Genomic DNA, 57,671 nt, shown 5'->3' on the forward strand with positions numbered 1-57,671 from the left:
TATCAAAAACAGCAGTATTATAGCAGCCAGAATCATTAATAGCTTCAAGCCTTACAACAATAGTTTGAGGATTAGAAATATTCACATAACCATCTGGTAGTGGATTAGAACCAGTATCAGCATCTGATTGATTAACATGATAAGTAATATTAAAACTTGCTGGATCTTCACCATCTAAAACTTCTAAATTTTTATCAGATAAATTAAATGGCATAAAGCCATCATTATCATCATCACACTGATCAAATAACACTAATGGAGATGTTATATCTAGACTAGTTAAAGTAAGTTCAAAAGACGTTATTTCATAACATTCTTGAGAATTTTCAGCTATCCTAGCCCAAATCTCTTGAGGATTCGAAATGTTATTATACGGACTAGTAAGAGGATTAACATTATCTATAGCATCTTGCTCTGTTAAATGATAAGAAATTACAAAATCACTTGGATCTTGTGGTCCTAAGATATCATCATTATTATCTGTGAGAATAAATGAATCAACACCTGTTAGATTACACAAGGTTAAATCTAATGGATCGTTTGCCGTTGGACTTGGTTTAAACTCAATTAAAATACTGTCTGTAGTTTGGCAAACTCCTGAAAAAACAACATCCACACTAAACACACCTGATTCTGTAACCGTAATTTGAGAAGACGTTTCACCTACTATTTCTACACCATCTTTAAACCAAGTATGAGTTGCGCCATCTACAGCGGTATCTAAAGTAATAGAACCTCCATCACATTGTGCTGTACCAGCAGCTATAGTAATATCATCACCGAGATCTCCTCCAAGATCAAAACTCCCTGCTTCTAAAAATACAGCGGCATCATAAAGTGTATCTTGATCATCTGCAATAACCAATTTGATAGTATAACTGGTATTTGGAATTACTGCAGATTCTGCTACCATTCTTGTTGTATAACCTAAAAAATCAATCGGAGCATCTATTGCAGGGACACTTCCTGGACCTCCACCAAAATAAGAATCGAAGAATTCAGGATTGACTGATGAACAGCCAGCATTAAATAAATTATCTCTAACATTTAGAACCGACACAACATCTGTTGTTCCTGGAACAATTGCTAAGTTGGTTGTAACACCTGTATTGTTATCTGTAAGTAAAAAAGCAAAGGCATCAGTAAAAGTACATTGAAAACCTCCATATTCTTCAGAAGCAAATATAAAACTAAAGCTAATATTATCTGCTAAAGGGACAAAATCAAATTGTATAAAGGTGGCATTATTAGTAGCGTTTGTTCCTAAACCAATAGCATTTTCTAGATCATTATCTCCAGGCCAAGCAAAAGATCCATCACTTAAAATACCTTGTTCTGGTCCTTCAGCATTTTTGGCATCTCCTGTTGTCAACACTATACCTTGAGCAAATGGAAAACTCATTCCATCTCCAAAGAAATATCCAATTCCATTGGTGCTTCCAAAATCGGTTCCTGTTGAAGCCACTATATTAGATACTTGAGCACATTCACTGTTAACTAATACATCTTCAATAAGTTGTTCTGATGTAAATGTATCCTGATCTACTTGCACATAAGGCCCAAGAACGTTGACCGTTATAGTAGCGGTTTCTGAACATCCTTGTGGATTAGTGTCTGTGACTTCAAATGTTACTGTATAAACACCTTCATTTGCAAAAGTATTGGATACAGATTGACCTGTTGCTGTGTTGGTATCTCCAAAGTCCCAGTTATATGTTGCTCCTGTTCCATCTTCTGAAAATGTTGCAGAGCCGTTAAAATCTACTGTTTCACCTGGAAGTATTGATATTATTCCAGAACTAGCTGCAGGTATTGTACTATCTATAGTCGGTGTAATGGTTTGACAAGGTGACGCACATAAAATTTCTGCTGCCCAACCTGTTGTCGTCGACATTCCATTTGAGATAAACTCAATGGTAATGCAACCACTATCCGCAGGATCATCTGAAGCTTGTATTACACCTGGTCCTGCTACACCACTGTAAGATCCAAAAACTTGACCAGACGTGTCTGTACCATTATAAATGGTTATGATATCCGAATTTAATTGTGTACTAAATTCTGTAAAATTTAAAATTATGAAATCATCTGGATTTTCAGGACAAATTGTAATTACAAAGTTTTCATCATCACCATAATTACCAGTAGGTCCTCCAGAATCATAAAACATGTCTGGTGCACATCGTTCAAATGTACCATCAGTCATATTAAGATCTTGTGCAAAACTTAAAAAGGGAAGTAATAAAATAAATAGGGATATTCTTATTTTCATAGCCTTATAATTATCAATCAAAAGCTACATTGTGCAACTTTGATATAAAACACTTTAACACCTTATTTCCCTACCCTAAAAAGTCAGAATTTACTGGTGATTAAAGTTATTAGGTTTAGCATTTTTATTGGAAGCGTGAATTTAGACAATTATTCTAAAAAGAATATGTTAAAACTGTCAATTTTCGATAAGGCATCTAAAAAATCAGAGTTATTGTACCTATTTTTGCAAAAAAAAGAATGAACTCAATATCATTAGATATAAAACCAACTTCAAATGATGCTATAATTAAGTTTGAAGCTAGTGAATTTATTACACAACATCATAGTTATGAATTCAAGAATATTGATGACGCTAAAGTATCTCCTCTTGCGCAAGAGTTATTTCACCTTCCTTTTGTAAAGACAGTATACATCTCTGGTAATTTTATTGCTGTAGAACGTTATAATATTATTGAATGGTCTGATGTTGAACAAGACGTTGCTGAACAAATAAAAAACTACATAAATAGCGGAAAACCTATTATTACAGAAGAACCTAAAGCTAAAAAAACACCTGTTACAATATATGCAGAGAGTACTCCAAATCCTTCCGTTTTAAAATTTGTTGCTAACAAAAAACTTGTAGTCCTTGCTCAGGAGTTTAAATCTATAGACGATACAGAAGATTCGCCTTTTGCGAAAGAACTTTTTCATTTCCCTTTTGTAAAAAGTGTTTATATAGATGAAAATTTTGTCTCTATTACTAAATACGACATGGCAGACTGGAATGATATCACCATGGAGCTAAGAGAATTTATAAGAGCTTACATAGAGAATAGTAAACCCATTGTCACGTCATCTAAAACAGCCCATAAAAAACAGACTACTTCTGTTATAGAAAACAACAAACCATTAGACGATACCTCAAAAGAAATCGTTTCAATTTTAAATGAATATGTAAAACCTGCTGTAGCAAGTGATGGTGGTAATATTGAATTTGAATCGTTTGATGAGTCCTCTAAAACTGTAAAAGTAATTTTACAAGGAGCTTGTAGTGGTTGCCCATCCTCTACATATACTTTAAAAAATGGAATTGAAACTATGCTCAGAGAAATGATGAAAGGAAAAGTAGAATTTGTTGAAGCTATTAACGGTTAAAACCAACAATTATAATTATCTTCGGCATTCATTTTTAAAAACACATTATTATGGCAGTATTAAAAGTTATAGAAATATTAGCAAATTCTGATAAAAGTTGGGAAGATGCAACCAGAAAAGCGGTAAAAGAAGCATCAAAAAGTGTTAAACACATTAAATCTGTTTTTGTACAATCTCAAAGTGCTGTTGTAGAAGGAGCAGATGTTACAGAATTTAGAGTTAATGTTAAAATTACTTTTGAAGTAAAATAATAGAAGTAACTCGGCATAATTATTGCACTTAGTTTAAACCTTGATATTAAATATAAAAAATTCATGAAAAATTTAAAATTTAGCGTAGTGGTTGTTTTATTAATGACAGCTTTTTTCTCTTACTCACAAGATGTTAATCTAGACATGGCAACAGAACGAGGTCTAATGTCTAAAACCACAAGCCCAAAAATTCAAGCGCAAGGCTCACCATACATTGATGAAAATTTTAAACCTGTTAAGATACCTTCATTTGATACGAAAGTATATTTAGGTAGATACAATGCCTACAATGGTGAAATGGAAATTAAAGTAAAACAAGATGTGGTTATTGCACTAGATGTGAATTCTGCAGATTATGAAGTTGTATTTGTAAATGATAGCAAAACATATAAGAGTTTTAATTACACTACAGAAAGAGGTATCTCTAAAAAAGGCTTTTTAGTTGTTGTTAACTCTGGAGAAAACGCTAATTTATTGAAAGCAGAGCGTATTAAATATTATGATAAAGTTCCTGCTATGTCATCTTACCAACAAGATAAACCTGCTAAATTTAGAAAAGAAAGTGATGTTTACTACATTCAAATGAAATCTGGCTCTGTAGTTCATCTTCCTGTAAAGAAAAAAGACTTGTTAAAAGCGTTTCCTAAACATTCTAAAGCAATCAAAACATTTTTAAAAGAAAATAAAGTGAAGCTTTCTAAAGAAGAAGGGTTAGCTAAAGTTGCAAACTACATAGGTTCTCTTTAATAGAATAATCAATTCATAAATTTAACTCCTAAATAACCTTGTATTTAGGAGTTTTTTTGTGACAATTATTAATTTTGTGTGTCTTACTTTTAAACTAAATATTAACTAATAAAACATTAACATGAATCTAGACAACATCTTAGAAAAACTTTATGAACTAACGACCAACTATGGCTTTAAAATTATTGGAGCTATTGTCATTTGGATTATAGGTTCTTGGATTATTAAGATTATTAATAAAGGTGTAAAACGATTAATGTCTAAGCATGGATATGAAGAAAGCTTACAGAAATTTCTTCTGAATCTAATCGGTTGGATTTTAAGAATATTACTCATTGTTGTTATCCTTGGTAAATTAGGTATAGAAACTACATCTTTTGCTGCTATTTTAGCTGCTGCTGGTTTGGCTATTGGTATGGCATTACAAGGAAGCTTGTCTAACTTTGCAGGAGGTGTAATGATTATGATCTTTAAACCTTTTAAAATTGGCGATCTCATTGAAGCTCAAGGAGAATTAGGCTCTGTGAAAGAAATAGAAATATTTACCACAAAACTTTTAACACCTGAAAACAAATTGGTTATTATTCCAAATGGAGCTTTATCTAATGGGAATATTGTAAATTATTCTGATGAAGGTATTTTAAAAGTATTTTTAACTATTGGTGTTAGTTATGATGCAGATATTAAACAAACTAAAGAGGTTTTAATGAATGTTTTAACGTCGCATCCTAAAGTATTAAATGATCCTGCTCCTTTGGTAAGCGTTTCAGGACTAGGTGATAGCTCAGTAGACTTTGCTGTAAGACCAGCTTGTAAGGTTGAAGATTATTGGGATGTACATTTTGATGTTAATGAGCAAGTTAAAGAAGCTCTAGATACAGCAGGTATTGAAATTCCTTATCCACACGCTGTTGAAATTCAGAAACAAGGTTAATTAAGATTTTAGACCAACAAAATCTTTTAAATAATAAGGTTCAAAATAAGCGACATCTTCCATGTCGCTTATTTTGTATTTATTAAATGCTAAAGCTGCCATTTCATTAGCTGAAGGCAATTTACCATCTATAAATTTAGCATTTGAATGCTTTATTATAGACTTGGTTTTTTCTACACCATTGCCAATAAAAGTAACTTGTTCTTTATCCAAAAATTCGCTGAAAGAATTTTTATCTAATACTTCAGCTTGTATGCTTCTAACTGCATTATAATTTTCATCAAAAACTGCGGAATACACTTCTAATCGTCTAGCATCTAACATTGAAACTATATATCCTTTTTCTGTTACAACTTGTTGTGCTAAACTTTTTAAAGTAGATACAGCTATTAGTGGCTTATCTAATGCAAAGCATAAACCCTTAGCTGCTGAAACTCCAATACGTAATCCTGTGTAAGAACCAGGACCTTTACTAATTGCAATAGCATCTAAAGCATTCCCTTTTGTGCCAGAATTTTTTAAAACATCATCGATGAAAAGATGTAACAATTCTGCATGTGAATATTGTGTATTATAGTCTTCTTTTAAAACCAAAATCTCTCCTTCGTTAGAAAGAGAGACTGAACAATTGGTTGTACTTGTTTCTATACTTAATATTAATGCCAAAGCCTAAGATTTACTCTTCAGAAGTTTCTTCTTCTGTAACCTTATCATCACCACCTTTCTTCTCAATCTTATCACCAGTTTTTAAAGTTTTTGAAACCATATTATATGGTCCTGTAATGATCTCATCATTTTCCTTTAAACCAGAAATTATTTCAATATTAGTGTCGTCTTGAATACCTGTTTTTACAACTCTTAACTTAGCTTCTCCACTATTATTCACAAAAACACATTCAAACTTTTCTTCACTACCTTTTGTTTCTTTACTTACAGCCTTATACTCTCCTTTTTTGCGTGTAGTAGTATCTGTTTTAATTACAATTGCACTTATTGGAGCAGCAACAGTGCTTACTCTCTTATCAGTTATAATATCTACAGTAGCTGTCATACCTGGTCTAAAAGGTGAGTAGTTTTCTGGTTTACCTTCAGTTAAATCTGCGTAAGACTCTTCTAATATTCTAACCTTTACTTTAAAATTTGTAACCTGATCTGCAGTCAATGTACCAGCAGCCGAATTTGCAATCTCTGTAACTGTACCTTTAAATTCTTTTTTAAGATAAGCATCGACTTCTACTATTGCAGAATCACCGATTTGCACCTTAACAATATCATTTTCATTAACATCTACTTCTACCTCCATGTTATTAAGGTTTGCTACTCTTAAAATTTCAGTACCAGCCATTTGTTGCGTCCCAACAACACGCTCTCCAAGCTCAACACTTAATAACGAAATAGTTCCACTCATTGGTGCATAAATGGTAGTTCTATTAAGATTATCTCTAGCCTCATTAACTGTAGCACCTGCGCTTTGAACGCTGTAATATGCTGAACTTTTAGCAGCCTCAGCTGTTTCATAAGACGCAATTGCACGATCCCAATCTGCCTTAGAAATTACACCTCTTTCAAATAAGGTTTTATTTCTATCGTAATCTGCTTTAGCTTGTTTTAACGTAGCTTCTGCTTGCTCTAAACCAGCTTTTACATTTTGATATGAAGCTTGAGATCTGCTCAATGCAGACTGAATTAAATCTGGATTTACCTTAACTAATAAGTCCCCTTTATTAATCTGCTGACCTTCTTTAAAAGGTAGTTCAATAATTTCACCCGAAACTTCACTAGAGATTTTAACTTCAACCTCTGGTTGGATTTTCCCAGTAGCAGATACAGTTTCTATAATGTCTTTTAATTCGATTTTTTCTACTTCAACAGTTTTGAAATTACCTTGCTTTCCGAACCAGCCAGCTTTTTTACCTCCTACTAAAACAATTAATAGAAGAACAACTATTGTTATAATTATTATAAGAGTCTTTTTACGCATAACGGTTAGTTTAAATTAATAGGAATTCCGAAATAGAATTCTAATACTTTTAATCTGAATATATAATCGAACTTAGTACGCACTACATCTGATTGTGAATTTTCGTATGCCGTTCTAGATTGATTAAAATCGAACGAATTAGACAAACCAACATCATAACGTTCTTTAGCATATTCATATGCTAATTTACGTGCTTCTTCGGTTTGTAAGGCTGCTTCGTAAGATTTTTTTGCATTTTTGGTATCGTTATAGGCTTGATATACTGTAGATTCTAAGTCTAACTCAGCTTGTTCTAATTGTAACTGTAATCGATCTACATTGATTTTACTACGTTTAACATTATTACGAACATTAGATCTATTAAAAATAGGAATGTTTAATTGAAGCCCTATTGATGTACCATCAAACAAATATAATTGATCAATGAACGGAATGTTTTCTCCTGTAAATGGATTAACCTGAGAACTAGCCCATCTGGTATTATAACCAAAAAATCCTGATAAAGTTGGATAATAGCTTGTACGAGCTAACTCTAAATCCTTTTTAGATAATTCAAAATTAGCTTTTGCAATCTTAACATCATTAACTTCTTCTTTTGCTTTTTCAGCAATTTCTGAAGGTTTTTTATCTAAGATATCACCAACGATAAGTTCATAATCATCATCAACAATATCAAACACTTCATAATCTTTTAATTGCAAAGTTTGCGCTAATCCTAGTTTTGATATAAATAGATTATTTTCTGCTACAATAATTTGTTGTTTTTGTGTAGCATCTGTAGCTTTTAACTCTAACAAATCACCTTGAGGTAATACTCCTGCTTCAACAAGTTGCTCTGTATTTTTAATATTTTCTTGAGTAACTCCATTTTGAGCTACAAGTACTTTTAACAGCTCTCTATTAGATAATATTTGCAGGAATGAGTTAGCTACAAATAATGAGATATCATCTTTCATTTTATCTAATCTATACTCAGTTGCAACTTTGTTAAGTTTTGCACGCTGTAAGGTTTTCCAGTTAGCTAAACCGTTAAAAATATTTATCCCAGAGCTTAAACCACCAGATGCAGATCTAAATGTTGCGTTTTCAAACTGGTTAGTTGCTGGGTTAATATTGGCTCCTGTATTTATGTTATAAGAACCGTTAGCATTTAAATTTGGCAAGAAATTCATTAGGGCCTGATTCTTATCTAAATCTGCAACATTAACATCGAGCTCGGATTGTTGTATAGAGATGTTGTTTTGTAAAGCATATTCTACACATTCTTGTAAAGTCCACTTTTTTTGTGCCTGAACGTTGAACGTTAAAATTACTGCTATAAGGATGATTATTTTTTTCATAACTATGTTATATGTCTAAATTATGGATAGCGTGTTACAGTATTTATTAATTATTTTGAGCATATGAAGGAATCCCTTGTACTTGGTTCCAAACTTTAATCTTATCCGATTCTGAAATACCAGATTTAACTTCAACAAAAATACCGTCACTTATACCTAACTCCACATCTTTTCTTTCAAATTTTTGATCACCAACTTCCACCTCAACAAAAGGCTTTTTGGTCTCTTCATCGTATTGTACAAGCGCTTCTTTAATGGCTAATACTTTATCTACTTTTTCCAAAATAATGGAGGCATTAGCACTTAAACCTGCTCTGATAAATGTAGAGTCTATTTTTTGTAAAGTCCCTTTAATTTCAAATTGAATAGCGCCATTCTCCGCTACACCTTTTGGTGCAATGTAATCTAATACTGCATCAAATTTTACATCTTCAATAGCACCTACGGTTATTTCTAGAGGAAGCCCTTCTTTAATTTTACCTACTTCACTTTCATCTACTTTACCTTCAAAAATCATTTTCTTTACATCTGCTAATGATGCAATCGAAGTACCTTCGTTAAAATTATTAGCTTCAATAACTTGATTTCCTGCTTTTACAGGAACATCTAACACCATGCCAGAAACAGTAGCTCTAACTTGTGTTTGTGCAACATTACCTAGTCCGCTTGTAGTTCCTGTTTTTATAATATCGTAGTTCTGACGAGATTGAGTGACATCTATTCTAGCTTGTTCTACACGTTGTTTTGCTTGTAAGAAGGTATTATTTACCTGGTCAAAATCATTTGCAGCAATTACACCTTTGTCAAATAATTCTTTTTGACGATCATAAATAGATTTTTGAGTTCTGTAGTTAATCTCTGCTGTTTGTAAAGCATTTTGATTAGAGGCAATATTATTTTTCGCACTAGTTAAGTTAGATACATTGGGTATAACTCTAATCTGTGCAATCAAATCGCCTTGGTTTACATACTCACCTGCTTCTATAAATACCTCTTCAACTACACCAGAAATATTAGGCTTTATTAAAACTTCCTCTTTTGGAACTATACTTCCAGTTGCTACAGTTTTTACAACTATTGTTTGTTCTGAAGGTGATTCTGAAGTATATTTTACTGGATCTTCTTGATTTTTACTCCATAAGTAATATAATGCACTTCCGAAAATAACTACAATTAATAGTAAGAAGATTATTGTTTTTGTTCTTTTCATTTTTTGATGATTATTAAATTTTATTCTATTCTTAATGCGTCGACTGGTTTCATTTTAGTAGCCCTATTTGCTGGAATTAATCCTGCTAACAAACCAGAGACTACAAGTATTATTAAAGCAGTAAATACGACTTGCATTCCTACACTTGGATTGGCAAAGTTTTCAACAGGTCCCACGCTATCTAGGATAGCATTCATTATCCAAATGATTAAAGCAGAGAAAGAAACACCTACCATACCAGATAAAATTGTTAATATTAAACTTTCCTGTAATATTTGTCCTTTAATCATCCAAGGTGTAGCACCTAGAGCTCTTCTAATTCCTATTTCTTTAGTGCGTTCTTTTACTACAATGAGCATTATATTATTGATTCCTATTATACCTGAAGCCAAAACTAATATTCCTACAAAATAGCCAACAATTGTAAGTATTGAGAACAATCCATTAATTCTCTGAAATTGTTCAGATAAATCAAAATGTCCAATAGCTCTTTCGTCCTCTGGATGTATTTTATGTCTTGATTTCATTAAATCAAATACTTTTTCTTTAACGCTTGTAATACTAATCCCATCGTAGGCAGTAATTGCCATCCAACCTACACGATCACCTCTATTAAATGCCTGACCAAATGTTGTAAATGGTATGTAAATAGTGTTTGCATCTTGCTCATTATCTCCTTGACTGTTTGCCATTTTAAATGTACCTACAACCATAAAATTTACACCGTTAATCTTTATGTAAGTACCTATCACATTTTCATCTTTATCGTATAATCCTTTTACAACATCAACACCAATAACACATATCTTTCTTTTTTCTTCAATATCTGAATAACTTAAAAAACGACCTTGAAGAATATCCATGGGTTGTTGCTTTATGTATTCTGGATAATCACCATAAATCTCAAAAGCTCCAGTTTTGGTACCCCTTACTGCGTTATTTTCACCTCTAAATCCACCTAATTGATTTCTTGGCGATACATATTTTAAATTTGGAATTTCCGATTTTATAGCTGCAACATCTTCTACTTTATAATTGAAGTAACGTCCTTTAGGCAAACCTTTATATGGTTTTGTTGTGCCTTGAGTCCACATAAACATTGAGTTAGTAGCAAAGTCTCCAAAATCTGCAGTTACGCCATTTTTTAAACCGTTAGTTAAAGCAAGTAATAACACTAAGATTGTAATTCCCCAAAACACACCAAAAGCTGTTAAGAACGTTCTAAATTTATTAGCGTTCAGGGCTTCCAGTATTTCGTTCCAACGTTCTCTATTAAACATACTACTCTTCTCTTAAAGCTACAATTGGTTTTATTTTAGCTGCTCTGTAAGCTGGAATAAAACCAGCTATAGTTCCTGCAAATACTAAAAGAAAAACAGTTGTCAATGCAATATTAAAATCAACTTGAGGATATTTTATAAAAGGTGTATCTACTAGAGGACTAACAATTTCCAGGAGTCCCAAACCAAATATTAGTCCTAATAAACCAGCAAACATTGTAACAAATACTGCCTCTTGAAGAATCATCCCAACTATAGACATTGGTAGTGCTCCTAAAGCCTTTCGTATTCCAATTTCTTTAGTACGCTCCTTTACAATAATTAGCATTATGTTTCCTACTCCAACGATACCTGCTATAATGGTTCCGATACCAACAAACCAAAATACTGCTTTGATAGTATCAATTAAGGAATATATTTTTTTTGCTTCTTCTAAGGTGAAAAACACACGTACTGCACTTGTATCATCTGGTGCAACAGTATGTATTTGTTTTATCTGAGTTTCAATGGCTTCTGAAACACTTTTGGATAGAGCCACGGCTTCGTCAAAATCATCAAGCATTTTACTAGTAAATTCCATGGATCTGATATTATTACCACCATTAAAAACTTTTTGAGCTGTGGTTATTGGCATAAACATTCCATTTTCTTCTCGTTCTCCTCCAGGATCAAAGTAAACACCTACCACTTTAAAATTCATGTCAAAAATAGTGAGGTTTTTATTCATTGGATCTTCATCTTTAAAAAGGTCTTTCTTAACCTTATTTCCTATGACTACTACTTTTTTGGCCTCCTTTATATCTGCTTCATTAATAAAACGACCGCTACCAATATCTGCGTTTTCGATAAATTGGTAGTCTCCATTTGTACCTCTAATCCTATAATTACCGGATTCGTTTTTGTAATTAACTCGTCCTCCCCAAATACTATAAATTGGTGATTTACGCTCTAGCAAATCGCCATATTTGTTCGTTACAGCATTAAAACTCTCATTTGTTAATTGTATATATCTCCCAGGATTAAGCCCTTTATATTCTTTTGTTGTTCTATTTGTCCAAACCGAGATTTCATTTGTGGCATCCTGCTCAAATTGCGTTCTCACACCATTTTCAATACCTTTATTAAAACCTAAAAGAATAACCAAAATAAAAATTCCCGAAGCCACAGATAGACCTGTTAAAAAGGTTCTCAATCTATTTTTATTGAGAGCTTCAAATATTTCTTGCCATCGTTCTATATTAAACATTAGCATTGGCTTTTACTTGATTAACTAATTTATCGTCTATAATAACACCATCTTTTAAATTAACAATTCTCTTGGTCATGTGAGCAATATCATCTTCATGTGTTACAATTAAAATTGTTTTTCCTTCATCATTAATTTGCTGAATAAGTTCCATTACTTCATAAGATGTTGTTGTATCTAAAGCACCTGTTGGCTCATCTGCTAAAAGCACTTTAGGCTCGCTAGCCATAGCTCTGGCAATAGCTACACGTTGTTTTTGCCCTCCAGATAACTCATTAGGTAAATGATGTGACCATTCTGCTAATCCAACTTTTTCTAAATAATGCATTGCTTTTTGAGAGCGTTCTTTTCGTTTAGACCCTTGATAATATAATGGCATAGCTACATTATCTAAGGCAGACTTATAATTAATTAGATTGAACGACTGAAAAACAAAACCTAGAAACTTATTTCTGTAGCCTGCTGCAATTTTTTCATTAAGATTTTTAATAGCAACACCATCTAATGTGTAAGATCCTTGGTCTGCTTCATCTAGCATACCTAATATATTTAGAAGTGTTGATTTACCTGAACCAGAAGAGCCCATTATAGATACTAATTCTCCTTCTTTTACATTAAAATTGATACCTTTTAAAACATGGAGTGAATTGTTTCCCATGTGATAAGATTTATGTAAATCTTCTATCTGAATCATAATGGTGACGGTTAGAGACTACAATATTAAACAAAACTCAAGGTGTTCTGTACTAACATTTTGTTAAGAGTTATAGTTTTGATTGATTATAAGTAAGACTGCTTATTGTAGAAAATGTTACACTAAATCCGTGTTATTTTCATTCTTAGCTGATTTCACATATTTATAGTAGATAAAATAGCCTAAACCAAATACTAAAATATAAGGAATAGCCATTAAATAGATAATACCATCATTAACCCCTTGAGCAGTTGATTGTCCTTCTTCGCTTTCTAAAACAGCTCTGCACATAGCACATTGCGCATTTATTTGCAAAACAATAAAAAAAGAAAAAACAATAAGTAGAATCTTGCGTTTCATTTCTAGGTGTAATAAGGCGAGATCATAAGATAGACAACAACACCAGAAACTGCTACGTATAACCATAGGGGAAAGGTTATCTTGGCAATTTTTTTATGACGCTCAAAGTTTTTAGTAATTGCTCTCACATAGGTGATAAGGACAAAAGGAATCACTGCAACAGATAATAGAATATGACTAATTAAGATTACTAAATATAATGTTCTGTAGTTACCTTCATAAACTGTGGAGTCACTAGTCATATGATACAATACATACATCACTAAAAAAATCACTGAACACCAAATTGCAGTGGTCATCAAATTCTCATGCAGTACTATATTCTTTTTCTTAATAGCGACAAAAGCAATAATCAGTAATAGTGCAGTAAACCCATTTATTGTAGCATAAATTGGTGGTAAAAATATGGGTAGTTTTACATCAATTTTTACCTTAAATAAAATAGCTACCACAACAGGAATTACTATTGACAAAATAATAACCCATTTGTTATATTTTTTTTCGGCTTCTAAGTTTTGGTTCATTATTGTTACTCTTTTAAAAGTTTAGATATATCTTCTTTTAGTATACTAATTTCTTCTTTTTCGCCATCTTCTTCACCTTCGGCAACACTAATAATGCCTTTGTAATAGATTCTTGGGTTACCGAAGTCATCTGTTCTACTTCGTAAGTATCCGTTTTTATCGACTAAAGCAAAGTTTCCTGAGTGTTCTATACCGCCTTCAGCTTGTAAATTTTTCCCAGCGTATATGGTAAATCCTATATTAGCTAAATCTAAAAGGTCTTTCTCGGCACCAGTCATTAAATGCCAATTGGGGTTGGTAACACCATAATTATCTGCATATTTCTTTAAAACTTCAGATGTATCATACTGAGGGTTTATAGTAAACGATGCTACTCCAAAATTCTCAAAATCATTAAACTTATCTTGAATCTCTACCAAATTTCTACTCATTCTTGGACAAATTGTTGGACAGGTTGTAAAGAAAAAATCAACAACATATACTTTCCCTTGGTAATCTTGGTTTGTTATAGTATCACCATTTTGATTAACAAACTTAAATGCTGGTGCTTTTTTAGGTTTGCCATTAATCTCAATAAACATTAAATCAGATGCTTCTTTCATTACGAAATCTACTTTGTTTACTTCTTCGCTTCTACTCTCATCTCTAATGATATCATCTTTTGAAATACGATCTACAATTCTTGGAATAAAAATTATCCCGAAAACTAGTATGATAAAGGCAATACCTACATAAGAATAATTAGTTTTTTTACTCATTTGAATTGGCTTTTAAATCATTTGCTCTTCGTGAAGAAGAATCAAACTTACCTTTGCGCTTTTGTCTATATTCTGTGAATAAAATTCGCATATCATCATTCATTTTGTTTTTCACCTCTTCAATTTCAATACAATTGTAAGAGTTTAGTCCATATACTATTGTGCTTTTTTCAACTTCACTATCGTCTCTATCATCTAAACGTCCTCTTTGATTAAGGTCTTTATCAATAAGAAATACCTCTTCTGTACATAAGTTTTCATCCAAAGGTATATCGTATTTTAAACTATTATAGGTTGCCTTTATATTCTCGTCTGAGGTAAATACATAGTGCCAAAACCTTAAATCTTCATATCGCTCAACTTCTTTTTTAAGAAAGTTATAATCTTTTTCATAACCACTTGGTGCCATAACTACAATTTGAAATGTTTTAAAGCCTTTAAATTTATCATAAACCAATTCTTTTAAATTAGAGGCTGCAATGGCTTTACTTAAGGGTTGTTTTCCAAAAAATGCTAAAACAGTTAAATGATCTTTCAATTTAATAGTCTCAGATTCAGAAATTTCTTTTACATCTTTATTTACAATGTCTAAAGGTGTGTAGTTGTGAGTTGAAGGATATAAAAACAATAAAAATACTACAGGAAGAAAAAATAAAACTCCTAGCACTAAATTGCGTGTGGTCTTGCTCATTTGCATAATGCAAAAATAAAAAAGGTGGTTCTAAAAAACCACCTTTTATTAGTATTTAACTTGAAAATTAAGTCTTAAAAATCTCGTTTTACAAAACCATCTTTATAAACATCAAAAACATAACCTCCTTCTTGTAACAAAATAAATATAAGATAGCAGATTAAAAATACTGCTGTCCATACTACCATACGTCTTAGAGCTTTGGTTTCATCTCTCATGTGCATAAAATCCCATGTAATATAATATGCTTTTACAATGGTTAGGATAATGAAAATCCAGTTAAGTAATTTCATTCCTAAAAAAGGTGCCATTAACGATTCTGGTTTAATAATACCTAATACAACCTCTACAGTTGTAACAATGGTTAACAATAGTAAAACACCCCAAATTTTTTGAGTATTGGACTTAAATTTTATTAAGCCTCTTAATATTTCTAATTTATGTTCGTGTGCCATAATAAACTCTATGCTTTATGTTATACAAGGTAGAAGAATGTGAATACAAATACCCAAACTAAATCTACAAAGTGCCAGTATAATCCTACCTTTTCAACCATTTCATAACTTCCTCTTCTCTCATAAGTACCTAAAATAACATTAAAGAAAATTATAATATTAATTACAACACCTGAGAATACGTGGAATCCGTGAAAACCTGTAATAAAGAAGAAAAAGTCTGCAAATAAAGACGTGCCATATTCATTGACTTTTAGGTTAGCGCCTTGTACAAATAGCTTTCCATTGTCTTTTATTTGTCTCAGAGATTCTTCTCTAGAAAGCACTGTCTTTTCACCGTCTTCGTTTATTATTTGATTTCTAACTAGTATATTGCTATTTGCGGCTAAACCAGCATAAACCTCATCAACTGTATATTCTGGAAGAGATCCTTCAGACACAAACCATAAACCATTGTCTCTTTGATGTTGAACTCTATCTCCATGTTGTAATATTGCAAATTCTGAAACTGCAACACGCTTAAATACTTGCTCGCCATTGACGTCTTTATATTCTCCAAATTGAAGTATATTACCTCCTTTAGTTTGTACAGCACCATATTCACCTTTAATAAAGGTATTCCATTCCCAAGCTTGAGATCCAACGAATATCAATCCACCAATAATGGTAAGAAACATGTAAAAAGTTACTTTAGCTTTATTCATATGATGTCCTGCATCTACAGCTAATACCATAGTAACCGATGACATAATAAGTATAAAAGTCATAAAAGCCACATAGTACATTGGTGCTTCTACACCATGTAAAAATGGAAAGTGAGTAAATACCTCATCAGCAATTGGCCAAGAGTCTAAGAATTTGAATCTTGAAAATCCGTATGCAGCTAAAAACCCAGAAAACGTTAAAGCATCAGAAACAATGAAAAACCACATCATCAGTTTTCCATAACTTGCCTTTAGTGGTCTATTACCACCTCCCCAAGCTTTTCCTTCTGTACCAGTACTAGCAACTGTAGTATCCATATAAAGCGTTTAGTGTTAAAAATTTTGACAAAAATAATCATTTTATCGGTCTAAAGAAACAACCAGAACTAAATTTTAAAGGCTCTAAATAAGAGTAATTTTTAGAGCTGTTGTTACTTTACAAAAGTTAGGAACAGAAACAGATAAATCCATAATATATCTACAAAGTGCCAAAAATTTGAAGCTAGCTCAAATCCTAACATATCTTTAGAATTATATTTCCCTAATAATTGCTTTACCAAAACTACTATTAAACATACCACACCTACAGCAATATGCAATACATGAACAAATGCTATGAGGAATACAAAAGATGTTTTAGGGTTACTAGTTGGTCCTGTAAAATTGTAACCTGCCTCTACCATACTATTAAAACCTGTAAATTGATTGTAAGCAAAGACTAAACCTAGTACTAATGTTGCCACTAAAAAGGTAATGGTTTGTTTATAGTCATCTCGTTTTAAAGCGCGTTTAGCGAAAATCAGAGTAATACTGCTTAGAACAATAAAAACAGTACTTATTAGAAAAGCCTCTGGTAAATTAAAATCTGATAACCAATCTTCTCTAGATCTACTAACAATATATGCACTTGTCCATCCTGCAAAGGACATGATCAAAGAAATAATACCAAACCATAGCATCATTTTTTTTGCTCTAGTTTGCTTTTGCTGTTCTGTTCCTTGAGTTAAATCCATACTATTCTAAATAAATTTATCGACTACATAGACTATTTGTAGCAGTGTAATGTAAGTAACACTTGCTAGCATTAATTGCTTAGCTGCTTTAGAGGATCTTTTTCTAAACAATTCAAAAGCATAATAAAGCATTACCAAACCTAAAAGCAATACTACCACAGCTCCAACGATAGATAATTTGAGATCTCCTGTAAATCCAAACACTGGAATAATAGAAACTAATATGGTCCAAACTGTATATATAATCGTTTGTACTGCTGTTCCTTTATCTCGTTTACCAGTAGGCAACATAAAGAAACCTCCTTTTTTATAATCATCAAATAAAAACCATCCTATCGACCAAAAGTGAGGGAATTGCCAAAAGAATTGTAAGGCAAATAAAATACCTGGCTCTATACCAAAATCATTCCTTGCCGCTACCCAACCCAACATAAATGGTATTGCTCCTGGTATAGCACCAACAAAAACAGCTAATGGTGTTCTTGTTTTTAAAGGTGTGTAAATACTAGTATATAAAAATATTGAAATGGCACCATACATAGCAGTTTTAGGATTGATAATATAAAGTGAAACAATACCTAAAACAGTAAACAAAATAGCAATAACAAAAGCTGTATTTACAGACATTCTTCCTGCAGGAATTGGTCTATTCTTGGTACGATCCATGAGTACATCTAAATCGCGCTCAATGATCTGATTGTATGCATTTGAGGCACCAACCATAAAAAAGCCACCAAAGGCCAAAAGTACAAGGGTCCACCAATCTACAACTATAGCTCCTAATAAATATCCAGCAATAGAAGAAAACACTACGCTTATAGATAGTCCAAACTTTGTAATTTCTTTGAAATCTGAAATTAATGAAGGTCTTGTTAAAGCTGGTTTTACAGTATCCAATACAATGTGTTTATGCTGCTTTTTGCGAGTGCAAAGATACATCTAAAAAAGATTTTGAACAATGTAAAACTATAGTATTATATAAGAAACTTCTCCTCGTTGTAAGTTTTACTATCTTTAACAGACTTTACGGTTTTAAACTTTTTTACATGAAATTCTTAACAACTCTATTTACAATCACTTGCATCAATTTCTCAACCTTTATTTCAGCACAAGGTATGAACGATGTTGAAATTAAATCCACCAAACTTACGGAGCGGATTTATGTTCTTGAAGGTGCAGGAGGTCAGATTGGAGTTTCTGTTGGAGAAGATGGCGTTTTTATTATTGATGATCAGTTTTCGCCTTTATCAAATAAAATAATTACTAAACTAAAGGAGCTGAGCGACAAACCTATTTCAATTGTAGTTAATACTCACTTTCATGGCGACCATACTGGAGGGAATGAAAATATGGGGAAATTAGGCGCTACCATAATTGCACATGAAAATGTTAGAGAAAGACTAGAGAATACACCCAAACGTGATGGTACCAAAAATTCTAAAGAAGCACTCCCTGTAATCACTTATAACGACAAAATGAGTATTTATATAAACGGCGAGCAAGTTGCTATATATCACTCTAAAAATGCGCATACAGATGGCGATTCATTATTATACTTTACAGAAAGTAATGTGCTACATACTGGCGACACTTACTTTAGTGGTTGGTATCCTTACATAGATCTTAAATCTGGAGGAAGTGTTAACGGTTATATTGATACTGTGAAACGAAGTCTAATTCTAATTGATGACGACACTATTATTATTCCTGGTCATGGTCCAATTTCAAATAAAAAAGAATACAGTGCTTATCTCGTAATGTTAGAAACACTAAAAGAACGAATACTTACTAAAATTAAAGCAGGCTTATCTGAAGATGAGATAGTCAATGATTCTACTCTTACCTCTGATTTTGATGATCAAGGCTTCAGTTGGCGATTTATAACTTCAGAAAAAATTAGACGAACGTTTTATCAGAGTTTAAAGGGAACTTTATAAATCAAAATACCAATTAAATAAATCAGTACGTAAGCCAATATTAAACCAAACAGTATTGCTTTTAAACGTAGTTGCTGTATTTGCATTTGGATTAAAATCTCTTACACTTATATTGGTAAAAAGTTTAAGATTAGTTACAGGGTTTATAATATAACCTGCTTGTAATTCTCCATGAAATATAGACGTTTTATTGCCTTGACCAATTTTAACACCTTCATCAAAAGGTCTATCTTCCTCATTTCTGTAGATATCACCTCCATAGAAAAAGTTATCAGTTCCATCATTAAAATCGAAACCACGAGTACCAAATACCAATTTAGCATCACCATACCAACGCTTATAATTGTAGCGACCTATAAGAATAAATTCCCTAAAATTTGCTCCCCAAAGATGAGCCATAGGTTGGTTGGCATGCGCATAATTAAGCACCACAGAATTATGAGAATATGTATATGGCCTCACTTGATTGTACTCTGCCTGTAAGTAAAGGTTTTTAACCTTAAAAGCATCGTAATACTTTACGCCTAATTGATATCCAAATTTATTTTTCCAACTCTTATTTCCACCTTTAACAGCATCTAAAGAAAATTCATCTAAAATAAATTGTCCATACAAGTTTATCTTATTGTTCCACTTATACTTGGCAGTAGCACCTAAAATTGCATTTCCTGCATCTTGGCCAGTTTCAAACTCAATAGCTCTGTAGAAAATAACAGGATTAAGATAATTAATATCAAAACCTCTTCCGTTAGCATCAACCCACATCACAGATTCAAAGAATCCTAAATTTAAGCGCTTAGAGACATTCCAACTTAAATAATGGTTTGCCATATACTTAGTTAAAAAAGCTCCATCTTCTTCAACTGATGGTCTTATATCTCTTAACCACATCCAAGTATTGGTATACTTTATTTTCCAGAATTTAGTATTTAGTTTTAAGAATGTATGCGGAGTTGCAACATCACTTTGTAATAAAGTTCTGTAACCATCACCAATAAAATTTTTACCATGACCAAATTGTATATTGAAATGCTTGCTTGCTTCAAAAGACAAATACGCTTCAGCAATTGGGTAATCAAATGCATTAGATTTAAAACGCTTAGCGATACCTCTACCAGGAACTACAGCAACTTCTGTATCAGAATTTGGTTTTCCTAAACTCTCAGCATAGTGATTATAATATTGAGCAAATCGCCCTTGACTTTCAAAAACTGAAGTAGAAAAACTAAACCGTTTTCCTAAAGCGCCTTGAATGAATACACCTCTAGTATTATTGAATGTAGTATTAAAATCAGCATCTGAATCTTTACCTACTTGCAAATCAAAAATAGGATCTACTGTAAACCAAAAATCCTTGCCTTGCACTTCAACTAAATGCTCATTCCAGAGTTTTCTTGCCCACCAACCTTCGCCTTCTTTTTCTAAACCTTCCTTTTCAGCTTCAAAATCGTAATATCTAGAAACTTCACTGTAAATAAAAGGCTTAGCTGCAGTATGTGAGTTAGTGCCTAGAGCATTCATTTGTGCGTCAAATCGTGTATAATAATTGTGCGTAAACGGAATATTTAAAGGGCTCTTGTATTCTAATTTTTGATATTTTACTAAACTTTTGTTTAAACTGTCTAATTCATTTGAAACCGTCTCATTAAGGTCAACAACTTGTTTAGTTGCTTCTTGCTTTGCTTCATATGTAGCAATCAAAACAGAATTTACTAATGGAATTTTAAGTGTTAATGAGTACTGATAAAACGTTGGTTTTCCGTTATAAGTTCCTGGTTTAACTTTAGGCAAGCTCTCAAAAATACGTTTTGTTTCTTCTTTAAGTTCATCATATGTCGCATCGACATATAGTACCTTAAAAACACCCTCTTTATCAACTTCAAATAATATTTTTATATCACCTTTATAGTCTTCTTTAGATACAATATCTGGAACTTTGAAATTACTAAATATGAAACTATTTAAGGTATTTGTAAAGCAGTTTTTAAGCTGTGCTATAGCTGAAGAATCACATTCTGAAAATACAGGCGGTTTTTCGTAGTTTGAAATCTGTTGAGAAAATAAAAATGTACTAAAAAAAACAAGTACTATACTGAGATATCCTTTCATAAAGATTCTAAGAATTAATGCCTGAAAGATACTATTTTTTTAATTGTATAAATAGCATAAAAAAGCCGTTATTAAATTAATTAATAACGGCTTTTACACTTAAAAATAACTATTAATCCTGAACATAGAATTTAATAGGTAATTGGTAAATGACTCCAACAGGTTTGTTTTGTTGCATTCCTGGCTTCATCTCTGGTATTTTGTTAATAACACGTTTGGCTTCTTTTTCTAAAGCAGGATGTGGCGCTCTGGTTTTTATATCTACGACATTTCCTGTTTTATCAATTTTAAACTGTACATCTATTTTCTGCTTTCCTGAAAGTCCATATTCAATGGCTAAATCTGTATTAAATTTTTTTTGAATAAGTTTGGTCAACTTATCAGACATGCATTGTCTGCGAGCATCGTTAGTCTTTTTTCTTTCGCAACCAGGGAAAACTGGAACCACTTCTACATTTATCCAAGCAATCTCATCTACTGGTTTGTCTTCTGAGACAACCTTAATATCAGTAACTTTAACAGGCTCATTAACTACTGGATCTTCTTCTGGTGTTATGATATCTGTTTCAGTAAAAGGAATATCGTCTTTTACAACTTTTATAACATCTGATAGTGTTTGCTTTTTCTTAACAGGTTCTGGAGTAACAATAGGATCTTTGTAGATTATAAAGTCTGGTGGTGTAACTTCAATAGATTCGTCTTGGTAATCTACTTGAGCTAATTTTGGAGTAGAATCTAAAAACTGCATTTCTAGAAGTAAGTAAGCACCAAGTAAACACAATATCAATCCTACTTGAAAATAGATCGTTGTGTTTTTTTGTAAATTAGCATCGTGCTTTTGTGATTGTTTTACCACAGTAGCGCTCTGGCCAGCTTTACTGTGATTGTTTTTAAATGTTTTCATAATACGTATTATTTAAAATGTTAATATTATGATAAATTCACAATAAGCATACCAAAGTAAAAATCCCAACGCTTTGCGTTGGGATTTTTCAATATTTGTAAAATATATGTTTACGTCTTAATCTTGTACTTGGAATAAAATTGGTAATGAATACGGAACTGTTACCGCCTTCCCTCTTTGCTTACCTGGTTTCATTTTTGGTAATAATCCAATAACACGTTTAGCCTCTTTTTCTAAACCTGGATGTGGAGCTCTTGCTCTTACACTAGTAATATTACCAGACTTATCTATTTTAAAAATTACATTAATTCTCTGACGTCCTTCTAAACCAAGGTCTCCAGCTAAATCTGTATTAAACTTACGGTTTACGAACTTACTTATCTTATCAGACATACATTGCTTTTTAGCAGCATTTCCTTTTTTCTTTTCACAACCAGGAAAAATTGGTACATTTTCGATAACAGAAAAAGGTACTTCTATATCTTCTTCTACTTCTTCTACCTCTACTTCTTCTACTTCAACAATTTCAGTATCCTGTTCTGTTTCTGTAGACTCAATTACAGTTTCTTCAATTTCTTCTTCATCATCTACCACTTCAATCTCTTCAGGAGCTGCTGGTGGAGGAGGTGGGGGAGGTGGAGGTGTTTGTAATTGTTCTGTAATCGGAATTTCTTCTTCTAATTCATCATCTAAATTTAAACGATCTCCAACGACATCACTCTGATCATAAGATTTGTAGTTAATAGCGTAATTTGTGATACCTAGCATTAGTAATAGACCAACTGCTAAGTATATTGCACTGTTTCTTCCTACGTCTGCGTTAAGATTCTTTTTAGGTTCCATATTAAAAGATATTTTAGAATGCTAAAGTAACCAATTAATAGTTAAAAAAGCAAGGGTTTATTTGATTTTAACTTTGTTTTTAAAAGCAATAATTGCTAGTACTGCAAATACTATACCTAAAGTATTTGCTACGATATCATAATAGTCAAAAGCTCTATATTCACTTAAACGTGGTTGTAATATTTCAATAATTGTTCCATAACTAAAACAAAATAAAGAGCATAGTAAGGGTGCATATTTTACGGAAGTCTTAACAGTATAATTAAAGGCAAATACAACCATTACAAAGTAAGCAATACAATGAAATATTTTATCATCAAAAGTTTCATCTACCACTTCAACTTCTTGAATAGTGATAAAGCTTAACACTAAAATCAATAATAAATAACTGATAAATATAAAAAAGGCATGCTTTCTAACCAGCGATAAGAGCTTTGTAATCATCTGCTGAGAGTAAATGGTCTAATTGAGACACATCAGAACATCTTACTTTAATCATCCAACCATCACCATAAGGATCTGAGTTTACTTTTTCTGGCTCATCTTCTAAAGAATCATTAAATTCTATTATCTCTCCAGAAACTGGTAAGAATAAATCTGATACTGTTTTTACAGCTTCTACTGTTCCAAAAATTTCTTCTGCCTCAAGAGTTTCATCTAAGGTTTCTACTTCTACATAGACTATATCTCCTAATTCGCCTTGGGCAAAATCTGTGATACCAACTGTAACAATATCGTCATCAATTTTAATCCACTCGTGATCTTTAGTGTATTTTAGTTCGGAAGGAATATTCATGGTATTAATCGTAATAAGTTTGTTACAAATGTAAATGTTATCTCTGCAGTTTCAAATTTAATTTCCGAAATTATAACGTAGCGTTATACCAGAACGTATTGCCGTTTGTGGAAATGAAGTTGAGATGGCGTAGTCAGAGAATGTATAATCAAAATAGAAAATACCTGTTAAGTTTTTTGTAAAGGCATAATCTGCTGTGTAATTAATTCCCCAAATGGTTTGGCCAGCTGTGATCTGATTATTATCTAAATCTAAGTATCTAATAATAGTCTTGTTTTCTCGAATAGATGCATCTAATTTCATGTTAAGATCACTTTTAATGACTTGTCTAGGACCAGCAAGTTTAGATCTTATGCGTAAATCTTTAATTCTGTAACCTAATCCTAAAGTGTATTGATTTCCTTTTATTTCGGTTAATAAATTATTATCAAAACTTAAAGATAAAATTCTATCCTTTTGTATTTCTGCAAGAATCTTAATAGAGTTCTTCATCTCCATATCTAATCGAATTAAAGGACTAAATTGCTCTTCTAAATTTATATTACTAAATAATGTTTGTGCTTTAAAATTACCGCCTTGATCTAACTCATCTGGATTATCTGGATCAAATTCTAAATTGGTTCTAAACTGGTTAATCGTATAATTAGACCTATATCCATGGTTAATAGAGAAACGTCTAAAATGCTTTTTAAACCATTTCATTTTCATAAAACCTGTATACTTTAAATTCCATCCAGGAATAGGAATATCTCTAAATGCTCCTAAACTAATTTTACCTGCATCTGTTCCTTGGTAAGCAGATAAAAACGCTGGTAATAACACTCGTTGACTATTTTTACCAAACCCAACTGGGAAACCTTCTGGATCTGTTGGGAAAGCAGAAGTGCCATAGAACTCTGTTGCTAACCTATTAGCTACTGTTAGTCTATTACTTCTAAAATCGTCAAAAGCTGCTGAACTTATCTCATCACTTTGACTGAAGGCCGTTCTTATAAGGTTGGTAGATATACTAAAGTTACCAAACGAATTGGTAATTAAATCTTCGTAAGCATCACTAAAGCCATCATTATCACTATCTAGCCCTCTGAAATTTTGGGTGAGATTTTCTGAATAGATTCTGTTACCAATTAAATCTATTTTTAAATCTCTTACTGGTTCAACATTTATGGTGTAATCTAAATTTTTATTAGTTACTTCTGTGTACTGTTGGTTAAAATCTTGATAGGTAGTTAACCAACCATTTTGTGCTACAACATCTCTAATATCTCTTTGGCTACCAAAGGTATAACCAAAAGTTGGCCTTAAAGTACCTATAAATCCTGGTGTATTTAAATAACCAGGTAGGAATGACCCGTTATTCTCTTGGTAATTAATTTGAATACGTTTTACCATGGTTAAAAGGTCAATAGCTGCATTACCTAACTTTTTACCTACACTCGTTTTATTAGCATTAGGATCTTGAGCATTAGGAACACCTGCTCCTTTAGTCTGAGTTTTTCGGCCACTTCTAGCATTTCTGCTTGTTTTCTTAGTTAACCCAATATAACGATATAAGGTTTCCATGTTAAGTGTTGTATTTAACACATGTGTATTAGCGTTTTGAATGGTATTACCAAGATTGGTAAAACTCGTATTACCATTATCATCTGTAACTTCAAAATTCAAATTAAGGTCAGAACCTTTGGTCCATTGAAAATCTCCTGTATAACTATAATCTGCTCTTAAGAAACTTAAAAACGGAAGCTTATATAGTGGCAACTCATAATTAAGTTGTAATTGCTGGCTTTGAATATTTGGATCACCAAGATCAAAGAAGCCATCCCAAACATTTAGGTTTGGATCTTGCCTTCCATTTAATCTATCATCTATAAAATAATTTCTTACAATATTACTATTAGCTGCTGTAAAGTTAATAGCTAAAGCTTTGGTAAGCTGATAGTTTATGGCGTATTGAAAATCGAAATTATAATTTCTTCTAAACAATTCTTCTATAGCAATGTTATCACCTCCAAGTTCTACTTCTCTAAATTTTTGTTTACTAAACTGTCTTATAATATCTGTGTTAACTGTAAAACTACTTGGCAAATAGTTGAAATTAAAATCCTTTAAAATTTTCCAATATTTACTTTTAAATAATGAGTCATTTTTTTTGAAAGGTTCTATCGTTTTAGGTTCAAAATTAAACGCATAATTTACACCAGCTCTTACACTTTGATCCAGGGAGTTTTCTATTTCAAAATCGCGATGTTCTACTTTATTATAGGCATAATTAAAGGTGAAATTCTCCACATCATAAAAACGTGGTTTGGCGTCACCTGTTCTTTGTTTACGAACACCTATGAAATTTATACTTTTTCGCTTGGTATAATTTTCATTAACTGTGAGTATAGAATCTCTATTATTAGTATTATTTAACTGAGTTTCTAATCGTAAATCTCTATAAAACTGATCATACTCAGGAGTAATTACTTCTTCACTTTGCCCATAATTAAATGGAATTTGAATTCCCCATTTTTTTGGTAATAACTGACCTAAATTTATATTGGTAACAACATCGTATTGTTTAATATCCTCACGACTACGCTCATTTGGTCGTTGCTCTAAGGTACCAAAGCCATTAGTGCTTCGTCTACCAGTTGCACTAACATTAGCAAAATCTGCGATATTAGAATCCATACTTAAAATGGCTGCCCAACCACCTTCATTATCTAAATCTGAGAGTCTTAATTCATTAAACCAAGCTTCACCACATACATTAATACCATCATTTCTTCCATTTTTAAGACCTACCATTAATACTCTAATGTCTCCAAAGTTCGGATTTCCTTTTATAGCTACACGCTGAAGGTCTGCTTGATCGTAGCCTGAATTAGGATCTGTTAATGGCGTTTCATTTAAGACACCATCAATAACGTCATAATATGATGGTTCTATATTAGTTAAGGTTTGATTGGCTATTCCTATAGATTTAATCTGCTCTAATACACTTAACGGCATTTCTATTTCATTAGGCCAAACATCTTCTGGAGCTGCACCATCTCTAACATCTAACGGAATTTCAATCTGATAAAAGTTCTCCGTAAAATCATTACCCATTCTAATAAAACCTACCATTTCATTAGGATTAAGCACTTGATTCTCCTGAGGCTGAGCATGGATAAACATACGCAACTTCTTATATTGACGCATATCTATGCTAATGTTTTTAAACACACCAACTGCATCTGTTGGTTCTAATTCACAAGCTTCAACAACAAGAGATTGTTCATTTTGTCGTATTACTGTATTGTTATTGTTTAATTCTTCTCGCACAATCCCTGGAGGAATTACATAATTACCATCATTATCCTGTATACTAATAACACCAACACTGAAATCTAAATTTGAACTATTGTTAGAAGGATCGTTATCTAAATCTAAACTATAACGCCTCCAGTCACTTCTTACTAAATCAAATGTACCAAAACGTAATACTGTATTTTGTGTAAAATCTTTTAAGTACATTCTTGCAAAACGAATAGAACGAATATCTGTAATACCGCCTATTTCTCTTGTTGCTTCATTGATAGGTAATCTAAACTGATACCAGGTAACGTCTCTAGTTTGACCATTTGGTAAAGTAACTGTTCGAGTTTTAACATCATTAATCTGCGTGTTATTAGGATCAGATAATGAGGTAGGTGTCATTTCAACTTCGTACTCAAAATAACTATCAATAGTATTCATAGTATTATCTCTATTGATATCCTCAGCATCTGGTTGTGTAGTGTTACCTCTATTGGTATCTGAAAAGGCATCTGGCGTGTTACCATCTACTCCATTATACTTTTTATAGCGCTCAAAAATATCACCATCAGTATTAAGATAGAAGGTATAATCATCATTGGCAGGATCTTCTAAGGTATTAAAATCTGGGAAACTTGCAGCTTCTTCAGTATTATCATAACCATCATACCCAACATCTTGATTAGTTCGCTCTTGACCTGTAGTTGCAAATGTGTAAATTAAAGATTGACTCTGTGGCACTACAGTAGAATAATCTGTTAATGGCAACCCACTGATATCTCCATCTTCTGGTAAGCCGTTTTCAAATTGCTTCTTACCATCTCGTAAAACATCTTCAGAGATATTACCAAGATTAATTAACAGCTTACCTCCAGGACTTGATGGACCACTATCTAAGAAAGGGTCTTGCACCCAAAACTCAATAAACTCAACATTAGCCTGTTCAAAATCTGTTGATGCTATTTGTCTTGTAATACCAGCCCAACTATCAGTCGGATCAATACCATTTTCTGCACCATTTTCGAAGTTATATGGACCACGCTCTGATGGATAATACGCTAAATCTAGAGTATTAATAACTGATGTTTGCCCTTGAACAATATCAATATTTGGGAAAATTTCTTCAATAAATACTCGCCTTGTGTATAGGTTAGACACATCATCATCAGATATACCTCCTGGTCTTTGGTTACCATAAAAAATAGGATCAATAGTATACCAGTTTAGTAAGGCTCTACCAAAACCGTTTTGCAATCCGTTTTCATCTTCATTAGGAAATCCTGGATAGGTAACTCCTAAATCTTTTGGTCTACTAGATAAAAACCAGGATAAAGGAGATAATAAATCGATTGCTCCTTGAGTACCTTCAAAATCATCTATATAAGCTGTTGCTTCACCATTTAAATCTGTTCCGTTTGGAGCACCAGGAGCTAAATAAGCAAACTCTCCTCTAACCGATAGATTAGATGGTACATCTGTATCTATATTTGGCAATTTATTGACTAGTCTAGTCAAAAACGGAAGCTCTGTAGAATAGTTACCATTAATACCAAAAATAGTATTGCTAATTGATTCTGAATTGTAATTAGCTTTTTGCGTTATTGGTCGTTCACTAAGGTTTAAGAATGTTCCTCCTAAAACAAAGTTTTCGTTAAACTGATGTTCAACATTAATACCCATAAAACGTCGAGTTTGCTGACCAAAAACCGCATTATTTTCTACAGTAACATTAATTGGTGTATTCGATGCTTCTAATGCAGGATCTAAAATTTGAACACGACCAGTTTGATAATTCACTGTATAATCCACACCTTCAACAAGGGTTCTACCACCTGCAGTTACTCGCACAGATCCTCTTGGCACATTAAATGCTCCGATCGGAATTCCGTCACCACCACTAGATTTAAAGCGTCCTTTAATTTGGAATTTATTTTTTTCTGCCTGATCTAATGCAGCTGTCTTAGTGGATTTATAAAGTATATCGTAAACATACTTTTCTTGATTATCGTTATAGGTCGTATTGTTATTATAATCTTCTGAAGGGTCTGAAGATAAAATATCAAATAAATACTCTCCAAAAGGTTCTACTTTTGTGAAAATGATTTTACCATTTTGAGTGAGTACAGTTTGTCCTTCAACAAAATCAAAGAAACCATCACCTCGTTCTTGAGGATCATTATTAAAGTTAAGTCTATCTAAATGAAAGAGCCTAATTAAAGGAGTCTCTTGTATTTCGGTATCGTCTGCAGGATCAAAAGTATTATTCCCAAAAACAGGAAAAGTGGTTCCTTCAACAGGTCTTATATAGTTAACTGGTGATGCTTCTCTATAAAAAATATTTAATCTAAAATCCTCTCGTTCTAATTGGAAAGCACCTGTGTCATATATGTTTTTCATCATTAAATCCCAAATCGGTTCATCAACTGCTGTAACAGCACTCTTAAGCATTTTTAGGACTAATGCATTATTATTAATAATTTGATTTCCGTTAACATCGTCTTCAACATCTGTGGCATTAACACCATCGTTAGCAAATTCTCCAACTTGAAATACTTGTCCACCAACGGTATATTGAAAAGCTACTGCTAAAACTTCGTCATTTAGTAATCTTTGATTAAGTGATATATAACCTAATTGCGTGTTTAGTGAATATTCTGAGCCTTCTCTAAGTTTACGTGCACTTTCTAATTTACCATAATCAAATCCTTCATTTACAGTGGTAAGCACTCCAGACTCAACATTAGTAATAGTTCTTACGGCCTCAGTTAAAAGAGAACCAGCACCTCCAATGTTTTCTGGATCAAAATCGTTATTTTGGTTATCAGGAAATGAGCCAGTAGGTACATTAACAAAACCAGGTGGATCATCTGATGGATCATCATTAGCTCCTAAACCAATTCTATCGGATTCTCCTAAGTCTTGAAATGCTACAACATTCCTAACATTATCTGTTTGATTATTTCTATTGGTTACCCAAACTTCAATTCTAGTAATCTGTACATTATTGTCAATGTATGGATAACGCAACATCGATTGATCGTATGTATCTCTAAAATATTGCGCCAGGAAGAAGTGCCTATTTTCATCGTAATCTCTTCCAAAGAATTCAAACTCAGATAAGGTTCCACCACCTTGAGCAGTCACAGAACTAGATTGTGATTGTTGTTCTGAGAATACTGCAGTAACTCTTGTTTTGCCAAATTGTAATTCTGTTTTTACACCAAATAAGCTTTGGGCTCCTGTAATTAAAGAACTATTTAATGGCATGTTTACATTACCTACTTCTATCTTTCTTACAATATCATCTTCAGTTGGTGTATATTCTAACTTTATTAAATTCTGAAAATCAAAAGTTGATTCTGTATCGTAATTCGCTGTTACTTGTAGACGTGTTCCTACTTTACCTAAAAGACTTAAACTAATACGTTGATCAAAATCAAAGGTGAAATTTGTTCTGTTTTGAGGAGAGAAATTTGGATTATCTTGCTTTGAAAATAAGACACCAAAATCTACTTCTACAGAACCTTGAGGTATCACTTCGATAGTATTACCACCAAAAATAGTTTCAAACAATCCTGAGTTTACATAGAATTCTGGTAATAGATTTTTTTGTTCCTCTTCTGAACCATCTTTTTGCCCTGCTGCTGCATCAATTTTTTGTTTGTAATACAACTTCATCTGCTCTTGTAACAAAAGTTTTTGAAACTCTGCAGGTGTTAAGATGATAGGATAATTAATATTAAATTCACCTACTTTAGCTGTATAAATGTAACGATCTAAAACAGGATCATAAGTATACTTTGTAATGATACTGCTTGGGTTAGGCATATTAATATTACCTAATGCATACGTTGTTTTTGTACTATCCTGCTCTTGAGTATTCTGAGCGTTTAAGGTAAACCCAAAGCACAGAACTACAATAAAGATGTAATATTTAAGCGGTGATTGAAGTATAGTAAAGTTGGTCGTATTCAAAATGAATTATAGGTTTTTTAAAGCTTCTTTGATAATGGTTTCTACATTAACATCTGGATCATTTAATAGAATTTTATCTACAACTTTCTCGGATTGTTTTTTATTAAATCCAAGAACATCTAAAGCAGATAACGCTTCTTCTTTGCTAGTATTGCTTTGAGAAGTGGAAACTTCATCTATATCATAAACTTTAAGAATTTTGTCTTTAAGATCTAAAATAACACGTTGCGCTGTTTTTGCTCCAATTCCTTTTACAGATTGAATTAATGCTACATCATCTTTTGCTATGCCTTCTTTAACTTGTGCTGGTGTAAGTGAGGATAACATGGTTCGTGCTGTACTTGCACCAACACCATTAACAGAAATAAGTAACTTAAAGATTTCGCGTTCGGCTACAGAGGAAAATCCATACAATGTATGCGAGTCTTCTCTAACCTGCAAATAGGTGTATAGCTTGAGGCTTTCCTTATCTGGAATTTGAGAAAATGTATTAAGAGAGATATTTAGAAAATAGCCTACTCCATTACAATCTATGACAACATCAGTAGGATTTTTTTCTACTAATCTCCCTTGTATATGCGTAATCATTTAGCTGCTTTGGTTACAACTCTCAAATGTAATAAAATTATTTACACTACAAAGGACTTTAGTCTGCTGTTCTGGCTAAGATATCTTGGGCTTTTTTTTCCTTTTGTTGTGCATCTATAACAGAGATCGCGGCCATATTAACAATCTCATCAACACTAGCACCTAATTGAAGTATATGAACTGGTTTACGCATTCCCATAAGTATTGGACCTATAGAATCTGCTTGATTGAGTTCTTTCAATAATTTATAGGTAATGTTTGCAGCATCAAGATTAGGGAAAATAAGTGTATTAACCTTTCTACCTGCTAATTTAGAAAACGGAAATTTATCTTGAAGCATTTCACTGTTTAAAGCAAAATCGGTTTGTAATTCGCCATCAACAATCATATCTGGATAATAACGATGTAAATAAGCAACAGCATCGCTTACTTTTGAAGCATTATCATGCTTTGAGGAACCAAAATTAGAATATGATGTCATTGCAATTACTGGTTCCATTCCAAAAAGGGAAACTACTTTAGCAGTCATTTGAGCAATTTTCGCTAAATCTTTTGAAGTCGGATTAATATTAATTGACGTGTCACTTAAAAACATTGGGCCTCGTTGAGTCATCATAACATTTGTTGCAGCAGCTCTTGTTATGCCTTTAGCAAGACCGATAAGATCTAACATTGGTTTAAACACTGTAGGATAACTTCTTGAATAACCAGAAATTAAAGCATCAGCATCACCTTCATTAACCATCATTGCAGCAAAATAGTTGCGTTCTCTCATTAGTTTTTGGGCGGAATATAAGGTAACACCATCACGTTTTCCTCGGTTCCAATACACCTCAGCATATTTATTTTTTCGTTTTAATTCTTCATCAGATTTAGGATCTATAATTGGCACATCTGCATCAAACTCTATCTCTTCTTTAAGATCTTCAATGACTTCTTTTCTACCCAATAATATTGGAAAAGCAATACCTTCATCATACGTTATTTGAGCTGCCTTTAAAACATCTAATTGATCTGCTTCTGCAAAAACTACTCGTTTAGGGTTTAATTTTGCTCTATTATGTAGTAGGCGAACTATTTTATTATCAGAGCCTAATCGCTGCCTTAGACTTTCCTTATATTTTCCCCAGTCTTCAATAGGTTCTTTAGCAATTCCGCTATCCATAGCAGCTTTGGCAACTGCAGGAGGTATTTCGGCAATTAACCTTGGATCGAAAGGTTTTGGTATAATATAGTCCTTACCAAAAGTGAGTCGTGTTTCTCCGTAAGCAATATTTACTTGTTCAGGCACTGGCTCTTTGGCTAACTCTGCTAAGGCTTTAACTGCTGCCATTTTCATAGCTTCATTAATACCTGTAGCTCTAACATCTAGAGCACCTCTGAAAATAAATGGGAATCCTAAAACATTATTTACTTGGTTAGGATGATCACTACGACCTGTAGCCATAATTATATCATCTCTTGTTTTAATTGCTACATTATACTTTATCTCAGGATCAGGATTTGCCATAGCAAACACTATAGGATCTTTTGCCATGGATTTAAGCATTTCAGGACTGACAAGATCTGCCATTGAAAGACCAATAAATACATCAGCGTCTTTCATAGCTTCATCTAAGGTATCTAGCTTTCTATCTGTAGCAAACTCTGCTTTTTGTAATGTAAGGTTTTCTCTGTCTTTTCTGATAACACCTTTACTATCTAGCATAACAATATTATCAGACTTTGCTCCAAAACTTCTATATAAACGTGTACAAGAAATAGCAGCAGCACCTGCTCCACTCACTACAATCTTAACGTCTTCTATTTTCTTTTTGGTAAGTTCTAATGCATTTAATAGAGCAGCAGCAGAAATTATGGCTGTACCATGCTGATCATCATGCATCACAGGAATATCGAGCTCTTGCTTTAGTCGCTTTTCAATTTCAAAAGCTTCAGGTGCTTTAATATCTTCTAGGTTTATTCCACCAAAAGTTGGTGCAATATTTTTAACCGTTTTAATAAATTCATCAACATTCTCGGTATTAACCTCAATATCAAAGACATCAATATCTGCAAAGATCTTAAATAGTAGTCCTTTACCTTCCATGACTGGTTTTGAAGCTTCTGGCCCAATATTTCCCAAACCAAGAACTGCGGTTCCATTAGAGATAACTGCTACTAAATTTCCTTTAGCTGTATATCTATAAACATTATTCTTATCTTTTTCTATTTCTAAACAAGGTTCAGCTACACCTGGAGAGTAAGCTAAAGATAAATCTCTTTGTGTGGCATATTTTTTTGTTGGTACAACTTTTATTTTGCCTGGAGTAGGTTTGGCATGATATACTAAAGCTTCTCTACGTTTTGTTTGCTTACTCATACTATTACTAGTTGTTTTAACTCACAAAGGTAATAGTTTAGCTCAAGAGAATAAAGAAAAAGAACTAGCTCTATTTAATGAAGTTAATATTTCGTGTTAATCCTGAAAACTTAGTGCGCTTTACCGCAGACTTTTTAAATACTTTTCTAAAGGTGTCTTCTGTTATTTCTTCCCAATCTTTTTTTGTCATGGATAATAAATCTGGATGCGGATTAAACAACGGTTCGTTATGAGACTTGCTAAATTTATTCCATGGACACACATCTTGGCAAACGTCACAACCAAACATCCAATCATCAAACTGCCCTTTAAATTCTGTTGGGATATTTTCTTTCAGTTCTATAGTAAAATAAGAGATACATTTGCTTCCATCAACCACATAAGGCTCAGTGATCGCTTCTGTTGGGCAAGCATCTATACATGCTGTACAAGTTCCGCAGTGATCTGTAACTGCATGATCATAGTCTAACTCTAGATCAATAATTAATTCGGCTATAAAATAGAATGAACCTACTTGTTGGGTGAGTAAATTGCTATGCTTACCAATCCAACCTAAACCAGATTTTGCAGCCCAAGCTTTGTCTAAAACCGGAGCCGAATCGACAAAAGCACGACCATGAACTTCACCAATTTCATCTTGAATACACTCTAGTAACTGCTTAAGCTTATCTTTAATGACGAAATGATAATCTGTACCGTAAGCATATTTAGATAACTTATACGATTCTTGATTCTGCAATTCTGAAGGATAATAATTAAGTAATAACGACACCACAGATTTTGAGTCTTGCACAAGCTTCGTTGGATCTAGACGCTTATCAAAGTGGTTTTCCATGTAGCTCATTTCACCGTGCATATTATTATTTAACCACTTTTCTAAACGAGGTGCTTCTTCTTCTAAAAATTCTGCTTTAGAAATACCACAAGACAAAAAACCGAGGCGTTTGGCTTCGGTTTTTATTAGTTGTGTATATCTTGACTTTAAGTTCACTATTAAATTAATTGCATCACCTACTTACTCTATTTTTGTATATGTAGCATTACCACTAATGTTCCAAGTCCAAAATAAATCTCCCTCATTAAATTTATTAACTTGGCAATATGTACCCTCTACCTCAAAGTAATTTTCTTTATACCAAAGGAGTTCATATTTACCATCACTATCAACCAAATAATAGACATCGTCCTCTTTAATAACACTAATCATGTCTTTAAAATAATCTCCTACTTTATCCTTTAACTTATACTCTCCTAAAATAGCATTATAAACTTCGTTATCAAATCGTTCTTTTTTCACCAATTCAGGAATTGAATCATTACTACTAATTGCTTCATATATTTCATGATACATATTAAAGGCTCTTTGCTTATAAAATTGACTTATTCCAAAGATATTTTGTCTATCATTACAGTATTTAATGACTTGACCTTTGTAATGTGGATCTTCCAAAAAATAATCTATAGCTTCATCTGATATAATACCTTTTACAGATTTTTGATACCATTCCAATTCGTAAGTATGGTCAATATTCTTATATACTGTTTCTCTTATTCGTGTATTATAAACATCAATTGTTGTTTTAAGTCTTACATATAGATGCTTTAAATCTTTTAATAGTGGTTTATACTTTTCAGGAACATTATCAATGTTCGATATTAAATTATCGTAGCCATTGGTTTGAATTACAAAGTCTACATATAAATTTCCTAATCTTCTTGCGTTTTTTAATCTATAATCTTCTCTGGTAAATTTGTTATTAAGTATTAAATCTTGGATGGAATCATCAAGTATATGACGATCAAATATTCGATTCGCTCTTTGTGTATCTTCAACTAGATCATCTTGAATTTCTTTAAATATCTTAACAAATTTAGCCTTATTAATCCGTTCTTCATTTTTGTTGTTAATGTTTAAAGCGAGAAGAATACCGATAACCACAAGTACAATTTCTCCAAAAGCGTACACCAAATACTTACCCAATTTATTTTGGGTAATTAGAGACTCTCTGATTTTTCTAAAAAACTTAATCATAGTTTAGAATAGACCGCCTTGAGTTCCGTCTTTTATTTTTCCTAAATGTTTATAGGCTTGTTCTGTGACTTCGCGACCACGAGGTGTTCGCATTATAAAGCCTTGTTGGATTAAAAAAGGCTCATAGACTTCTTCTATCGTTTCAGAACTCTCACTAACAGCAGTTGCTAATGTAGTAATACCAACAGGACCACCTTTGAACTTATCAATGATGGTTTCTAGGATTTTATTATCCATTTCATCCAAACCATGAGCATCTACATTTAATGCCTCTAAAGCAAATTTGGCTATCTTAATGTCTATACTTCCGTTTCCCTTAATCTGAGCAAAATCCCTAACGCGTCTCAATAGCGCATTTGCAATACGAGGTGTTCCTCGACTTCGTCCAGCAATCTCTATAGCTGCTTCCATAGTAATAGGGACATTTAAAATTGAGGAGCTTCGCTGTACAATCGTAGTTAGCAGTTCTGTATTATAATATTGTAAGCGACTACTGATACCAAAACGAGCACGCATAGGAGACGTAAGTAATCCAGATCTTGTTGTTGCTCCTACTAAGGTAAACGGATTGAGATTGATTTGAACGGTTCTGGCATTTGGACCAGTTTCAATCATTATATCGATTTTATAATCCTCCATGGCAGAATATAAATACTCTTCCACAATTGGACTTAGACGATGTATCTCGTCTATAAACAAGACATCACGTTCTTCTAGGTTTGTGAGTAGTCCTGCTAGGTCTCCTGGTTTGTCTAACACAGGTCCTGATGTTACTTTAATACCTACATCTAGTTCATTAGCTAAGATATGTGCTAAGGTGGTTTTTCCTAAACCAGGTGGTCCATGAAATAAAGTATGATCTAAAGCTTCATCTCTACCATTTGCAGCTTGTACAAATATCTGTAGGTTTTCTAATACTTGATCCTGACCTGTAAAATCATCAAAGGTCAATGGTCTTAATTTTTTTTCTACATCAAGCTCTTCTGAAGAGAAGTTATCGTTTGTTGGATCAAGGTTTTCATTCATGCTAAACAAATATAAAGAAAAAGCCTTTCAGAATTCTGAAAGGCTTTAATATTATCTTTATTAAGAATCTTAATGTTGTAATTCTTCTTCTCCGTCCTTCATAGGAACATTTTGTGGCACAAAATCGTCATCATGTCCTGGCTTACTATAATCGTAAGCCCAACGATGAACGTGTGGAATTTCGCCTTCCCAATTGCCATGAAAATGTTTAATTGGAGCTGTCCACTCTAAAGTATTTGAACGCCATGGATTTTGTACTGTTCTCTTTCCATAGAAAATACTATGAATAAAATTGTATAAGAATACAAGTTGTACAGCACCTGCGATTAATGCAAATATTGTAATAATAACATTAGCATCAGCTGTATCATCAAACAATGGGAAGTTTGAGTTTGTATAGTAACGTCTTGGTAAACCAGCCATTCCTATAAAATGCATTGGGAAGAATACACCATAAGCACATATGGCAGTAATCCAAAAATGAATGTATCCTAGATTCTTGTTCATCATTCGCCCAAACATTTTTGGGAACCAATGATAAACTCCTGCGAACATCCCGTATAATGCTGAAATACCCATTACTAAGTGAAAGTGAGCAACAACAAAATAAGTATCGTGGACATTGATATCTAAGGCACTATCTCCTAAAATAATACCTGTTAAACCACCTGTAATAAAGGTAGAAACTAAACCAATTGAAAACAGCATTGCTGGATTGAGTTGGAGATTACCTTTCCATAGTGTAGTTATATAGTTAAACGCTTTCACAGCTGATGGAATAGCTATGAGTAGAGTTGTAAATGTAAACACAGACCCTAAGAATGGATTCATACCTGAGATAAACATATGGTGTCCCCAAACTATGGTTGATAAAAACGCAATAGCTAATATAGACATAACCATAGCTCTATATCCAAAAATTGGTTTACGTGAATTCGTTGCAATAATTTCTGAAGTAATACCTAGAGCAGGAAGTAATACAATATATACTTCTGGATGACCTAAGAACCAAAATAAATGTTCAAACAAAACTGGTGATCCACCTTGGTAATGCAATACTTCACCTTGAATAAAAATATCTGACAAGAAGAATGATGTTCCAAAACTTCTATCCATGATTAACAATAATGCAGCAGATAGTAATACTGGAAAAGAAATAACACCAATAACAGCTGTTACAAAAAATGCCCAAATTGTTAAAGGAAGCCTGGTCATAGACATTCCTTTTGTTCTAAGGTTAATTACTGTTACTATATAATTTAGTGAGCCTAATAATGATGATGCAATAAATATCGCCATAGACACTAACCACAATGTCATACCTGCTCCTGAGCCACCTTGTGCCATAGGCAATGCAGATAAAGGTGGATAAATGGTCCATCCTGCAGCTGCTGGTCCAAATTCAACAAAAAATGACGATACCATGATAACACATGATAAAAAGAATAACCAATACGATACCATATTTAGGAATCCTGAAGCCATATCTCTTGCTCCAATCTGTAATGGTATTAATAAATTACTAAATGTACCACTCAATCCTGCTGTTAGTACAAAGAACACCATTATAGTTCCATGAATAGTTACTAATGCTAAATAAATGTCTGCATCCATAACACCTTCTGGCGCCCACTTTCCAAGTAGTGCTTCAAACAAAACATTTGGCTGTTCTGGCCAAGCTATTTGCATACGCATCAATAAAGACATGAGAATACCAATGATACCCATAATAATTACTCCAGTAATAAGATACTGCTTGGCAATCATTTTATGGTCTTGACTAAATATATATTTAGTTACAAACGTTTCTTTATGATGGTGATGTTCTTCCTCGTGAGCGTGTGTATCTACATGTGCTGCCATAGTCTTGTAATACCTTTAATACTTTTATTTAACTAAAGAGTTAGCGAATGTCTTTTGCTCTTTGATCCAAGCATTGTACTCTTCTTCTGTTTCTACTATAATTTTCATCTGCATATTGTAATGCGATTTTCCGCAAATCTTATTACAAAGCAATAAATAATCGAACTCGTATCGTAATTCTTGTCCTTCTGGGATTTGATCTTTTTTAGCTAAACGAATTGTATTAATGTTAGCTACTTTATCAATCATATCTGGGTTTTCACGCATTTGAGCTGTTGTTACAGTTGGTGTAAATCCGAATTGTGTAATCATACCAGGAACACAGTTCATTTGTGCTCTAAAATGCGGCATGTAAGCTGAATGTAATACATCTTGCGAGCGCATTTTAAATAACACAGGCCTGTTTACTGGTAAATGTAATTCTGTTGTGATAATATCATCTTGAGCATTAGGATCTGACTCATCTAAACCAAGAATATTTGCATTATCTAAATTAATTAGCCTAACATTGGCTTGACCTAATACATTATCATCACCTCCATATCGTGCTTTCCAGTTAAATTGTTGTGCATAAAGCTCTACGATTAATGGATCGTCATCTTCATTTACATTCATTATACTAGACCATGTGAATAATCCGTAAATAATTAAACCAGCTAAAACAATAACAGGTATGATAGTCCAAATAGCTTCTAAGGTATTGTTGTCTGCATAAAACAAAGCTTTACGTCCTTTTTCACCTTTATATTTATAGGCGAAATAGTGTAGTAAAAACTGTGTCACAGTCTGAACAATAAAAATAATTATCATAGAGATAATCATTAAATTATCTAATTGTGGTCCATGTGCAGAAGCAGAATTAGACATTAATGGTAAATCTCCTAGTGTAGCCATACTCCATATGGTTATAGCATAAATGAAGATTAAGAATCCCATCATTAGATAACCATTAATCCTATTATCTTTATCGTTGGCTACTTGAGTATTTGAAGTTCCGACTTGAGCTAAATCGAATATTTTAACCATTTGCCATATGGCAACTGCTACAAAAAATACTATTAAAAGTGTTAATAAAACAGTCATTATTCTATGCGTTATATAATGTTATTAATAGTGGAAATGTTCACTTTCTTTTACAAATGGGTTTCCTTTAGCAAGCAAAGGTGCTTTAGATAAAGACCAGAAGACTATGAATAAGAACAATCCAGCAAATAATAATATAGATCCAATTTCTGGGATTCCAATAAACCATCTATCACCAACTGTTGCTGGCATAATCATATTAAATACATCTAAATAGTGACCACATAATACCACAATACCTGCCATAACTACAAACCATGGAATACGTTTGTAATCACTATTCATTAATATTAATAATGGGAATATAAAATTCATTACTACCATACCTAAGAAAGGTAATTGGTAATCTTGGAATCTTGTAACAAAATAGGTAACTTCTTCAGGAATGTTGGAATACCAAATTAACATAAACTGAGAGAACCAAAGGTAGGTCCAGAAAATACTAATACCGAACATAAATTTAGCTAAATCGTGTAAATGGCTATCATTAACAAATTCTAAATAACCTTTAGATTTAAGGTAAATAGACATTAATGCTATCACAGTAATTCCGCTTACAAACATACTAGCAAATACATACCATCCAAACAACGTTGAGAACCAGTGAGGATCTACACTCATAATCCAGTCCCATGACATCATAGATTCTGTATAGATATAGAATACTAAGAATGCTGCTGAAATACGAAATGATTTTTTGAAATTTCTGTTATCGTCAGCATCATCTTGAGCAATAGAAAATTTACGAGCAAAGAATCTATATAGACTCCAGCCTGCAATAAAAATTAATCCTCTAATTAAGAACCCTGTTTTATTTAAAAATGCAGATTTATCTGCAATAATTTTATCGTAGTTTTCATGACCTTCTTGTGTAACACCTTCTTTTAACCATACAAATAAGTGTGAGTCTGCGATAAAGGCAATTCCTAAAACAATGATAGCTCCAGGTAATACATAAGCCGTAATAGCTTCCATAACTCTAAATAATACTGGAGACCACCCTGCTTGTGCTGCAAACTGTATTGCATAAAAAGCAAGCACTCCTAGAGATATCATAAAGAAAAAGAATGCTGCAACGTATAGTGCTGCATATGGTCTGTTATGAATTTGATGTAATACATGTTCTGCATGCTCATCTCCATGATGTTCTGAAGCTTCTCCATGAGATGCATCATCATGATGTGCTCCTGCTTCGCTATGTGATTCTCCGTGAGCTTCTTCAGAGTGATCTGCTCCATGAGCATCACCATGACCATGAGCAGCCTCTTCCGCTAACATAGTTTTTACATCCTCTAAAGACTTGTGCGAGGTCATAAAACCATATCCAACACCAACTAGTCCTATTATGACTAAGGCTATTGAAACTATCTTTAACTTCGATGAAAATGTGTACATATCGTTATATAATCTTATCTAAATCTTATTTTTCTAAATCTGCTTTTAACTGCATCACATAACTAGTGACTTGCCAACGCTCTTCTTCGTTTAATTGATTAGCGTATGATCCCATAGTATTTTTACCATAATAAATAACATGGTAAACACTACCTTCAGTGATTGCTCTTCCTGCATCATCATAGCTAGGAACACCTAGTATTTTTTCTCGCTGTACAAGTTTGCCTTGTCCATTACCTTTAATACCATGACAAATTCCACAATAAATATCGTAAAGCTCTTTACCTCTTGCAGCATCTACTTGAGTTGAGTCTAATGGATTTGTTAAACTAGCTTTTGCTAAATCATAACCTTCATTAGTATTATCAATTTCGTATGGCATATAATCACCTCTAGGTATTGTACCATCTGCAGGAAGCTGTGCCTCAACTCCATTAGCAAATGCGTTAGATTCCTGATAGGCTTCATAACTAATAGGTTCGTACATGTTTGGCATATATTGGTAGTTAGGTCTTGCGTTTTTATTACAAGACATTAAGCCTACAAACATTACTAATACTATGATATATTTTAATGCTCTTTTCATATTAATGTGCATCTTCGTCTTTATCAACAATATTTATTTCTACAGCTCCTGTTTCTTGTAATAAAGATGTTAATTCAGATTCGTTACCATGAATTGCAATCTCCATTAAAAAATGGTCGTCTGTTGTCCTTGGGTCTGGGTTTTCTGCCTTTTTAAATGGCCACATTCTACTTCTAAGATAAAATGTAATAACCATTAAATGCGCTGCGAAAAACACAGTAAGTTCAAACATAATTGGCACAAAAGCTGGCATATTTTGTATGTAACTAAAGCTTGGTTTACCACCAATATCTTGTGGCCAATCTTTTATCATAATAAAATTCATCATGACTATAGCAACAGTTAAACCAACACACCCATACATAAAAGATGTAATAGCAATACGTGTTGGAGCCAATCCCATAACCTTGTCTAATCCATGAACAGGAAATGGTGTGTATATTTCTTCTATGTGATGTTTCTCTGCTTTAACTTTTTTAACAGCTGACATTAAAATGTCATCATCATTATATATAGCGTGAATTACTTTTGATGCTTCCATTGTTCTACGCTTAGTTTATTAATTTTTTAGCCTGACCTGCCCAATCATCGCGTTCAGCGCGTCCTGGGAAAGATTCAGTTATAGAGTCTAATAGATCATATTCATTTTTGGTCATACGAGCTACTTGTTCGTATTTATAAATTCCTATAGAATTAAGAACTTCTTCCATTTTAGGACCAACACCACTAATTTTTTTCAAATCATCTGCTGTATCAGTATTGGCATCGAACGTTCCTATGGTACCTAACAGATTTTTAACCTTGGATGAATTATCTGAGCTAGCAGTAGATTTAGCAGCACTAGATGTTCTTGCATCAGAACCTGTTCCTACTAATGAGTCTCCTGCTTCTCTTATTCGCTTATAACGTTCACCTGATGATTTTAAAATAGTTTTAACTTCTGCCTGAGCAATTACAGGGAATGTTCTTGAGTATAACAAGAATAATACAAAGAAGAATCCTATTGTTCCTATAAAGATGCCTATATCAACAAACGTTGGTGAAAACATGGTCCATGACGATGGTAAATAATCTCTGTGTAATGATGTTACAATAATTACAAAACGTTCAAACCACATACCAACATTTACAACTATGGAGATAAAGAAAGAGAACATAATACTAGTACGTAATTTCTTAAACCACATAAACTGAGGTGATAATACGTTACAGCTCATCATTAGTAAATATGACCACCAGTAAGGACCTGTAGCTCTATTTAAGAATGCGTATTGTTCGTATTCAACACCAGAGTACCATGCAATGAATAGCTCGGTAATATAAGCCACTCCAACAATAGAACCCGTTATCATAATAACGATATTCATTAACTCTATATGCTGTACAGTAATATAATCTTCTAAACTACATACTTTTCTCATAATTATGAGAAGTGTATTTACCATTGCAAATCCTGAGAAAATAGCTCCTGCAACAAAATAAGGTGGGAATATAGTAGTATGCCAACCTGGTATTACAGACGTTGCAAAATCAAATGATACTATAGTATGAACTGAAAGTACTAATGGTGTTGCTAAACCAGCAAGTACCAATGATACTTCTTCAAAACGCTGCCAATCTTTTGCTCTACCAGACCAACCAAAACTTAATAACGAATAAATTTTCTTTTGGAAAGGTCTAACAGCTCTATCTCTAATCATAGCGAAATCTGGTAATAAACCTGTCCACCAGAAAACTAAGGAAACTGATAAATAGGTAGAAATCGCAAATACATCCCAAAGTAGTGGTGAATTAAAGTTTACCCATAACGAACCAAATTGATTAGGAATAGGTAATACCCAATATGCTAACCATGGACGACCCATATGGATAATTGGAAATAAACCAGCCTGTACTACTGAAAATATAGTCATCGCTTCTGCAGAACGGTTAATTGCCATTCTCCATTTTTGGCGAAAGAGTAAGAGTACAGCAGAAATTAATGTTCCTGCATGACCAATACCAACCCACCAAACAAAGTTAGTAATATCCCAAGCCCAGTTTACTGTTTTATTAAGACCCCAAACTCCAATACCTGTTGAAATTGTATAGATAATACATCCTATTCCCCATAAAAAGGCAGTTAATGCAATACCAAATACAATCCACCAAGCTCTATTGGCTTTACCTTCAACTGGTCTAGCTACATCTACAGTAACATCGTGATACGATTTTTCTCCAGTAACTAAAGGTCTTCTAATAGGTGCTTCGTAATGAGACGCCATAATTTTTTATAATTATTTCTTTATTAGTTTATTAAGCTTCCGTTGTATTTCTCACTTTAGTATGGTAGAACACATTAGGTTTAGTTCCAACACTTTCTAACAAGTGATACATACGATCGTCTTCTTTTAATTCTGCAACTTTACTTGTCTTGTCATTTATATCTCCAAACACTATTGATCCACTACTACATGCTGCAGAACAAGCGGTTTGTAATTCGCCATCTTTAATTTCTCTTCCATCACGCTTTGCATCAAGTATTGTTTTCTGTGTCATTTGAATACACATAGAACATTTTTCCATAACACCACGAGAACGAACAGTAACATCTGGATTTAAGACCATACGTCCAAGATCGTCATTCATAGCATAATTGAAATCGAATTCTTCGTTTCCATTATAAAGGAACCAGTTAAAACGACGCACTTTATAAGGACAGTTATTAGCACAGTAACGTGTACCAACGCATCTGTTGTATGCCATATGATTTTGACCTTGGCGTCCATGAGCTGTTGCAGCTACAGGACAAACTGTTTCGCAAGGTGCATGATTACAATGCTGACACATTACTGGTTGAAAAGCTACTTGTGGATTATCCGCTGGATTCTCCATTTCTCGTAGTGCTTGTTTTTCTCCTGTAAACCATCCTTCAGCGTTATCTTTTTTCACTTCATCACCTTCAAAGGTGTCTTCTGATGAGTAATAACGATCTATACGAAGCCAGTGCATATCTCTGCTACGACGCATTTCAGTTTTACCAACCACAGGAACATTATTTTCTGCATGGCATGCGATAACACATGCACCACATCCTGTACAAGAATTTAAATCAATGGATAGGTTAAAATGATGTCCTATTGAACGATCAAAAGAATCCCACAAGTCAACTTCTGGAGACGTTACTGGTGTTTCTTCATGATTTAATGATACAACTGGTACAGCATTCCAATGCTCTTTATCTTCAGTATTAAAAATCTCTAAAGTTGTCTCCTTTATGATATCTCCACGACCCATTAAGGTATTGTGCAACTGCACACAAGCAAACTCATGTTCACCAGTAGCTTTAGAAATTTTGACGTTTTGAGCAGTGTTAAAGTTCTGGTATAAAGGATAAGCATTTACACCAGTCATCATCTCTTTTTTAACACCAGCTGTTCTTCCATATCCTAAGGATAATCCAATTGAGCCTTTAGCCTGTCCTGGTTGTATAATAACTGGTACGTTTTTAACAGTTACTCCATTAACTGTAACATCAGCTTTACTCCCATTAAGACCACCATTAGCAACATTCCAATTTTTTAACTCCATACGTTCTGCGTCTGCTCTAGACACAGTTACGTAATTATCCCAAGATGTTCTTGTTATTGGGTCAGGGAATTCTTGTAGCCAAGGGTTATTAGCTTGTTGACCGTCTCCCATTCCTGTTTTAGTATAAAGGACTAACTCCATACCTTCAGAGCCTGAAACAGAGCTAGCTAGTGCTTGTGCAGCATTACTCTGAGGTGTATCAACCAAATCTTCATCAGTTGAAGATACCTCTAGATCAACAGAATTTGATGATGCTCCTACAAATACACCATCTTGTAGTGCTTTATTAAATGAGCTTCCATTTAATATATTAGATGTCCAATAGTCTTTTATATAATCTCTAAGTGAACTAGAATTATCTGTCCACATTAATAAGGCGTCTTGAAATTGTTTAGTATCAAACAAAGGTCTAATTGTTGGTTGCATTAAGCCATAATGACCTGAAGCAAACTCAACATCTCCCCAAGATTCTAAATAATGAGGTGCTGCTGCTATGTATTGCACATGTGGAGCAGTCTCATCTGCTTTCATAGTGAAAGCGATTTTTAAATCAACATTTTTTAATCCTTCATTAAACTCTGTAGCATTCGGTAAGCTGTATGATGGATTTACACCACACATAATGACTGCACCAACATTTCCTGAATTCATATCAGAAACAACTTGAGCAACTGCTTTGTTATTTCCTTGTTTTATTTTAACTGTAGTTTTATAATCAAATGCCTTACTATTTAAGTGTTCATTGATGTCTAATACAACGGTTTGTGCATTTACGTCTTGTATACCAGAAACAACGACACCATTACTACCAGCTTTAGTTAATTGTGAAGCCGCTTTACGTACAGCATCATCTATGTTCTGAGGTAAATTTCCAGAAACATTTCGTCCTGTAACATAACTGTAAAGCTTTGCTAAAACTAATTTTTGCATTGCTGGCTTAACAGGAACTCTCTTATCTGCATTTGCTCCAGATAAAGACATATTAGCTTCAAACTGAATATGACGCGACATTTTCCCGTTTTCAGGAACGCGACCTTGTGCATAAGCAGCATCGTATCCACCACCTTGCCAATCACCTAAGAAATCTGCACCAACAGATACTATGGTTGCAGCTTTTGAAAAATCATAACTAGCAAATCCTCGACTACCATACTTAGCTTCATAAGCATCTAAAGCAGCACTTTCTGAAACTGCATCATACTGTACATGTTTTACATTGCCATATTTTGCAGTAAATTCTGCAACCAAATTAGCCGTAGAAGGACTTGCAAAGGTTTGTGTTAACAATACTATAGACTTACCTGAGTCTTTAATTTTATTAAGTGCTTGAGTCGTTTCTGCATTAAATTCTCCCCAAGTTATATCAACACCATCTTTTTGAGGTGCCTTAACACGTTTACTATCGTATAATCCTAAAACAGAAGCATTAACTCTGGCATTAGCACTTCCATGAGTCTTTGCCAAGTTATTATTTTCAATTTTAATTGGGCGACCTTCTCTCGTTTTTACAAGAACACTTGCAAAATCATTCCCATTAGCTATGGTAGTTGCATAATAATTAGCAACACCAGGAACAATTTCCTTAGGTTGTATTACATAAGGAATAGATTTTATAACTGGACCTTCGCAAGCCGCTAAAGAGGCAGCAGCAGTACTAAATCCTATATATTTTAAGAAATCTCTACGCGACGTTGATGAAGCCTCTAAGGTTTCTTTATCACCTAAGAATTCATCGACAGGAATCTGCTCAGCAAATTCGTTTTGTCTTAGCGTCTCAACAATAGAACTATCGTTTAGCTCTTCAACACTTTTCCAGTATTTCTTGTTTGATGACATAGTATATAATTGAAATTTACTTCTTATTTATTAATAGTGACATTTACCACATTCTAAACCTCCCATTTGAGCTGCTGTGAATTGGTCTTTTCCATATTTCTTTTTAAGCTCTTCATGGATTTTAGTGTAATAACCGTTATCCTTTACCTTAACATTGGTTTCCCTGTGACAATTAATACACCATCCCATTGTTAAAGGTGATTCTTGATACATAATCTCCATTTCTTCAACAGGACCATGACAGGTCTGACATTCAATTCCACCAACAACAACATGCTGCGAGTGATTAAAATAAGCAAAGTCTGGAAGGTTATGTATTCTAATCCATTTTACTGGATTTGTCTCACCTGTATATTTTTGCTCAGCAGCATCCCAACCAACTGCAGCATATAATTTTTGAATCTCAGCATCATAATCTACACCATACTCATTTTTACCCTCAGCAAGTGTTTCTGCAGCTACATTACTAATAGACTTATGACAGTTCATACATATGTTTAATGAAGGGATACCTGAATGTTTACTCACTCTTGCAGAGGAATGACAATATTTACAATCAATACCATTGTCACCAGCATGTATTCTATGAGAATAATGGATAGGCTGTACAGGCTCGTAACCTTGATTAACACCTACTTGCATCATCCAACCATAAGCAAAATAACCACTAGCTAATAAAAAGAATATTGCAGTTACTAATAATAAAAACTGGTTTTTAAGAAACGATTGCCAAAGTGAAGGACCTTGCTGTGTGGCAACCTCAACACCTTTAGCTTCAGCAAAACGGTTTAACGTTCGCTTAACTAAAACTAAAGCCATAGCTAATAACCCAAATAACAGTGCTAGTGCACCTAATATAATTTTGTTAGAAGTCGTTGACCCACTACCTGACTCTCCTTCTGTTGGTGGTTTGTAACCAGGACATCCTGGCTGAGGATTAGCAATACAAGGATCAATTTCTTGAGCCGTATATGCCAAAATATCACTTATATCCTGATCTTCTAACTGCGGGAAAGCCGTCATAGCAGTTTGATTATACTCTGCGTATATCTTAACCGCGTAGGCATCACCTGCTTTTATGAGTGAGGCACTATTTCTGATCCAAGCATTTAACCATTCACGATCTAAACCTTCTTCTTCTAAAAGTCTTGTTTCTACATTACGCAGAGCAGGACCAGTCATTTTACTATCTAGCTTATGACAAGAAGCACAATTGGTATTGAATAACGTTTTTCCTTTCGCTGGATCACCTTCTTGTGCATAAATTGAAGTAAAAAAAGTAAATAGGAAAATAAAATTTAAGCTGAAGAACTTTAAGGCTAAATTACGGTGTATCACCTGTTTCATCTGTTGACTTCTATTTTATATTATTGTGAAATGAAATCCTAAAACCAGAGTAGGCTATAAAACTTCATTTAGTTAGTTAAATCAATCTCTAAATTTCGGCACGATTATTTCATTTATTATGAGCAAAAAGCTTTTCCAAAATCTCTTGCAAAAGTAAGATATAAAGTCCATTTTGAAAATGTTAGATAACTGTTAATTCTTAATTTATAAAGATTCTAAATAATAAAAACACAGGTAGTTTAGTTATAATATTTTAAGTTTGTATTAAATACAATTTACAATGCAAAAAACATCTATAAAATTATTCATAATCAGCATATTAATGTTATGCTTTTTTAAAGGCAATGCGCAAAGTGCAACTGTAACCATAGATCAAGACAGTGATATTTCTAAGCTCTTAGAATATAAGAAAGATTTAAAAACGGCGTACACCTATAAAATACAAGTCTACCAAGGAAACAGAACTAATGCTGAACGTGTAAAAAGTGAATTCCTAAACGCTTATGGTGAATGGTCTGTAAGTATGGAGTGGAATACTCCTAATTATAAAATTTGGGTAGGGAATTTTAGAAGTCGTTTGGAGGCTGATAGAGCCTTACAAAAAATAAAACGTAAATATGCCAATGCATTTATCTTTAAACCCAAAAAAGATAAAAAGAAGTAACAAAAAAAGCGATGAAGATATCATCGCTTTTTTTGTGTTGTAATGTTATTTATTTTAATGTCTTTTTAACTTCTACTTCTTGGAAGGCTTCTATAACATCACCTTCTTTAATATCATTGTAGTTTTTAATTTGCATACCGCAATCATAACCTTTAGATACTTCTTTAACATCGTCTTTAAAACGTTTAAGCGATGCTAATTCTCCTGTATAAACTACAACACCTTCTCTAATAAGTCTAACACCTGAGTTTCTGAATATTTTTCCGTTAGTTACCATACAACCTGCAATACTACCAATTTTAGAGACTTTAAATATTTCTCTAATTTCTGCTGTACCAGTAATCTCTTCTTTGAGCTCTGGAGACAACATACCTTCCATGGCATCTTTAAGATCATTAATAGCATCGTAGATGATAGAATATGTTCTAATATCGATTTCTTCTTTATCAGCAATTTGTCTTGCATTACCCATTGGTCTTACATTAAACCCTATGATAATAGCATCTGAAGCAGTAGCAAGTAAAACATCACTTTCCGTTATTGCTCCAACACCTTTGTGTATAATATTAACCTGTATTTCCTCAGTAGATAATTTCTGGAATGAATCCGTTAAAGCTTCTACAGAACCATCCACATCACCTTTAAGTATGATATTTAATTCTTGGAAATCTCCTAAAGCAATACGACGTCCTATTTCATCTAGCGTTATGTGACGTTGTGTTCTAACAGATTGTTCTCGTTGTAATTGAGTACGTTTAGCCGCAATAGTTTTAGCTTCTCGCTCATCTGTGAAAACATTAAACTTATCACCTGCTTGTGGTGCTCCATCTAAACCAAGTATTGATACTGGAGTTGAAGGTCCAGCTTCAGCAACATCATTACCACGCTCATCGTGCATGGCTTTTACCTTACCACTATTTTTACCTGCCAATACATAGTCTCCAATTTTTAATGTTCCGGCTTGTACCAAAATAGTAGACACATAACCACGACCTTTATCTAAAAATGCTTCTACTACTGTTCCTTGTGCTGGTTTTGTAGGATTAGCTTTAAGCTCTAATAACTCTGCCTCTAGCAATACTTTTTCTAATAACTCTTTTACTCCAGTTCCCATTTTAGCAGAAATATCATGCGACTGAATTTTTCCGCCCCAATCCTCAACTAAAAGATTCATTTGTGCTAATCCTTCTTTTATTTTTTCTGGATTTGCATCTGGTTTATCAATTTTATTAATTGCAAATATGATAGGTACACCTGCTGCTTGCGCATGTGAGATTGCTTCTTTAGTTTGAGGCATAATATCATCATCTGCTGCGGCTACAATAATAGCTATATCTGTGACTTGAGCACCACGAGCACGCATTGCTGTAAAGGCTTCGTGACCTGGTGTATCTAAAAACGCAATTTCTTGACCGTTTTCTAATTCTACACCATAAGCTCCAATATGCTGAGTAATACCTCCTGACTCGCCAGCGATAACATTTTCCTTACGTATGTAATCTAACAACGATGTTTTACCATGATCAACGTGACCCATTACTGTAACAATTGGAGCACGTGGTTTTAGATCTTCTGCCTTATCTTCAACTTCTTCAAAAGATTCTTCAATATCTGCTGTTACAAATTCTACTTCGTATCCAAATTCTTCAGCTACAATAGATAATGTTTCAGCATCTAAGCGTTGATTCATCGTCACCATCATACCTAGAGACATACATGCAGAAATAATCTGAGTTACAGAAACATCCATCATAGTTGCCACTTCACTTGCGGTAACAAATTCTGTGACTTTAAGCACTTTGCTTTCCGCTTCTTGAGCTTGCAGTTCTTTTTCAGATTGCTCTCTATGTTGTTCTCTTTTTTCTCGTCTGTATTTAGCACCTTTTCCTTTATTAGATTTACCTTGAAGTTTTTCTAAGGTCTCTCTAACTTGTTTTTGCACTTCTTCTTCACTAGGCTCTTCTTTAACTACATTTGAGCGTTTGCCTTGGTTTCTTCCTTTATAATTTCCTCGCCCTCTATTATCGTTAGATTGACCAGGTCTATTATTACCTCCTTGAGCAGGTCCTTTACTAATTCTACGTCTTTTCTTTTTATTAGCCGCAGTAGTATCTGTTGATTTCTTTTCTTCTTTTTTCTTTGGCTTATTAAATTTAGAAAGGTCTATTTTTTTACCTGTGGTTTTTGGTCCGGAAAGTTTTTGATATTGAGTTTTTACTTTCTCATCAGCAACTTCTTTAGCGTCAGGCTCTTTAGTATCAGATACTTTTTCAACCTTAACTTCTTCAGGTTTTTTATTGACTTCTTCTTTCTTATCTGCCTTTTTTGGTTCTTCCTTTTTCTTTGCTTTTGGTTCCTCTTTTTTAGGGATTTCTGCCTTAGGCTCTTCTTTTACTGGCTTAGGTTCTTCTTTCTTTTTGTTAAGGTCTATAGTACCTACTTGTTTAGGTCCACTTAGAGATGCCTTAGCTTTTACAACCTCTTCTTCTTGAGCAGCAATAACTTCTTCTTCGCGTTGTTTCTCTTCCAATTCACGCTCTCTTTTAAGACGTAATTCCTCCTTTTCTTTTAGTTTTGCTTCGCTTACTTCTTGCGATTTCATTTTCTTGCTCGCATCAGTCTGAAACTCATCTGAAAGGATGTCATAAACCTCTTGAGAAATTTTAGTATTAGGACTTTTATCAATAGAGACGCTCTTGGACTCAAGGAAGTCCACAGCACGATCAATAGAGATATTGAGTTCTCGTAATACTTTATTTAATCTAATTGTTTGAGCCATAAATTGCTTGTAATATAACTTAATATTGATTAGTCTTCAAATTCTTCTTTTAGAATTCTAATCACTTCTTCTATAGTTTCTTCTTCTAAATCTGTACGTTTAACTAAGTCTACTAAATCTTGCTCTAGAATACTTTTTGCTGTATCTAAACCTGCTTTACTAAACTCATCAATAATCCAGCCTTCTATTTCATCAGAAAACTCACTTAACTCTACATCTTCTTCTGCACCTTCTCTGAAAACGTCTATTTCGTACCCAGTTAATTTACCAGCTAAACGTATATTATGCCCTCCTCTACCAATAGCTTTACTTACTTCTTCTGGCTTAAGTAATACTTCTGCACGTTTATTTTCTTCGTCTATTTTTAACGATGTTACTCTAGCAGGACTTAATGCTCTGGTTATAAAAAGTTGTAAATTATTTGTATAGTTAATAACATCTATGTTTTCATTTCCTAATTCTCTAACAATACCATGAATACGAGATCCTTTCATACCAACACAAGCACCTACAGGATCAATTCTATCATCATAAGAGTCTACAGCTACTTTGGCTTTTTCGCCAGGGATTCTTACCACATGTTTCACAGTGATAAGACCATCGAAAACTTCAGGTATTTCTTGCTCAAATAATTTCTCTAAAAACCTTGGTGCTGTTCTAGACATAATTATTGCTGGCTTACTACCTTTTAACTCTACACTTTCAATAATACCTCTTACATTCTCACCTTTTCTAAAGAAATCTGACGGGATTTGCCTGTCTTTTGGAAGTATGATTTCATTACCTTCATCATCTAATAAGATAATTGCTCTATGTCTTATATGATGAACCTCAGCAGTGTAGATTTCTCCTTCTAACTCTTTAAATTGCTTATATATATTAGTGTTATCGTGCTCATGTATTTTAGAAATTAAGTTTTGTCTTAATGCTAAAATTGAGCGTCTACCCAAATCAATAAGTTTAACTTCTTCGGCTACATCTTCACCAACTTCAAAATCTGGTTCTATCTTCTGAGCTTCAGATAATTCTATTTCTTGATTAGGTTCTTCTACTTCGCCATCTGCAACTACAATTCTATTTCTCCAAATTTCTAAATCGCCTTTATCCGGATTTATTATGATATCAAAATTATCGTCGTCTCCATATTTCTTTTTTAAGGCATTTCTTAGAACATCTTCTAAAATTGCCATCAACGTAACACGATCTATTAATTTGTCATCTTTAAATTCTGAAAATGACTCAATTAATGCTACATTCTCCATATCTGATTTGAATTAAAATTTTATTTTAACTTTTGCTTGCTTTATTTCTTCATAACTAAGTTTAGCCTCCTTAGTTACAGTAACTTTTCCTTTCCCTATTGGTTTTGGCTCCCTTGCTTTCCAAGTTAACTCTATACCATGATCTGTTGCACTCATTAACTCGGCTTCGTAAGTATCTCCTGTTTCAGTTTTTACACTTAGAACCCTTCCAACATTTTTCTTATACTGCCTGTGATTAGTTAGGTCTGAGGCAGCTCCTGCTGAGGTTACCTCCAACGAAAAATCATGCTCTTCTCTGTCTAGATTATGCTCTATTGCTCTGCTAATAAACATACAATCTTCAACCAACACACCTTTATCACCATCGATTACAACTCTGATGGCATTGCTTTCATTAACTTCAAAGTCAATTAAAAATAAATCTGGGCGTTGATCTAAACCGTCTTGCAACAATGATTCTACCTTGTCTCTAAACATCTAAGTGTATAAAAAGAGGGGACTTTTCGTCCCCTCGTTTAATCTTTCTCTTACAGCGATGCAAATATACAATATTTATATTGATTTTTCCAAAAGCTAAAAATTGGATTTTTATCATTAAATTTAATGTATCACAATCAACTCTAACTTATGAAAAGAATACTTGTACCAACCGATTTTTCCGAGCATGCCGAATATGCCTTAAAAGTAGCAGCACAAATAGCTAAACAAAATGATTCTGAAATATATTTACTACATATGTTAGAACTTCCTTTTCAGGAGGTTGATGTTGCTGGAGGTTATGGTGAACCACCTGAAGCTCTATTTTATAGGAAATTAGCTGAAAAACAATTTAATGCTTTCTTAGATAAGCCTTATTTATCTCAAATAACTATCCATGAAAAAGTGAAAGCAGATATTTCTTTTAGCGAAATTAAAGACGCTTGTAGGGAAAACAACATTGATATTATCATCATGGGTTCTCATGGTGCTAGTGGAATAAAAGAAATGTTCATTGGTTCTAACGCAGAGAAAGTAGTTAGAAATTCTGAAGTTCCTGTACTTGTAATAAAAAATGACCATGACGATTTTGCTATTAATGATTTTGTTTTTGCTTCAGATTTCAAGAATGATAATAAAGAAACTTACAGACAAGCCACAGATTTTGCAAAGGCGTTTGGTGCAAATGTTCATTTACTCATGGTAAATACGCCTAATAACTTTACTACGACAGCTAAAGCAAATACTAGAATCGATGATTTTATTAAAGATGTTGATTTTGAAAACTATACTATTACGGTATATAATGACGATTCTGTTGAAAAAGGTATTTTAAATTTTTCGCAACATATTAATGCTGATATTATAGGTATCAGCACTCATGGTAGACAAGGTATTGCACACTTTTTTAATGGTAGTATTAGCGAAGATCTAGTTAACCACGCAAATAGACCAGTAATTACATTTAAAATCTGGGAATGAATCACAGCAATTAAAAAGTCCTTACCGAAAACGATAAGGACTTTAACTTATGTTGGCCTACTAGGGCTCGAACCTAGACTCTTCTGGACCAAAACCAGACGTGTTGCCAGTTACACCATAGGCCATCATCTCAAAATGAGGATGCAAATTTATAATAAACTTTGTTTTGGGCAAAAATTTTACTTGAAAATAATTTTAATTGCTTAACGTTTACTTAAAATCTAATGGTTTATCACAATAATTAGTAAATTCGTCCGCATTTAAAGACTTCAACTATGGCAGATTTCAACTTTAAAAAATGGCAAAACATTTTTGGTTGGTCGGTATTCGTAATTGCTCTCATAACTTACAGTTTAACTGTAGAGCCAACTGTGAGTTTCTGGGATACAGGTGAATACATTCTTACATCATCAAAATTACAGGTAGGACATCCTCCTGGTGCACCACTTTTTCAAATGCTTGGTGCATTCTTCTCTATTTTCGCTTTAGAAGCTTCTCAAATAGGAATGATGCTTAATATGATGAGCGCTGTGAGCAGTGCGTTTACAATTTTATTTATGTTTTGGAGTGTGATTCTATTACTTACAAAACTTGCTGGAGGAGAAGAAAACATTAGTAAAAGTTCTTCGGTAGCCATAATTGGTAGTGCAGTTGTAGGGAGTTTGGCATTTGCATTTACAGATACGTTTTGGTACAATGCCGTTGAAACCGAAGTTTATGCCATGGCCATTTTTATAATGTCTGTAATGTTCTACTTGGCATTGCGATGGGAAAAAGATATGAACAAAGCTAGAGGAAATAAGTGGTTAGTGCTTATTTCTTTTGTTATTGGCTTATCTTTTGGTGTTCACTTTATGGGTTTATTAACCATTCCTGCAATTGGTTTAATCTATTACTTTAAAAACTACAAAACCATAACGGTAAAAAATTTCATTATAGCCAACGTGGTCTCTGTTGCTGTTCTTCTGTTTATATTCAAATTATTAGCACCAAATATCTTGAGATTTTTTAGTGTTTCTGAGATTTTCTTTGTTAACACTATTGGGCTACCTTTTAATTCTGGATCAATAATCGCTGGATTAACTTTAATAGGTTTAGTCTATTTTGGGCTAAGCTACTCTAGAAAACAAAACAATAAATTACTTAATACTGGTATTTTGTGTATAGCTTTTGTTGTTATTGGATTTTCATCTTGGATGATGTTACCAATTAGAGCTAATGCCAATGTTATTATTAACGAGAATAATCCTGCTAGTGCAAGAGAACTATTGGCATATTATAACCTAGAACAATATCCTGAAACACACTTATTCTATGGTCCTCAGTTTACAGAACTATATTCTGGAGCTGATGAAAACCAACCCTTTGTGGATGATAAACCTAAGTACGAGAAAGATGAAAAACTTGGAAAGTATGTGATTGTTAATGAATATGAGAATGCTAAACAAAATTACAATTCTGAACATGCAACTTTTCTACCAAGAATGTGGAGTAGTGAGCATGCAGAAAATTATATGATGTTTACAGGTTTAATTGACTTTAAACTAGATCCTGAATTGTACTCCTACTACTACCAAGCAGCATTATCTGAAGGTTATCCTGAAGACCAAGCTAGTTTTTTTGCAAATCAAGAGGTAAGTAAAATTAGAAATCTTGCAAATGATTTTAGAACTAGAATTACCAAAGGTGAAGTAGACTATGAAGATTATCATAATTTCTTAAAACGCTATGCACAATCGTATTTTATTGTAGATAAACCTTCACCAATAGATAATATCACATACATGTTTCAGTACCAATTGGGTTACATGTATTGGCGTTATTTTATGTGGAATTTTACAGGTAGACAAAACGATACTCAAGGACAATATGATGATTTCAATGGAAATTGGATTAGTGGTATACCATTTATAGACAATATGCACATTGGCATGTCTCAAGATAATTTACCAACTGTAGTTAAAGAAGATAAAGCACGTAATACCTATTATTTTCTACCGCTTATTTTAGGGTTGATAGGTTTGTTTTTCTTGTTTAATAGAGACAAAAAAACGTTTTGGGTTATGCTTGTGTTTTTCTTATTTACAGGTTTAGCTATACAAGTTTACACTAACGTTAGACCTTTTGAACCAAGAGAGCGAGACTACTCTGTAGTTGGTTCGTTTTATGTGTTTGCGCTTTGGATTGGTTTTGGCGTCTATGCCATTTTTGAGCGTATGAAAGACAATGTAAATAACAAGTTTAAATCTTTACCAATTATCGCTGTTGCTGCTGCTGTAAATGTGTTACTGTTTTTAATGTTTAGATATTTTTCTTCTAACGTTGAAAGTGAAGTTGTTCTATTTATTTGTAATGCTTTATCAGTTTTATTT

At 33.3% G+C, this 57,671-nt stretch carries 46 protein-coding genes and 1 tRNA gene (1 of these 47 running past the window's edge); 8 read left to right on the top strand and 39 right to left on the bottom strand.

Annotated elements, in window-relative coordinates; all coding sequences use genetic code 11:
• On the bottom strand, positions 1 to 2,272 hold a 2,272-nt coding region (locus RM697_RS03505), incomplete at its 3' end, for a choice-of-anchor L domain-containing protein (RefSeq protein ID WP_311426473.1).
• A 239-nt stretch (positions 2,273 to 2,511) separates the two neighbouring features.
• On the opposite strand from RM697_RS03505, the gene RM697_RS03510 reads away from it, so the two are divergent.
• The 4 genes from RM697_RS03510 to RM697_RS03525 all read left to right on the top strand — a co-directional run bounded on the left by RM697_RS03510 (position 2,512) and on the right by RM697_RS03525 (position 5,343).
• Entirely contained in the window at positions 2,512 to 3,411 is a 900-nt protein-coding gene (locus tag RM697_RS03510; protein WP_311426474.1) for a NifU family protein, read from the top strand.
• A gap of 50 nt (positions 3,412 to 3,461) precedes the next feature.
• Positions 3,462 to 3,662 (top strand): dodecin family protein, encoded by a 201-nt coding sequence (locus RM697_RS03515; protein ID WP_311426475.1) that lies wholly within the window; start codon positions 3,462 to 3,464, stop codon positions 3,660 to 3,662.
• A gap of 63 nt (positions 3,663 to 3,725) precedes the next feature.
• Positions 3,726 to 4,409, top strand: coding sequence for a hypothetical protein (locus RM697_RS03520; RefSeq protein ID WP_311426476.1), 684 nt, complete (start codon positions 3,726 to 3,728; stop codon positions 4,407 to 4,409).
• 121 nt (positions 4,410 to 4,530) lie between these two features.
• Positions 4,531 to 5,343: a mechanosensitive ion channel family protein gene (locus tag RM697_RS03525; protein ID WP_311426477.1), complete on the top strand. Its 813-nt coding sequence runs from the start codon at positions 4,531 to 4,533 to the stop codon at positions 5,341 to 5,343.
• Here RM697_RS03525 and tsaB read toward each other — a convergent pair whose 3' ends face one another.
• The 15 genes from tsaB to cyoE form a co-directional block, all read right to left on the bottom strand.
• Complete coding sequence (gene tsaB / locus RM697_RS03530) at positions 5,344 to 6,009, bottom strand: tRNA (adenosine(37)-N6)-threonylcarbamoyltransferase complex dimerization subunit type 1 TsaB (RefSeq protein WP_311426478.1); 666 nt, start codon at positions 6,007 to 6,009, stop codon at positions 5,344 to 5,346.
• 10 nt (positions 6,010 to 6,019) lie between these two features.
• The gene (locus RM697_RS03535; RefSeq protein WP_311426479.1) at positions 6,020 to 7,324 is read right to left on the bottom strand and encodes an efflux RND transporter periplasmic adaptor subunit; all 1,305 of its coding nucleotides are present in this window, start codon (positions 7,322 to 7,324) and stop codon (positions 6,020 to 6,022) included.
• A 5-nt stretch (positions 7,325 to 7,329) separates the two neighbouring features.
• Complete coding sequence (locus tag RM697_RS03540; protein WP_311426480.1) at positions 7,330 to 8,664, bottom strand: TolC family protein; 1,335 nt, start codon at positions 8,662 to 8,664, stop codon at positions 7,330 to 7,332.
• Positions 8,665 to 8,710: 46 nt separating this feature from the next.
• Entirely contained in the window at positions 8,711 to 9,874 is a 1,164-nt protein-coding gene (locus tag RM697_RS03545; RefSeq protein WP_311426481.1) for an efflux RND transporter periplasmic adaptor subunit, read from the bottom strand.
• A gap of 20 nt (positions 9,875 to 9,894) precedes the next feature.
• A complete protein-coding gene (locus RM697_RS03550; protein WP_311426482.1) occupies positions 9,895 to 11,154 on the bottom strand; it encodes an ABC transporter permease in 1,260 nt (419 codons plus the stop codon).
• Between the two features lies 1 nt (position 11,155).
• Positions 11,156 to 12,400, bottom strand: coding sequence for an ABC transporter permease (locus tag RM697_RS03555; RefSeq protein WP_311426483.1), 1,245 nt, complete (start codon positions 12,398 to 12,400; stop codon positions 11,156 to 11,158).
• On the bottom strand, positions 12,393 to 13,094 hold the full coding sequence (locus RM697_RS03560) for an ABC transporter ATP-binding protein (RefSeq protein ID WP_311426484.1): 702 nt from the start codon (positions 13,092 to 13,094) through the stop codon (positions 12,393 to 12,395). The genes RM697_RS03555 and RM697_RS03560 overlap by 8 nt, the downstream gene beginning before the upstream one ends.
• Positions 13,095 to 13,211: 117 nt before the next feature.
• Entirely contained in the window at positions 13,212 to 13,454 is a 243-nt protein-coding gene (locus tag RM697_RS03565; protein ID WP_311426485.1) for a hypothetical protein, read from the bottom strand.
• 2 nt (positions 13,455 to 13,456) lie between these two features.
• Positions 13,457 to 13,978, bottom strand: a complete 522-nt coding sequence (locus RM697_RS03570; protein ID WP_311426486.1) for a DUF420 domain-containing protein — start codon at positions 13,976 to 13,978, stop codon at positions 13,457 to 13,459.
• Between the two features lie 5 nt (positions 13,979 to 13,983).
• The gene (locus RM697_RS03575; protein WP_311426487.1) at positions 13,984 to 14,736 is read right to left on the bottom strand and encodes an SCO family protein; all 753 of its coding nucleotides are present in this window, start codon (positions 14,734 to 14,736) and stop codon (positions 13,984 to 13,986) included.
• Entirely contained in the window at positions 14,729 to 15,427 is a 699-nt protein-coding gene (locus tag RM697_RS03580) for a thioredoxin domain-containing protein (RefSeq protein WP_311426488.1), read from the bottom strand. Before RM697_RS03580 ends, RM697_RS03575 begins: the two co-directional genes overlap by 8 nt.
• Positions 15,428 to 15,501: 74 nt before the next feature.
• Positions 15,502 to 15,882, bottom strand: a complete 381-nt coding sequence (locus RM697_RS03585; protein ID WP_311426489.1) for a cytochrome C oxidase subunit IV family protein — start codon at positions 15,880 to 15,882, stop codon at positions 15,502 to 15,504.
• Positions 15,883 to 15,902: 20 nt separating this feature from the next.
• Entirely contained in the window at positions 15,903 to 16,904 is a 1,002-nt protein-coding gene (locus RM697_RS03590) for a cytochrome c oxidase subunit 3 (RefSeq protein WP_311426490.1), read from the bottom strand.
• A gap of 113 nt (positions 16,905 to 17,017) precedes the next feature.
• Positions 17,018 to 17,599 (bottom strand): cytochrome c oxidase subunit 3, encoded by a 582-nt coding sequence (locus RM697_RS03595; protein ID WP_311426491.1) that lies wholly within the window; start codon positions 17,597 to 17,599, stop codon positions 17,018 to 17,020.
• A gap of 6 nt (positions 17,600 to 17,605) precedes the next feature.
• On the bottom strand, positions 17,606 to 18,538 hold the full coding sequence (gene cyoE, locus RM697_RS03600; RefSeq protein WP_311426492.1) for a heme o synthase: 933 nt from the start codon (positions 18,536 to 18,538) through the stop codon (positions 17,606 to 17,608).
• Between the two features lie 107 nt (positions 18,539 to 18,645).
• Between cyoE and RM697_RS03605 the strand changes: the two genes are divergently transcribed.
• Positions 18,646 to 19,536 (top strand): MBL fold metallo-hydrolase, encoded by an 891-nt coding sequence (locus RM697_RS03605; RefSeq protein WP_311426493.1) that lies wholly within the window; start codon positions 18,646 to 18,648, stop codon positions 19,534 to 19,536.
• On the opposite strand, the gene RM697_RS03610 is transcribed toward RM697_RS03605, so the two are convergent.
• The 19 genes from RM697_RS03610 to RM697_RS03700 all read right to left on the bottom strand — a co-directional run bounded on the left by RM697_RS03610 (position 19,531) and on the right by RM697_RS03700 (position 49,136).
• Positions 19,531 to 21,645: a gliding motility protein RemB gene (locus RM697_RS03610; RefSeq protein WP_311426494.1), complete on the bottom strand. Its 2,115-nt coding sequence runs from the start codon at positions 21,643 to 21,645 to the stop codon at positions 19,531 to 19,533. The two genes, RM697_RS03605 and RM697_RS03610, sit on opposite strands and share 6 nt — an antisense overlap.
• 112 nt (positions 21,646 to 21,757) lie before the next feature.
• Entirely contained in the window at positions 21,758 to 22,549 is a 792-nt protein-coding gene (locus RM697_RS03615; RefSeq protein ID WP_311426495.1) for an energy transducer TonB, read from the bottom strand.
• A 117-nt stretch (positions 22,550 to 22,666) separates the two neighbouring features.
• Entirely contained in the window at positions 22,667 to 23,392 is a 726-nt protein-coding gene (locus RM697_RS03620; RefSeq protein WP_311426496.1) for an energy transducer TonB, read from the bottom strand.
• Between the two features lie 57 nt (positions 23,393 to 23,449).
• Positions 23,450 to 23,836, bottom strand: coding sequence for a VanZ family protein (locus RM697_RS03625; protein WP_311426497.1), 387 nt, complete (start codon positions 23,834 to 23,836; stop codon positions 23,450 to 23,452).
• Positions 23,808 to 24,188, bottom strand: a complete 381-nt coding sequence (gene gcvH, locus RM697_RS03630) for a glycine cleavage system protein GcvH (RefSeq protein WP_311426498.1) — start codon at positions 24,186 to 24,188, stop codon at positions 23,808 to 23,810. Before gcvH ends, RM697_RS03625 begins: the two co-directional genes overlap by 29 nt.
• Positions 24,189 to 24,245: 57 nt before the next feature.
• On the bottom strand, positions 24,246 to 31,448 hold the full coding sequence (sov, locus tag RM697_RS03635) for a T9SS outer membrane translocon Sov/SprA (protein ID WP_311426499.1): 7,203 nt from the start codon (positions 31,446 to 31,448) through the stop codon (positions 24,246 to 24,248).
• A gap of 6 nt (positions 31,449 to 31,454) precedes the next feature.
• The gene (gene ruvA / locus RM697_RS03640; protein WP_311426500.1) at positions 31,455 to 32,036 is read right to left on the bottom strand and encodes a Holliday junction branch migration protein RuvA; all 582 of its coding nucleotides are present in this window, start codon (positions 32,034 to 32,036) and stop codon (positions 31,455 to 31,457) included.
• 58 nt (positions 32,037 to 32,094) lie between these two features.
• Positions 32,095 to 34,398 carry an NADP-dependent malic enzyme gene (locus RM697_RS03645; RefSeq protein WP_311426501.1) on the bottom strand — a complete coding sequence of 768 codons (2,304 nt, stop codon included), beginning with the start codon at positions 34,396 to 34,398 and terminating at the stop codon, positions 32,095 to 32,097.
• Between the two features lie 70 nt (positions 34,399 to 34,468).
• The gene (gene queG / locus RM697_RS03650) at positions 34,469 to 35,389 is read right to left on the bottom strand and encodes a tRNA epoxyqueuosine(34) reductase QueG (protein WP_311426502.1); all 921 of its coding nucleotides are present in this window, start codon (positions 35,387 to 35,389) and stop codon (positions 34,469 to 34,471) included.
• 24 nt (positions 35,390 to 35,413) lie between these two features.
• Positions 35,414 to 36,430 (bottom strand): hypothetical protein, encoded by a 1,017-nt coding sequence (locus RM697_RS03655; protein ID WP_311426503.1) that lies wholly within the window; start codon positions 36,428 to 36,430, stop codon positions 35,414 to 35,416.
• A 3-nt stretch (positions 36,431 to 36,433) separates the two neighbouring features.
• Positions 36,434 to 37,456: a Holliday junction branch migration DNA helicase RuvB gene (gene ruvB, locus RM697_RS03660; protein ID WP_311426504.1), complete on the bottom strand. Its 1,023-nt coding sequence runs from the start codon at positions 37,454 to 37,456 to the stop codon at positions 36,434 to 36,436.
• Between the two features lie 69 nt (positions 37,457 to 37,525).
• Positions 37,526 to 39,319 (bottom strand): cytochrome c oxidase subunit I, encoded by a 1,794-nt coding sequence (locus RM697_RS03665; protein ID WP_311426505.1) that lies wholly within the window; start codon positions 39,317 to 39,319, stop codon positions 37,526 to 37,528.
• Positions 39,320 to 39,343: 24 nt separating this feature from the next.
• Positions 39,344 to 40,402 (bottom strand): cytochrome c oxidase subunit II, encoded by a 1,059-nt coding sequence (locus RM697_RS03670; RefSeq protein ID WP_311426506.1) that lies wholly within the window; start codon positions 40,400 to 40,402, stop codon positions 39,344 to 39,346.
• Between the two features lie 24 nt (positions 40,403 to 40,426).
• Positions 40,427 to 41,797 (bottom strand): quinol:cytochrome C oxidoreductase, encoded by a 1,371-nt coding sequence (locus RM697_RS03675; RefSeq protein WP_311426507.1) that lies wholly within the window; start codon positions 41,795 to 41,797, stop codon positions 40,427 to 40,429.
• Positions 41,798 to 41,822: 25 nt separating this feature from the next.
• Entirely contained in the window at positions 41,823 to 42,383 is a 561-nt protein-coding gene (locus tag RM697_RS03680; protein WP_311426508.1) for a c-type cytochrome, read from the bottom strand.
• 1 nt (position 42,384) lies between these two features.
• On the bottom strand, positions 42,385 to 42,924 hold the full coding sequence (locus RM697_RS03685) for a DUF3341 domain-containing protein (protein ID WP_311426509.1): 540 nt from the start codon (positions 42,922 to 42,924) through the stop codon (positions 42,385 to 42,387).
• Positions 42,925 to 42,934: 10 nt separating this feature from the next.
• On the bottom strand, positions 42,935 to 44,647 hold the full coding sequence (locus RM697_RS03690; protein WP_311426510.1) for a helix-hairpin-helix domain-containing protein: 1,713 nt from the start codon (positions 44,645 to 44,647) through the stop codon (positions 42,935 to 42,937).
• A gap of 31 nt (positions 44,648 to 44,678) precedes the next feature.
• Positions 44,679 to 47,789 carry a TAT-variant-translocated molybdopterin oxidoreductase gene (locus RM697_RS03695; protein WP_311426511.1) on the bottom strand — a complete coding sequence of 1,037 codons (3,111 nt, stop codon included), beginning with the start codon at positions 47,787 to 47,789 and terminating at the stop codon, positions 44,679 to 44,681.
• A gap of 30 nt (positions 47,790 to 47,819) precedes the next feature.
• Positions 47,820 to 49,136 carry a c-type cytochrome gene (locus RM697_RS03700; RefSeq protein WP_311426512.1) on the bottom strand — a complete coding sequence of 439 codons (1,317 nt, stop codon included), beginning with the start codon at positions 49,134 to 49,136 and terminating at the stop codon, positions 47,820 to 47,822.
• A 280-nt stretch (positions 49,137 to 49,416) separates the two neighbouring features.
• Here RM697_RS03700 and RM697_RS03705 point away from each other — a divergent pair, with 280 nt between their 5' ends.
• Complete coding sequence (locus RM697_RS03705) at positions 49,417 to 49,800, top strand: SPOR domain-containing protein (RefSeq protein WP_311426513.1); 384 nt, start codon at positions 49,417 to 49,419, stop codon at positions 49,798 to 49,800.
• Between the two features lie 49 nt (positions 49,801 to 49,849).
• On the opposite strand, the gene infB is transcribed toward RM697_RS03705, so the two are convergent.
• Genes infB through rimP form a run of 3 tightly spaced genes read right to left on the bottom strand, consistent with a single transcriptional unit; the run spans position 49,850 to position 54,318 of the window.
• Positions 49,850 to 52,579 carry a translation initiation factor IF-2 gene (gene infB / locus RM697_RS03710; protein ID WP_311426514.1) on the bottom strand — a complete coding sequence of 910 codons (2,730 nt, stop codon included), beginning with the start codon at positions 52,577 to 52,579 and terminating at the stop codon, positions 49,850 to 49,852.
• 29 nt (positions 52,580 to 52,608) lie between these two features.
• Positions 52,609 to 53,841, bottom strand: coding sequence for a transcription termination factor NusA (gene nusA, locus RM697_RS03715; protein ID WP_311426515.1), 1,233 nt, complete (start codon positions 53,839 to 53,841; stop codon positions 52,609 to 52,611).
• Positions 53,842 to 53,853: 12 nt separating this feature from the next.
• On the bottom strand, positions 53,854 to 54,318 hold the full coding sequence (gene rimP / locus RM697_RS03720; protein WP_311426516.1) for a ribosome assembly cofactor RimP: 465 nt from the start codon (positions 54,316 to 54,318) through the stop codon (positions 53,854 to 53,856).
• Between the two features lie 150 nt (positions 54,319 to 54,468).
• Here rimP and RM697_RS03725 point away from each other — a divergent pair, with 150 nt between their 5' ends.
• Positions 54,469 to 55,299, top strand: coding sequence for a universal stress protein (locus tag RM697_RS03725; RefSeq protein WP_311426517.1), 831 nt, complete (start codon positions 54,469 to 54,471; stop codon positions 55,297 to 55,299).
• 52 nt (positions 55,300 to 55,351) lie between these two features.
• Here the strand turns inward: RM697_RS03725 and RM697_RS03730 are convergent.
• Positions 55,352 to 55,424, bottom strand: a tRNA-Gln gene (locus RM697_RS03730).
• A gap of 150 nt (positions 55,425 to 55,574) precedes the next feature.
• Between RM697_RS03730 and RM697_RS03735 the strand changes: the two genes are divergently transcribed.
• Positions 55,575 to 57,671, top strand: partial view of a glycosyltransferase family 117 protein gene (locus RM697_RS03735; protein WP_311426518.1) — the 5' portion only. It continues 1,527 nt past the right edge of the window; 2,097 of the gene's 3,624 nt are visible here — the first part of the coding sequence; its start codon is at positions 55,575 to 55,577; its stop codon lies off the right edge, out of view.

This window comes from Microcosmobacter mediterraneus (assembly GCF_031846265.1).
GTDB classification, from domain to species: domain Bacteria; phylum Bacteroidota; class Bacteroidia; order Flavobacteriales; family Flavobacteriaceae; genus Microcosmobacter; species Microcosmobacter mediterraneus.

Coding starts and splice junctions, on each gene's coding strand:
- RM697_RS03510 (WP_311426474.1), top strand. CDS start 2,512: ATGAACTCAATATCATTAGATATAAAACCAACTTCAAATGATGCTATA.
- RM697_RS03515 (WP_311426475.1), top strand. CDS start 3,462: ATGGCAGTATTAAAAGTTATAGAAATATTAGCAAATTCTGATAAAAGT.
- RM697_RS03520 (WP_311426476.1), top strand. CDS start 3,726: ATGAAAAATTTAAAATTTAGCGTAGTGGTTGTTTTATTAATGACAGCT.
- RM697_RS03525 (WP_311426477.1), top strand. CDS start 4,531: ATGAATCTAGACAACATCTTAGAAAAACTTTATGAACTAACGACCAAC.
- RM697_RS03535 (WP_311426479.1), bottom strand. CDS start 7,324: ATGCGTAAAAAGACTCTTATAATAATTATAACAATAGTTGTTCTTCTA.
- RM697_RS03540 (WP_311426480.1), bottom strand. CDS start 8,664: ATGAAAAAAATAATCATCCTTATAGCAGTAATTTTAACGTTCAACGTT.
- RM697_RS03545 (WP_311426481.1), bottom strand. CDS start 9,874: ATGAAAAGAACAAAAACAATAATCTTCTTACTATTAATTGTAGTTATT.
- RM697_RS03550 (WP_311426482.1), bottom strand. CDS start 11,154: ATGTTTAATAGAGAACGTTGGAACGAAATACTGGAAGCCCTGAACGCT.
- RM697_RS03555 (WP_311426483.1), bottom strand. CDS start 12,400: ATGTTTAATATAGAACGATGGCAAGAAATATTTGAAGCTCTCAATAAA.
- RM697_RS03560 (WP_311426484.1), bottom strand. CDS start 13,094: ATGATTCAGATAGAAGATTTACATAAATCTTATCACATGGGAAACAAT.
- RM697_RS03565 (WP_311426485.1), bottom strand. CDS start 13,454: ATGAAACGCAAGATTCTACTTATTGTTTTTTCTTTTTTTATTGTTTTG.
- RM697_RS03570 (WP_311426486.1), bottom strand. CDS start 13,978: ATGAACCAAAACTTAGAAGCCGAAAAAAAATATAACAAATGGGTTATT.
- RM697_RS03575 (WP_311426487.1), bottom strand. CDS start 14,736: ATGAGTAAAAAAACTAATTATTCTTATGTAGGTATTGCCTTTATCATA.
- RM697_RS03580 (WP_311426488.1), bottom strand. CDS start 15,427: ATGAGCAAGACCACACGCAATTTAGTGCTAGGAGTTTTATTTTTTCTT.
- RM697_RS03585 (WP_311426489.1), bottom strand. CDS start 15,882: ATGGCACACGAACATAAATTAGAAATATTAAGAGGCTTAATAAAATTT.
- RM697_RS03590 (WP_311426490.1), bottom strand. CDS start 16,904: ATGGATACTACAGTTGCTAGTACTGGTACAGAAGGAAAAGCTTGGGGA.
- RM697_RS03595 (WP_311426491.1), bottom strand. CDS start 17,599: ATGGATTTAACTCAAGGAACAGAACAGCAAAAGCAAACTAGAGCAAAA.
- cyoE (WP_311426492.1), bottom strand. CDS start 18,538: ATGTATCTTTGCACTCGCAAAAAGCAGCATAAACACATTGTATTGGAT.
- RM697_RS03605 (WP_311426493.1), top strand. CDS start 18,646: ATGAAATTCTTAACAACTCTATTTACAATCACTTGCATCAATTTCTCA.
- RM697_RS03610 (WP_311426494.1), bottom strand. CDS start 21,645: ATGAAAGGATATCTCAGTATAGTACTTGTTTTTTTTAGTACATTTTTA.
- RM697_RS03615 (WP_311426495.1), bottom strand. CDS start 22,549: ATGAAAACATTTAAAAACAATCACAGTAAAGCTGGCCAGAGCGCTACT.
- RM697_RS03620 (WP_311426496.1), bottom strand. CDS start 23,392: ATGGAACCTAAAAAGAATCTTAACGCAGACGTAGGAAGAAACAGTGCA.
- RM697_RS03625 (WP_311426497.1), bottom strand. CDS start 23,836: ATGATTACAAAGCTCTTATCGCTGGTTAGAAAGCATGCCTTTTTTATA.
- gcvH (WP_311426498.1), bottom strand. CDS start 24,188: ATGAATATTCCTTCCGAACTAAAATACACTAAAGATCACGAGTGGATT.
- ruvA (WP_311426500.1), bottom strand. CDS start 32,036: ATGATTACGCATATACAAGGGAGATTAGTAGAAAAAAATCCTACTGAT.
- RM697_RS03645 (WP_311426501.1), bottom strand. CDS start 34,398: ATGAGTAAGCAAACAAAACGTAGAGAAGCTTTAGTATATCATGCCAAA.
- RM697_RS03655 (WP_311426503.1), bottom strand. CDS start 36,430: ATGATTAAGTTTTTTAGAAAAATCAGAGAGTCTCTAATTACCCAAAAT.
- ruvB (WP_311426504.1), bottom strand. CDS start 37,456: ATGAATGAAAACCTTGATCCAACAAACGATAACTTCTCTTCAGAAGAG.
- RM697_RS03665 (WP_311426505.1), bottom strand. CDS start 39,319: ATGGCAGCACATGTAGATACACACGCTCACGAGGAAGAACATCACCAT.
- RM697_RS03670 (WP_311426506.1), bottom strand. CDS start 40,402: ATGACTGTTTTATTAACACTTTTAATAGTATTTTTTGTAGCAGTTGCC.
- RM697_RS03675 (WP_311426507.1), bottom strand. CDS start 41,797: ATGTACACATTTTCATCGAAGTTAAAGATAGTTTCAATAGCCTTAGTC.
- RM697_RS03680 (WP_311426508.1), bottom strand. CDS start 42,383: ATGAAAAGAGCATTAAAATATATCATAGTATTAGTAATGTTTGTAGGC.
- RM697_RS03685 (WP_311426509.1), bottom strand. CDS start 42,924: ATGGAAGCATCAAAAGTAATTCACGCTATATATAATGATGATGACATT.
- RM697_RS03690 (WP_311426510.1), bottom strand. CDS start 44,647: ATGGCGTCTCATTACGAAGCACCTATTAGAAGACCTTTAGTTACTGGA.
- RM697_RS03695 (WP_311426511.1), bottom strand. CDS start 47,789: ATGTCATCAAACAAGAAATACTGGAAAAGTGTTGAAGAGCTAAACGAT.
- RM697_RS03700 (WP_311426512.1), bottom strand. CDS start 49,136: ATGAAACAGGTGATACACCGTAATTTAGCCTTAAAGTTCTTCAGCTTA.
- RM697_RS03705 (WP_311426513.1), top strand. CDS start 49,417: ATGCAAAAAACATCTATAAAATTATTCATAATCAGCATATTAATGTTA.
- infB (WP_311426514.1), bottom strand. CDS start 52,579: ATGGCTCAAACAATTAGATTAAATAAAGTATTACGAGAACTCAATATC.
- nusA (WP_311426515.1), bottom strand. CDS start 53,841: ATGGAGAATGTAGCATTAATTGAGTCATTTTCAGAATTTAAAGATGAC.
- rimP (WP_311426516.1), bottom strand. CDS start 54,318: ATGTTTAGAGACAAGGTAGAATCATTGTTGCAAGACGGTTTAGATCAA.
- RM697_RS03725 (WP_311426517.1), top strand. CDS start 54,469: ATGAAAAGAATACTTGTACCAACCGATTTTTCCGAGCATGCCGAATAT.